Source organism: Sulfuritortus calidifontis, assembly GCF_003967275.1.
GTDB classification, from domain to species: domain Bacteria; phylum Pseudomonadota; class Gammaproteobacteria; order Burkholderiales; family Thiobacillaceae; genus Sulfuritortus; species Sulfuritortus calidifontis.
In genome coordinates this window covers 547887-602475 of the sequence record NZ_AP018721.1, presented here as the reverse complement: position 1 = coordinate 602475, position 54589 = coordinate 547887, and the positions used below count along the sequence as shown (strand labels likewise).

Annotated in this window: 63 protein-coding genes and 1 riboswitch (1 of these 64 running past the window's edge); of the genes, 14 read left to right on the top strand and 49 right to left on the bottom strand. The window is 65.4% G+C overall.

The genetic code is table 11. The features are described 5' to 3' along the window. Positions 1 to 246: 246 nt before the first annotated feature. The 7 genes from sat (at position 247) to EL388_RS03300 (ending at position 8778) form a co-directional block, all read left to right on the top strand. Positions 247 to 1452 (top strand): sulfate adenylyltransferase, encoded by a 1206-nt coding sequence (gene sat / locus EL388_RS03330; RefSeq protein WP_126459565.1) that lies wholly within the window; start codon positions 247 to 249, stop codon positions 1450 to 1452. Between the two features lie 199 nt (positions 1453 to 1651). Continuing rightward, entirely contained in the window at positions 1652 to 2125 is a 474-nt protein-coding gene (gene aprB / locus EL388_RS03325) for an adenylyl-sulfate reductase subunit beta (RefSeq protein WP_126459562.1), read from the top strand. A 17-nt stretch (positions 2126 to 2142) separates the two neighbouring features. After that, entirely contained in the window at positions 2143 to 4155 is a 2013-nt protein-coding gene (aprA, locus tag EL388_RS03320; protein WP_126459559.1) for an adenylyl-sulfate reductase subunit alpha, read from the top strand. 185 nt (positions 4156 to 4340) lie between these two features. Next, on the top strand, positions 4341 to 5294 hold the full coding sequence (locus EL388_RS03315) for a YkgJ family cysteine cluster protein (protein WP_126459557.1): 954 nt from the start codon (positions 4341 to 4343) through the stop codon (positions 5292 to 5294). Between the two features lie 88 nt (positions 5295 to 5382). Beyond that, a complete protein-coding gene (locus tag EL388_RS03310; protein WP_126459554.1) occupies positions 5383 to 6195 on the top strand; it encodes a CbbQ/NirQ/NorQ/GpvN family protein in 813 nt (270 codons plus the stop codon). Between the two features lies 1 nt (position 6196). Next, positions 6197 to 8317, top strand: coding sequence for a nitric oxide reductase activation protein NorD (locus EL388_RS03305; RefSeq protein WP_126459551.1), 2121 nt, complete (start codon positions 6197 to 6199; stop codon positions 8315 to 8317). A 173-nt stretch (positions 8318 to 8490) separates the two neighbouring features. After that, positions 8491 to 8778, top strand: a complete 288-nt coding sequence (locus EL388_RS03300) for a hypothetical protein (RefSeq protein ID WP_126459549.1) — start codon at positions 8491 to 8493, stop codon at positions 8776 to 8778. A gap of 68 nt (positions 8779 to 8846) precedes the next feature. Here EL388_RS03300 and EL388_RS03295 read toward each other — a convergent pair whose 3' ends face one another. The 40 genes from EL388_RS03295 to EL388_RS03100 form a co-directional block, all read right to left on the bottom strand. Continuing rightward, a complete protein-coding gene (locus EL388_RS03295) occupies positions 8847 to 10889 on the bottom strand; it encodes a sodium-translocating pyrophosphatase (protein WP_126459546.1) in 2043 nt (680 codons plus the stop codon). A 190-nt stretch (positions 10890 to 11079) separates the two neighbouring features. Beyond that, the gene (locus EL388_RS03290) at positions 11080 to 11295 is read right to left on the bottom strand and encodes a hypothetical protein (RefSeq protein WP_126459543.1); all 216 of its coding nucleotides are present in this window, start codon (positions 11293 to 11295) and stop codon (positions 11080 to 11082) included. Between the two features lie 64 nt (positions 11296 to 11359). Further along, positions 11360 to 12613 (bottom strand): 6-phosphofructokinase, encoded by a 1254-nt coding sequence (locus EL388_RS03285; protein WP_126459540.1) that lies wholly within the window; start codon positions 12611 to 12613, stop codon positions 11360 to 11362. 77 nt (positions 12614 to 12690) lie between these two features. Then, positions 12691 to 13044 carry a hypothetical protein gene (locus EL388_RS03280; protein WP_126459537.1) on the bottom strand — a complete coding sequence of 118 codons (354 nt, stop codon included), beginning with the start codon at positions 13042 to 13044 and terminating at the stop codon, positions 12691 to 12693. Further along, positions 13041 to 13706, bottom strand: coding sequence for an adenylate kinase (adk, locus tag EL388_RS03275; protein ID WP_126459534.1), 666 nt, complete (start codon positions 13704 to 13706; stop codon positions 13041 to 13043). The genes EL388_RS03280 and adk overlap by 4 nt, the downstream gene beginning before the upstream one ends. Positions 13707 to 13838: 132 nt before the next feature. After that, positions 13839 to 14603, bottom strand: coding sequence for a 3-deoxy-manno-octulosonate cytidylyltransferase (gene kdsB, locus EL388_RS03270; RefSeq protein ID WP_126459531.1), 765 nt, complete (start codon positions 14601 to 14603; stop codon positions 13839 to 13841). 20 nt (positions 14604 to 14623) lie between these two features. Continuing rightward, positions 14624 to 15352 carry an adenosylcobinamide-GDP ribazoletransferase gene (gene cobS, locus EL388_RS03265; RefSeq protein WP_126459529.1) on the bottom strand — a complete coding sequence of 243 codons (729 nt, stop codon included), beginning with the start codon at positions 15350 to 15352 and terminating at the stop codon, positions 14624 to 14626. Next, on the bottom strand, positions 15334 to 15939 hold the full coding sequence (locus EL388_RS03260; RefSeq protein WP_126459526.1) for a histidine phosphatase family protein: 606 nt from the start codon (positions 15937 to 15939) through the stop codon (positions 15334 to 15336). Before EL388_RS03260 ends, cobS begins: the two co-directional genes overlap by 19 nt. Next, complete coding sequence (gene cobT, locus EL388_RS03255; RefSeq protein WP_126459523.1) at positions 15932 to 17002, bottom strand: nicotinate-nucleotide--dimethylbenzimidazole phosphoribosyltransferase; 1071 nt, start codon at positions 17000 to 17002, stop codon at positions 15932 to 15934. Before cobT ends, EL388_RS03260 begins: the two co-directional genes overlap by 8 nt. Further along, positions 16983 to 17525: a bifunctional adenosylcobinamide kinase/adenosylcobinamide-phosphate guanylyltransferase gene (gene cobU / locus EL388_RS03250; protein WP_126459520.1), complete on the bottom strand. Its 543-nt coding sequence runs from the start codon at positions 17523 to 17525 to the stop codon at positions 16983 to 16985. The genes cobT and cobU overlap by 20 nt, the downstream gene beginning before the upstream one ends. After that, positions 17516 to 18988: a cobyric acid synthase gene (locus EL388_RS03245; RefSeq protein WP_126463986.1), complete on the bottom strand. Its 1473-nt coding sequence runs from the start codon at positions 18986 to 18988 to the stop codon at positions 17516 to 17518. The genes cobU and EL388_RS03245 overlap by 10 nt, the downstream gene beginning before the upstream one ends. 14 nt (positions 18989 to 19002) lie before the next feature. After that, positions 19003 to 19986, bottom strand: coding sequence for a threonine-phosphate decarboxylase CobD (gene cobD / locus EL388_RS14025; RefSeq protein ID WP_126459517.1), 984 nt, complete (start codon positions 19984 to 19986; stop codon positions 19003 to 19005). Beyond that, the gene (cbiB, locus tag EL388_RS03235) at positions 19979 to 20881 is read right to left on the bottom strand and encodes an adenosylcobinamide-phosphate synthase CbiB (protein ID WP_126459514.1); all 903 of its coding nucleotides are present in this window, start codon (positions 20879 to 20881) and stop codon (positions 19979 to 19981) included. The genes cobD and cbiB overlap by 8 nt, the downstream gene beginning before the upstream one ends. Then, positions 20878 to 21483, bottom strand: a complete 606-nt coding sequence (cobO, locus tag EL388_RS03230; protein ID WP_126459510.1) for a cob(I)yrinic acid a,c-diamide adenosyltransferase — start codon at positions 21481 to 21483, stop codon at positions 20878 to 20880. The genes cbiB and cobO overlap by 4 nt, the downstream gene beginning before the upstream one ends. A gap of 18 nt (positions 21484 to 21501) precedes the next feature. Then, entirely contained in the window at positions 21502 to 22077 is a 576-nt protein-coding gene (locus tag EL388_RS03225) for a hypothetical protein (protein ID WP_126459507.1), read from the bottom strand. A gap of 27 nt (positions 22078 to 22104) precedes the next feature. After that, positions 22105 to 23994, bottom strand: coding sequence for a TonB-dependent receptor domain-containing protein (locus tag EL388_RS03220; RefSeq protein WP_126459504.1), 1890 nt, complete (start codon positions 23992 to 23994; stop codon positions 22105 to 22107). Between the two features lie 110 nt (positions 23995 to 24104). Further along, positions 24105 to 24299, bottom strand: a riboswitch (cobalamin riboswitch). 90 nt (positions 24300 to 24389) lie between these two features. Next, positions 24390 to 24920: a CNP1-like family protein gene (locus EL388_RS03215; protein WP_126459501.1), complete on the bottom strand. Its 531-nt coding sequence runs from the start codon at positions 24918 to 24920 to the stop codon at positions 24390 to 24392. A gap of 43 nt (positions 24921 to 24963) precedes the next feature. Continuing rightward, on the bottom strand, positions 24964 to 26163 hold the full coding sequence (locus tag EL388_RS03210; protein ID WP_126459499.1) for an SAM-dependent methyltransferase: 1200 nt from the start codon (positions 26161 to 26163) through the stop codon (positions 24964 to 24966). A 130-nt stretch (positions 26164 to 26293) separates the two neighbouring features. Further along, complete coding sequence (locus EL388_RS03205; protein ID WP_126459496.1) at positions 26294 to 26881, bottom strand: DUF3501 family protein; 588 nt, start codon at positions 26879 to 26881, stop codon at positions 26294 to 26296. A gap of 9 nt (positions 26882 to 26890) precedes the next feature. Then, positions 26891 to 28222, bottom strand: a complete 1332-nt coding sequence (locus EL388_RS03200) for a heterodisulfide reductase-related iron-sulfur binding cluster (protein WP_126459493.1) — start codon at positions 28220 to 28222, stop codon at positions 26891 to 26893. A 71-nt stretch (positions 28223 to 28293) separates the two neighbouring features. Next, a complete protein-coding gene (locus EL388_RS03195; protein ID WP_126459490.1) occupies positions 28294 to 28713 on the bottom strand; it encodes a rubrerythrin family protein in 420 nt (139 codons plus the stop codon). A gap of 188 nt (positions 28714 to 28901) precedes the next feature. After that, a complete protein-coding gene (locus EL388_RS03190) occupies positions 28902 to 29207 on the bottom strand; it encodes a DUF3301 domain-containing protein (RefSeq protein WP_126459487.1) in 306 nt (101 codons plus the stop codon). Next, on the bottom strand, positions 29204 to 30523 hold the full coding sequence (locus EL388_RS03185; protein WP_126459484.1) for a DEAD/DEAH box helicase: 1320 nt from the start codon (positions 30521 to 30523) through the stop codon (positions 29204 to 29206). The genes EL388_RS03190 and EL388_RS03185 overlap by 4 nt, the downstream gene beginning before the upstream one ends. Positions 30524 to 30544: 21 nt before the next feature. Then, positions 30545 to 31312, bottom strand: coding sequence for an MBL fold metallo-hydrolase (locus tag EL388_RS03180; RefSeq protein ID WP_126459481.1), 768 nt, complete (start codon positions 31310 to 31312; stop codon positions 30545 to 30547). Between the two features lie 19 nt (positions 31313 to 31331). Beyond that, positions 31332 to 32462 carry an outer membrane protein assembly factor BamC gene (gene bamC, locus EL388_RS03175; protein ID WP_126459478.1) on the bottom strand — a complete coding sequence of 377 codons (1131 nt, stop codon included), beginning with the start codon at positions 32460 to 32462 and terminating at the stop codon, positions 31332 to 31334. Positions 32463 to 32475: 13 nt separating this feature from the next. Continuing rightward, entirely contained in the window at positions 32476 to 33351 is an 876-nt protein-coding gene (gene dapA / locus EL388_RS03170; RefSeq protein ID WP_126463985.1) for a 4-hydroxy-tetrahydrodipicolinate synthase, read from the bottom strand. Positions 33352 to 33398: 47 nt separating this feature from the next. Beyond that, the gene (locus EL388_RS03165; RefSeq protein ID WP_126459475.1) at positions 33399 to 33899 is read right to left on the bottom strand and encodes a class I SAM-dependent methyltransferase; all 501 of its coding nucleotides are present in this window, start codon (positions 33897 to 33899) and stop codon (positions 33399 to 33401) included. Beyond that, positions 33896 to 34681, bottom strand: a complete 786-nt coding sequence (gene fliR / locus EL388_RS03160) for a flagellar biosynthetic protein FliR (protein WP_126459472.1) — start codon at positions 34679 to 34681, stop codon at positions 33896 to 33898. Before fliR ends, EL388_RS03165 begins: the two co-directional genes overlap by 4 nt. After that, entirely contained in the window at positions 34678 to 34950 is a 273-nt protein-coding gene (gene fliQ, locus EL388_RS03155) for a flagellar biosynthesis protein FliQ (RefSeq protein ID WP_126459468.1), read from the bottom strand. Before fliQ ends, fliR begins: the two co-directional genes overlap by 4 nt. Next, complete coding sequence (gene fliP, locus EL388_RS03150) at positions 34947 to 35678, bottom strand: flagellar type III secretion system pore protein FliP (RefSeq protein ID WP_126459465.1); 732 nt, start codon at positions 35676 to 35678, stop codon at positions 34947 to 34949. The genes fliQ and fliP overlap by 4 nt, the downstream gene beginning before the upstream one ends. Before the next feature lies 1 nt (position 35679). Next, positions 35680 to 36102 (bottom strand): flagellar biosynthetic protein FliO, encoded by a 423-nt coding sequence (fliO, locus tag EL388_RS03145; RefSeq protein ID WP_126459462.1) that lies wholly within the window; start codon positions 36100 to 36102, stop codon positions 35680 to 35682. Positions 36103 to 36104: 2 nt separating this feature from the next. Further along, the gene (gene fliN, locus EL388_RS03140) at positions 36105 to 36581 is read right to left on the bottom strand and encodes a flagellar motor switch protein FliN (protein WP_126459460.1); all 477 of its coding nucleotides are present in this window, start codon (positions 36579 to 36581) and stop codon (positions 36105 to 36107) included. Then, positions 36578 to 37576, bottom strand: coding sequence for a flagellar motor switch protein FliM (fliM, locus tag EL388_RS03135; RefSeq protein ID WP_126459457.1), 999 nt, complete (start codon positions 37574 to 37576; stop codon positions 36578 to 36580). The genes fliN and fliM overlap by 4 nt, the downstream gene beginning before the upstream one ends. Positions 37577 to 37583: 7 nt before the next feature. Then, complete coding sequence (fliL, locus tag EL388_RS03130; protein WP_126459454.1) at positions 37584 to 38102, bottom strand: flagellar basal body-associated protein FliL; 519 nt, start codon at positions 38100 to 38102, stop codon at positions 37584 to 37586. Positions 38103 to 38269: 167 nt separating this feature from the next. Then, the gene (locus EL388_RS03125; RefSeq protein ID WP_165919077.1) at positions 38270 to 39325 is read right to left on the bottom strand and encodes a flagellar hook-length control protein FliK; all 1056 of its coding nucleotides are present in this window, start codon (positions 39323 to 39325) and stop codon (positions 38270 to 38272) included. Between the two features lie 150 nt (positions 39326 to 39475). Beyond that, positions 39476 to 39925 carry a flagellar export protein FliJ gene (gene fliJ, locus EL388_RS03120; protein ID WP_126459448.1) on the bottom strand — a complete coding sequence of 150 codons (450 nt, stop codon included), beginning with the start codon at positions 39923 to 39925 and terminating at the stop codon, positions 39476 to 39478. 3 nt (positions 39926 to 39928) lie between these two features. Beyond that, complete coding sequence (locus EL388_RS03115) at positions 39929 to 40111, bottom strand: Trm112 family protein (protein WP_126459446.1); 183 nt, start codon at positions 40109 to 40111, stop codon at positions 39929 to 39931. Further along, positions 40092 to 41090 carry a tetraacyldisaccharide 4'-kinase gene (gene lpxK / locus EL388_RS03110; protein WP_126459443.1) on the bottom strand — a complete coding sequence of 333 codons (999 nt, stop codon included), beginning with the start codon at positions 41088 to 41090 and terminating at the stop codon, positions 40092 to 40094. Before lpxK ends, EL388_RS03115 begins: the two co-directional genes overlap by 20 nt. A 2-nt stretch (positions 41091 to 41092) precedes the next feature. Next, positions 41093 to 41515 (bottom strand): ExbD/TolR family protein, encoded by a 423-nt coding sequence (locus EL388_RS03105; RefSeq protein WP_126459440.1) that lies wholly within the window; start codon positions 41513 to 41515, stop codon positions 41093 to 41095. Continuing rightward, the gene (locus tag EL388_RS03100; RefSeq protein WP_126459436.1) at positions 41512 to 42117 is read right to left on the bottom strand and encodes a MotA/TolQ/ExbB proton channel family protein; all 606 of its coding nucleotides are present in this window, start codon (positions 42115 to 42117) and stop codon (positions 41512 to 41514) included. Before EL388_RS03100 ends, EL388_RS03105 begins: the two co-directional genes overlap by 4 nt. A 164-nt stretch (positions 42118 to 42281) precedes the next feature. Here EL388_RS03100 and pcnB point away from each other — a divergent pair, with 164 nt between their 5' ends. From pcnB to panD, 6 genes are read left to right on the top strand one after another with little or no spacing between them, the layout of a single operon-like run. Next, complete coding sequence (gene pcnB, locus EL388_RS14185; protein WP_126459433.1) at positions 42282 to 43631, top strand: polynucleotide adenylyltransferase PcnB; 1350 nt, start codon at positions 42282 to 42284, stop codon at positions 43629 to 43631. Continuing rightward, a complete protein-coding gene (gene folK / locus EL388_RS03090) occupies positions 43624 to 44136 on the top strand; it encodes a 2-amino-4-hydroxy-6-hydroxymethyldihydropteridine diphosphokinase (protein ID WP_420856650.1) in 513 nt (170 codons plus the stop codon). The genes pcnB and folK overlap by 8 nt, the downstream gene beginning before the upstream one ends. Then, positions 44137 to 44778 carry a deoxynucleoside kinase gene (locus EL388_RS03085; protein WP_126459430.1) on the top strand — a complete coding sequence of 214 codons (642 nt, stop codon included), beginning with the start codon at positions 44137 to 44139 and terminating at the stop codon, positions 44776 to 44778. Further along, complete coding sequence (gene panB, locus EL388_RS03080) at positions 44778 to 45569, top strand: 3-methyl-2-oxobutanoate hydroxymethyltransferase (protein WP_126459427.1); 792 nt, start codon at positions 44778 to 44780, stop codon at positions 45567 to 45569. The genes EL388_RS03085 and panB overlap by 1 nt, the downstream gene beginning before the upstream one ends. Before the next feature lie 2 nt (positions 45570 to 45571). Next, positions 45572 to 46405 carry a pantoate--beta-alanine ligase gene (gene panC, locus EL388_RS03075; protein WP_126459424.1) on the top strand — a complete coding sequence of 278 codons (834 nt, stop codon included), beginning with the start codon at positions 45572 to 45574 and terminating at the stop codon, positions 46403 to 46405. A 40-nt stretch (positions 46406 to 46445) separates the two neighbouring features. Next, positions 46446 to 46826, top strand: coding sequence for an aspartate 1-decarboxylase (panD, locus tag EL388_RS03070; RefSeq protein WP_126459421.1), 381 nt, complete (start codon positions 46446 to 46448; stop codon positions 46824 to 46826). A 266-nt stretch (positions 46827 to 47092) separates the two neighbouring features. On the opposite strand, the gene ampD is transcribed toward panD, so the two are convergent. Both ampD and EL388_RS03060 read right to left on the bottom strand, forming a co-directional pair. Further along, positions 47093 to 47653 carry a 1,6-anhydro-N-acetylmuramyl-L-alanine amidase AmpD gene (gene ampD / locus EL388_RS03065; protein ID WP_126459418.1) on the bottom strand — a complete coding sequence of 187 codons (561 nt, stop codon included), beginning with the start codon at positions 47651 to 47653 and terminating at the stop codon, positions 47093 to 47095. Continuing rightward, entirely contained in the window at positions 47653 to 47997 is a 345-nt protein-coding gene (locus tag EL388_RS03060; RefSeq protein WP_197721813.1) for a thioredoxin family protein, read from the bottom strand. The genes ampD and EL388_RS03060 overlap by 1 nt, the downstream gene beginning before the upstream one ends. 55 nt (positions 47998 to 48052) lie before the next feature. On the opposite strand from EL388_RS03060, the gene EL388_RS03055 reads away from it, so the two are divergent. After that, the gene (locus tag EL388_RS03055) at positions 48053 to 49054 is read left to right on the top strand and encodes a sodium:calcium antiporter (RefSeq protein ID WP_126459415.1); all 1002 of its coding nucleotides are present in this window, start codon (positions 48053 to 48055) and stop codon (positions 49052 to 49054) included. On the opposite strand, the gene EL388_RS03050 is transcribed toward EL388_RS03055, so the two are convergent. The 7 genes from EL388_RS03050 to EL388_RS03020 all read right to left on the bottom strand — a co-directional run. Then, entirely contained in the window at positions 49051 to 50361 is a 1311-nt protein-coding gene (locus tag EL388_RS03050; protein WP_126459412.1) for a sigma-54-dependent transcriptional regulator, read from the bottom strand. The two genes, EL388_RS03055 and EL388_RS03050, sit on opposite strands and share 4 nt — an antisense overlap. A gap of 12 nt (positions 50362 to 50373) precedes the next feature. Then, positions 50374 to 51942: a sensor histidine kinase gene (locus EL388_RS03045; protein WP_126459409.1), complete on the bottom strand. Its 1569-nt coding sequence runs from the start codon at positions 51940 to 51942 to the stop codon at positions 50374 to 50376. A 4-nt stretch (positions 51943 to 51946) separates the two neighbouring features. Beyond that, the gene (locus tag EL388_RS03040) at positions 51947 to 52168 is read right to left on the bottom strand and encodes a PP0621 family protein (RefSeq protein ID WP_126459406.1); all 222 of its coding nucleotides are present in this window, start codon (positions 52166 to 52168) and stop codon (positions 51947 to 51949) included. Then, positions 52161 to 52469: a general secretion pathway protein GspF gene (locus EL388_RS03035; protein WP_126459403.1), complete on the bottom strand. Its 309-nt coding sequence runs from the start codon at positions 52467 to 52469 to the stop codon at positions 52161 to 52163. The genes EL388_RS03040 and EL388_RS03035 overlap by 8 nt, the downstream gene beginning before the upstream one ends. Positions 52470 to 52582: 113 nt before the next feature. Next, positions 52583 to 53479, bottom strand: coding sequence for a CoB--CoM heterodisulfide reductase iron-sulfur subunit B family protein (locus EL388_RS03030; protein ID WP_126459400.1), 897 nt, complete (start codon positions 53477 to 53479; stop codon positions 52583 to 52585). Positions 53480 to 53492: 13 nt separating this feature from the next. Then, positions 53493 to 54128 (bottom strand): 4Fe-4S dicluster domain-containing protein, encoded by a 636-nt coding sequence (locus EL388_RS03025; RefSeq protein ID WP_232019165.1) that lies wholly within the window; start codon positions 54126 to 54128, stop codon positions 53493 to 53495. A 13-nt stretch (positions 54129 to 54141) separates the two neighbouring features. After that, positions 54142 to 54589, bottom strand: partial view of an FAD-dependent oxidoreductase gene (locus tag EL388_RS03020; RefSeq protein ID WP_126459394.1) — the 3' end only. Its footprint extends 1796 nt past the window's final position; only the last 448 of its 2244 coding nucleotides appear in the window; its start codon lies off the right edge, out of view; it ends in the stop codon at positions 54142 to 54144.

The following is a 54589-nucleotide window of genomic DNA, read 5'->3' as shown; positions in this document are numbered from 1 at the left end:
ACAACAGGATTTGCAAATGGCAATAACCCTACTTGAGTGCATGGTATGGCCTATACCCGTCGAAATTAGTCAAACTCTTGAATCCCTTGTCTGGCGCGGCATTCCGTGCGGTTGCAAAAGCGGACTGTTTTATCTAAAAAGTTTATTTCCTAATAAATATCTTGGATTAGAGCCCTACTGCCCTAAGTGTTACCCTGCGCTCCAATCCCTGTAGGTCAATCCCATAGTATCTCTAGGAGCCTCAAGATGTCCCGACTCGTCAAACCCCATGGTGGGGGCGAACTCAAGCCCCTGTTGCTGACCGGCACCGCCCTGAAAGACGAGCTCGCTCGCGCCAAGGGTCTCAAGCAGGTGAAGATGTCCTCGCGCGAGACCGGCGACCTGATCATGATGGGCATCGGCGGCTTCACCCCGCTCGACGGCTTCATGACCAAGCTCGACTGGCAGGGTATCTGCGACGGCTACAAGATGGCCAACGGCCTGTTCTGGCCCATCCCCGTGACCCTGTCCACCGACGACGAGGGCGTCCAGGAAGGCGACGAGGTCGCCCTGGTCAGCGACACCGGCGAGATCATGGGCACCATGAAGATCACCGAGAAGTACACCATCGACAAGGCCCACGAGTGCATGCAGGTGTACAAGACCACCGACCTGGAGCACCCCGGCGTCAAGATGGTCATGGCCCAGGGCAAGTACAACCTGGCCGGCCCGGTCAAGGTCCTGTCCGACGGCGGCTTCAAGGCCAAGTACGGCGAGCAGTTCATGACCCCCGCCGAGACCCGCGCCAAGTTCGAGTCCATGGGCTGGAGCCGCGTGGCCGCCTTCCAGACCCGCAACCCCATGCACCGCTCGCACGAGTATCTGGCCAAGATCGCCATCGAGACCATGGACGGCGTGCTGGTCCACTCCCTACTGGGCGCCCTGAAACCGGGCGACATCCCGGCCGAGGTCCGTTCCGAGGCGATCGCCACCCTGATCGACAACTACTTCGCCCCCAACACCGTGATCCAGGCCGGCTACCCGCTGGACATGCGCTATGCCGGCCCGCGCGAGGCCCTGCTCCACGCCCTGTTCCGCCAGAACTACGGCTGCTCGCACCTGATCGTCGGGCGCGACCACGCCGGCGTGGGCGACTACTACGGCCCCTTCGACGCCCAGAAGATCTTCGACGAGATTCCCAAGGGCTCGCTTGAGACCGTGAACATGAACATCGACTGGACCTTCTGGTGCAAGAAGTGTGGCGGCATGGCCTCGCAGCGCACCTGCCCGCACACCAAGGACGACCGCATCCTGTTGTCCGGCACCAAGGTACGCGCCATGCTGTCCGAGGGCCAGGACCTGCCAGTCGAGTTCAGCCGTCCGGAAGTAGCCAAGGTGCTACAGAAGTACTACAAGAGCCTGACTGCCGAGCAGAACGTGAAGATCGAGTTGAAAGGCCACTCGGCGGCGTAAATCCAGTTGAGAGCAGAGAGGCGCGAGTGGAGATAACAGTCTCTCGACTCATCACTCTCGGCTCTCCACTGATTGTGAGAATTTAGAACTGCCGTTCCCGCCGGAAGCGGATTCGCGATACGCCCCGGCCAAGGTTGGGTCCGGTTTTCTGAATGGACCGCATACCAAATGCGGATTGTTAGCTAACAAGGAGAGTTAAATGCCAACCTACGTGCGTACCGACAAGTGCGACGGCTGCAAGGGTCAGGACAAGACCGCTTGCATGTATATCTGCCCGCACGACCTGATGAAGCTGGACAAGGATGGTTCCGAGACCGGCCACGCCATGCGTGCCTTCAACCAGGAACCCGAGCAGTGCTGGGAGTGCTACTCCTGCGTGAAGATCTGTCCGCAGCAGGCCATCGAAGCCCGCCACTACGCCGACATCGTCCCCCTGGGCGGTCAGGTGCAGCCCCTGCGTGGTTCCGATTCCATCATGTGGACCATCAAGTTCCGTAACGGCACCCTGAAGCGCTTCAAGTTCCCGATCCGGACCACCCCCGAGGGTTCCATCGATCCTTATGGCGGCAAGCCCGAGGCCAACATGGCCGATATCAGCAAGACCAACACCTTCACCTCCGCGGTGATGGGTGGCTATCGTGCCGGTAACCCCGCTGAGCTGATCCGCAAGTAATTTGGAAAGGAATAAAAATGGCTGGTGAATTTGGAAATCCCGAGATTGTCCAGGAAGAAGTGGACATCCTCCTGATCGGCGGCGGCATGGCTTGCTGCGGTGCCGGTTACGAGATCATGCGTTGGGCCGATGCTGCCAAGAAGTCCGCTGGCGTCGATCTGAAGATCAAGCTGGTCGACAAGGCCGCCATGGACCGTTCCGGTGCCGTGGCTCAGGGCCTGTCCGCCATCAACACCTACATCGGCCCGGAGCAGGATCCGGCCGACTACGCCCGCATGGTCTCCAACGACCTGATGGGCATCACCCGTGACGACCTGGCCTATGACCTGGGCCGCAACGTCGACGACTCCGTGCACCTGTTCGAAGAGTGGGGCCTGCCCATTTGGAAGACCGACGAGAACGGCGAGCGTCACGACGGCTCCCAGGGCATGACCCCGCTGAAGGACGGCGGCAAGCCCGTGCGTTCCGGCAAGTGGCAGATCATGATCAACGGCGAGTCCTACAAGTGGATCGTGGCCGAGGCCGCCAAGAAGGCCCTGGGCCTGGACCGCATCCAGGAGCGCGTGTTCATCGTTCACCTGATCAATGACAAGAACGACAAGAACCGCATCGCCGGTGCCGCCGGTTTCTCCACCCGCGAGAACAAGATCTACATCTACAAGGCCAAGGCCATCCTGCTGGCCGCCGGCGGTTGCGTGAACATCTTCCGTCCGCGCTCCGTCGGTGAAGGCACCGGCCGCGCCTGGTACCCGGTGTGGAACTCCGGCTCCACCTATTCCATGGCCGCCGAGGCCGGCGCCGAGCTGACCATGATGGAAAACCGCTTCGTGCCCGCCCGCTTCAAGGACGGCTACGGCCCGGTCGGCGCCTGGTTCCTGCTGTTCAAGGCCCAGGCCGTCAACGCCAACGGCGAAGTCTACATGCAGAAGAACAAGGAACTGCTGAACGACTACCCCCCGTACGGTCAGGCTGCCGTTCCCGCTTCCTGCCTGCGCAACCACCTGATGCTCAAGGAGATGAAGGAAGGCCGCGGCCCCATCTACATGGACACCGTGACCGCCCTGGCCAAGATGCGCGAGACCCTGTCGCCGCGCGAGGTCAAGCACCTGGAAGCCGAGGCCTGGGAAGACTTCCTCGACATGTGCGTCGGCCAATGCGGCATCTGGGTTGGCGAGAACATCGAGCCGGAGAAGAAGAACTCCGAGCTGATGCCGACCGAGCCCTACCTGCTCGGTTCGCACTCCGGTTGCTGCGGCATCTGGGTGTCCGGTCCCGAGGACGTCGGCGCCCCGACCAAGGAAGAGTACGACGGCGTGCCGGCCCACCTGCCTTCCGGCTGGAACTGGGGCTACCGCTCCATGACCACCGTCAAGGGTCTGTTCACCGCCGGTGACGGCGTGGGCGCCTCCGGTCACAAGTTCTCCTCCGGTTCCCACACCGAGGGCCGCCTGGCTGCCAAGGCCATGGTGAAGTACTGCCTGGACAACAAGGACCTGAAGGTTGAGTTCGCCGAGACCCCGGACCAGATCGCCGAGCTGATCTACAAGCCGGTTCGCAACTACCTCGAGTTCAAGGACTACACCACCGCCATCGACGTCAACCCCAACTACATCACGCCCAAGATGCTGCAGTTCCGCCTGCAGAAGATCATGGACGAGTACGTAGCCGGCGTGGCCACCTACTACACCACCAACGAGCACATGCTCAACGTGGCGCAGGAGAAACTGGACATGCTGAAGGAAGACGCCCAGAAGATGCGTGCCAAGGACCTGCACGAGCTGCTGCGTGCCTGGGAGAACTACCACCGCATCCTGACCGCGGAAGCTCACCTGCAGCACATCCTGTTCCGCCAGGAGAGCCGTTACCCCGGCTTCTACTACCGCGCCGACAAGAACTTCGTCGACGAGGAGAACTGGCACTGCTTCGTGAACTCGATCTACGACAAGAACACCAAGAAGTGGACCTGCTTCAAGCGCAAGCACGTCGACCTGGTGGACAAGTCCAAGCTGTTCAAGCCCGCCGCCCACTAAGCCGCAGGCACAGCACCAGTAAAACCGGGCGCCCACAAGGCGCCCGGTTTTTTTGCCACGGCAATAAACCCAAGCCCGGTACGGTTAAGCACCAAGACGGAAACGCGCCAATCCAGTAACATGAGTGTCTTTCCGCCTTCGTGTTCGAAGGCAGGAGCCGTTCAGCAAGCCTAGAGGTACCCCCCATGCAAGACTACGATGCCCAATTCAAGAACCTGGCCGAAGACGCCCCCTTCGAGCAAAGCCCGGTCATGCCCAACATGCTGGAGGGTGACGCCGAGATTCAATTCCGCTGCCACCGCGGCGTGAAGTGCTGGAACGTCTGCTGCAGCAATATCGACATCACCCTCACCCCCTACGATGTCCTGCGCCTGAAGAACCACCTAAACATTTCCTCCGGCGAGTTCCTCAAGCAATACACCATGCCCTACGAGATCGACAAGGACGGCATGCCCGGCATCAAGCTGCGCCCCGTGGAAGGTGGCAGCGCCTGCCAATTCATGGTCGAGGAAGGCTGCAGCGTCTACCAGGACCGGCCGACCGCCTGCCGCTACTACCCGGTCGCTCTGCTCTCCATCCGCCGCGCCGATGAATACACCGACCGCCAGGCCTATGCCCTGGTCACGGAAAAGACCTGTCTGGGCCACCAGGAAGACCGCAAGCTCACCATCGACCAGTACCGCGCCGAACAAGGCGTCGCCGACTACGATGAAAAGGGCCGTGGCTGGCGTCAACTAGTGCTCAAGCGCAAGTCGGCCGGTCCCGGCGTTGGCAAGCCGCCGGCGATCTCCAACCAGCTGTTCTTCATGGCCAGCTACGACCTCGACCGCTTTCGCGCCTTCGTCGTCAGCGAGAGTTTCAACCGCACCTATGACGTGCCGGTGGAGACCATGGCCGAGATCGTCGCCGACGACGAGAAACTGCTCGAGTTCAGTCACAAGTTCCTGCTCCAGATCCTATTCAACGAAGGCAAGGTGGTGGAAGAGAAGGAAGGTGCCTACGAAGCGCGCATGGAGCGCCTGAAGGCCAAGGCCGAGCAGATGCGCGCCGAATTCGAGGCCGACCGGGAAAAGCTGGAAGACCTCAAGTACTCCGGCGAGTGCCAGCCCGGCGACCTCAGCTGCGGTGGCAACGACTGATCCAGGTTGACAGCGGTCAGTGGGCAGTTGTCAGAAAAAACGGCCCCTGACTGCAAACCGCCGACTACCAACTGACGACTATTCAGACATGGACGCCCACAGCCTCGTCCCGGAAGAACACTACATCCGAGAGCAGCCCTATTACGAGGCGGTGGGCGACGAGGTCGCCATCTTCGAGGCGGCCTACAAGAACCGACTGCCGGTGTTGCTCAAAGGCCCCACCGGCTGCGGCAAGACCCGGTTCATGGAATACATGGCCTGGCGCCTCAAGCGGCCCTTGATCACGGTGTCCTGCCACGACGACCTCACCGCCTCCGACCTGGTCGGCCGGTTCCTGGTCAAGGGCGGCGAGACGGTCTGGGTCGACGGCCCGCTCACCCGCGCCGTGCGCGTGGGCGGCATCTGCTATCTCGATGAAATTGTGGAAGCGCGCAAGGACACCATGGTGGTCATCCACCCCCTGGCCGACGACCGACGTGCCCTGCCCATGGAAAAGCTGGGCCAGTTGCTCGAGGCGTCGAGCGATTTTTGCCTGGCCATCTCCTACAACCCGGGCTACCAGAGCGTGCTCAAGGACCTCAAGCAGTCCACCCGCCAGCGCTTCGTCGCCATGGAGTTCGACTACCCGTCGCCCGAACTGGAGCGCAAGATCATCGCCAACGAGGCCAAGGTCGATCCGGCCCTGGCCGAGAAGCTGGTCAAATTCGCCCAGCTCACCCGCAACCTCAAGGGCTCCGGCCTGGAGGAAGGTGCCTCCACCCGCCTTCTGGTCCACGCCGGCAAGCTGATCGCCAGCGGGGTCGAGCCGGTCTCGGCCTGCCGCGCCGCCGTGGCCCAAGCCCTCACCGACGACGCCGACATGCTGGCGGCGGTGGAAGAACTCTCCTCCTCCATCTTCTGACATGGCGCAAGCCGCGCTGACCGCCGCGGAGATCGAGGCCGAGCTGAATATCAGCCTCGATGTCGAGTTCAGTTTCATCCGGGCCGATGAACTCGCAGCGCAACTGGTCACGCTGCCGCAGGAAGATCTGCGCTTCGTGCTCGACTGGGTGCGCCGCATCGCCAGCACCCACCTCACCATCGCTCACCAGTTCGCCCAGCGCGCACCCGGGCTGCTGAGCCACATGGACCGGCGTCTGATCGAAGCCTGGGCCGTGCACGCCTGCGATGCCTACGACCGCGAAGGCCTGCGTGCCGCGCTGCGGGTAATCGATGAGGTGCACAACTTCGTGCAGATCCGCCACGAGCATGCCGCCGGCGCCCTGTTCGATGATATCGCCCCGATCCTGGCCAACTTCCTGCGCGGCCTGTCCGGCCGACGGCTCAAGCTGGAACGGGGGGATGCCGCCTATACCGACAGCGAACGCATCTTCCTGCCGGCTGTCGTCGCCCGGATGGCCACGCTGGAAGACAACTTCCGCCTGGCCAAGGCCACGGTCGCCGTGCTCTGGGGCCAGACCCGCTACGGCAGCTTCCGCGCCGACCTGGCCGCCGCCTGCGCCGGCTACGCCGAGCCCGAGCGAGCCCTCGCTCACCTGCAAGCCCTGGAAAACATCCGCATCGAGGCCTGCCTCGGGCGCGAACTGCCCGGCCTGCATCGGGTCATGCAGCAACTCAAAGCCCAGCAGGATGAAGGCCTGTCACCGGAATGGCAGGCACTCGGCGCGCCGCTGCTGACTCGCGAGGCCACGCTGGAAGACAGCCTGCGCCTGCTGCCCCAGGCCTATGCATTGAACGACCTGCCTCACTTCTGCTTCGGCGGCGAGCTGCGCCCGGAAGCGGTCACCGCTTGCATGGCCGCACGCATGGAAAAGGAAAAGACCCTGCTGCGGGTAAAACTGGCCGAGCTGGCCGAGGATGCTGAGCCCCCCTCTCCCCCCGGGAGAGGGGATGGGGGTGAGGGAACACGGCGCTTCGATGTCGAAACACGCGAGGAAAATGAGCACCTCGATTTCGAACTAACCCTCGACGGCGCCCCGGTCGCCCCGCCCCAGCAGGTGAAGGACCTGCTCACTTCCATCCAGCTCGACCTGGGCGAGATCCCCGACGAATACCTGGTGCCGGCCGGCCCCGGCGACTACGACCCCAGCCTGTTCGCCGACCGCGCCGCCGACCCCGATGCCGTCTGGCAAGGTACCTATCACGAGGAAGGCGCCTTGTTCTATCCCGAGTGGGACTACCAGCGCCAGCACTACCGCAAGAACTGGTGCGTCATGCGCGAGAAGGAGGTGAAGCCGGGCGACCCCGCCTTCCATCGCGCCACCCTGGACAAATACGCTGGCCTGCTGCGTAACCTGCGCAAGAGCTTCGAGGCCCTGCGCGACGAAGACCGGCTGGAGAAGCGCCAAGTGCACGGCGACGAGGTCGACCTCGACGCCCTGATCGAGGCCATCGCCGACGCCACCGACGGCCGCGAGATGAGCGACCGCCTGTTCACCCGCCTGCACCGGGCCGAGCGCAACATTGCCGTCGCCTTCATGGTCGACATGTCCGGCAGCACCCGCGGCTGGATCAACGAAGCCGAGCGCGAGGCGCTGATTCTCTTGAGTGAATCGCTCGAACGCCTGGGCGACCGCTATGCCATCTACGGCTTCTCCGGCCAGACCCGCAAGCGCTGCGAGCTGTTCCGCATCAAGGCCTTCGACGAGCCCTATTCCGAGGCGGTGCGCGCCCGCATCGCCGGCATCGAGGCGCAGGACTACACCCGCATGGGCTTCGCCATCCGCCACCTGTCGAAACTCTTGAACGAGGTGCCGGCCAAAACCCGCGTGCTGATCACCCTGTCCGACGGCAAACCCGACGACTACTTCGACGGCTACCGCGGCCCCTACGGCATCGAAGACACCCGCATGGCCCTGATCGAGGCCCGGCGCAGCGGCATCCACCCCTTCTGCATCACCATCGACAAAGAGGCGCGCGACTACCTGCCCCACATGTACGGCGCCGCCCGCTACATCATCCTCGACGAGGTGCGCCTGCTGCCGATCAAGGTCGCCGACATCTACCGCCGGCTGACCACCTGACCGTCATACATCTATTCCCCTCTCCCTCTGGGAGAGGGCTAGGGTGAGGGAAACCCGGAATCCAGAAATCAAAAACCGTGCGCAGCGCGCCAAACCCTACCCCGCATAGGGCCAAACCCAGCCCCACCGCCACATTCCGTTAAAATCACCGCATTTGAATTCCCAAGTCCGCCATGCCCATCGCCCACGACGCCATCCTGCCCGGCAAGCATTACAGCAACGGCGCCTACGGCCGCACTTGGGGCGTGCGCCAGGTGCTGGAACTCTCACTCGATCCGGAGAGCGGCGAGGAGACCGTCTCCTTCAAGGGCCTGGCCGGCACCTGCCGACGCAAGACCGGCGTCTGTACCCTGGACGAATTCGCCCGCTGGGCCAAGTACGAGGTGCAGTTGAACGAGAACTCCTGGCAGCGGGTGGGCTTCTTCGAGGACGAACCGGAGGATTTTTCCGAGGAAACCTGAGCAAAACGGCAACTCAAAACAAAACGGCCCGGATCGCTCCGGGCCGTTTGCATTTCTAGCGCCGAGAATTACAGCAGCGGCACGATCAACAAGGCGACGATGTTGATGATCTTGATCAAGGGGTTCACGGCCGGGCCGGCGGTGTCCTTGTAGGGGTCGCCGACGGTGTCGCCGGTGACCGCGGCCTTGTGGGTGTCGCTACCCTTGCCGCCGTAGTTGCCTTCCTCGATGTACTTCTTAGCGTTGTCCCAGGCACCGCCACCGGTGGTCATGGAGATGGCCACGAAGATGCCGGTGATGATGGTGCCGAGCAGCACGCCGCCCAGGGCCTGCGGGCCGAGGATGACGCCGACCAGCACGGGCACCAGCACGGGCAGCAGCGAGGGGATCATCATCTCCTTGATCGCCGCCTTGGTCAGCATGTCGACCGCCTTGGAGTAGTCGGGCTTGGCCGTGCCTTCCATGATGCCTGGGATTTCCTTGAACTGCCGGCGCACCTCGATCACCACGGAACCCGCCGCGCGACCGACCGCCTCCATACCCATGGCACCGAACAGGTAGGGCACCAGACCGCCGATCAACAGGCCGATGATGACCATGTGATTGGACAGGTCGAATGCGGTGGTAATGCCCAGCTTGGCTTCCAGGGCGTGGGTGTAGTCGGCGAAAAGCACCAGGGCGGCCAGGCCGGCGGAGCCGATGGCATAGCCCTTGGTCACGGCCTTGGTGGTGTTGCCCACGGCGTCCAGCGGGTCGGTGATGTTGCGGATCTCGTCGGGCAACTCGGCCATCTCGGCAATGCCGCCGGCGTTGTCGGTGATCGGGCCATAGGCGTCGAGCGCCACGATGATGCCGGTCATCGACAGCATCGAGGTGGCGGCGATGGCGATGCCGTACAGACCGCCCAACTCGAAGGACGTCCAGATGGCCAGACACACAGCCAGCACCGGGGCGGCGGTGGACTTCATCGACACGCCGAGGCCGGCGATGATGTTGGTGCCGTGACCAGTGGTGGAGGCCTGGGCGATGTGGCGCACCGGGGCGTACTCGGTGGCGGTGTAGTACTCGGTGATCACCACCATGGCCGCCGTCAACACCAGGCCGACCATCGCGGCGAGATACAGGTTCATCGAGGAGATCATGCTGCCATCGGCCATCTGCACGCCCTCGCCCATCATCCAGGTGGTGATGGGGTAAAAGGCGACGACTGCGATCAGGCCCGACACGATCAGGCCGCGGTAGAGGGCGTTCATGATCTTGCCGCCTTCACGCGCCTTGACGAAGTAGGAACCCACGATGGAGGCGACGATGGCCACGCCACCGAGCACCAGCGGGTAGATCACGGCGTTGGCCGCGCTCGCGCCCGCCACCATCAAACCGCCGAGCAGCATGGTGGCGATGATGGTCACGGCGTAGGTCTCGAACAGGTCGGCGGCCATACCGGCGCAGTCGCCGACGTTGTCGCCCACGTTGTCGGCGATCACCGCCGGGTTGCGCGGGTCGTCCTCAGGGATGCCGGCCTCGACCTTGCCCACCAGGTCGGCACCGACGTCGGCGCCCTTGGTGAAGATGCCGCCGCCAAGACGGGCGAAGATGGAGATCAGCGAGCCGCCGAAGCCCAGACCGACCAGGGCGTGGACCGCCTCGTTGGTGCTGGCACCGCCGGCGGTGAGCACGGCGTAGTAGCCGGCCACGCCGAGCAAGCCCAGCCCCACCACCAGCAGACCGGTGATGGCGCCGCCGCGGAAGGCGACGTTGAGGGCGGCATTCAGGCCCTGGCTGGCCGCCTGGGCGGTGCGCACGTTGGCGCGGACTGAGACGTTCATGCCGATGAAGCCAGCGGCGCCGGACAGCACCGCGCCAAGCGCAAAGCCGATGGCGGTGGACATCGAGAGGAAGGCAGCGATGAGCACGAACAGCACCACGCCGACAACGCTGATGGTGGTGTACTGCCGCTTGAGGTAGGCCTGGGCCCCCTCCTGAACTGCCGCCGAGATTTCCCTCATCCGGTCATTGCCGGTAGGCAGGGACAGGATCCATCGGATCGACAAGACCCCATAGACCAGGGCCAATCCTGCCGCCACGAGGGCGAACACTAGACCTTCACTCATCGCTTTGTCTCCTTTCTTGGCGAGTCTCTAGCCAGCGCCCCAATGGCAAAGGCCAGTCACAGCTTGCTACGTTGAAATCAGATAATTTCTGCCCAACCCAATTGGTACATTCGGATTATGTCAGCAGAATCGTATTAGTACATTAGGACTTTCTGATCCTTTTTGTCACATCAAAAATACCAATTACGCCCTAAGATTTTCCGATAGCAAGGCCACCCTCGAAGCGGGTGCCCGGCTCGAAGCCGAAAATGGTATCGAGATGAAGCTCGAGGATCAGACCGTCGACCGCGGCCTGACCATGCTCCTTCTGCACCTCGGACAGGATCAGTTTGGCCGAATTGGCGTTGTAGAAACCGCCGAAGTCGGCCTGCACCTTCAGAAGCTGTCGGGCGCGATCCAGGGTCATTTTCAAGTTGGCAGCGGGCGGTTGGCAGCAATCATGCCTGATGACTTTCGCCTGCCGGCTTTCCTTAAAGCTTGAACTCCGGCAGCTTCTTCGCCACCGCCACGTTCTTCAAGGTCACGTACTGGGGCAGGCCATCCTTGTACTTGGGATAGTCCTCGCCCTGGATCAACGGCGTCAGGTAGCGCTTGCACTTGGCCGTGATGCCGAAGCCGTCCTTGGTGATGAAGTCGCGCGGCATGAACTTCTCGACGTTGGCCACCTTGGACAGCGGCGCCATGCCGATCTTGTACTTGTAGGGCGCGTCGGAGATGCGGTCGACCGTGGGCATCACCGAGTTGTGGCCCTTGAGCGCCAGCTCGACCGCCTTCTTGCCCAGTTCGTAGGCCTGCTTGACGTCGGTCTTCGAGGCGATGTGGCGCGCGGCGCGCTGCAGATAGTCGGCCACGGCCCAGTGGAACTTGTGGCCCAGGGCATCCTTGATCATGTTGGCCACCACCGGGGCGGCGCCGCCCAGCTGGGCATGGCCGAAGGCATCGCGCGTGCCCTGCTCGGCCAGGAAACGGCCATCCGGGTAATGGCAGCCCTCGGACACGATCACGGTGCAGTAACCGTATTGCTTGACGTTGGCATCGACCTTGGCCAGGAATTTCTGCTGATCGAACTCGATCTCCGGGAACAGAATGACCACGGGGATGCCCTGGTCCTCGATCAGGCCGCCGGCGGCGGCGATCCAGCCGGCGTGCCGGCCCATCACCTCGAGCACGAAGACCTTGGTCGAGGTCTTGGCCATGGAGCGCACGTCGAACGAGGCCTCCAGGGCGGAAACGGCGATGTACTTGGCGACCGAGCCGAAGCCGGGGCAGCAGTCGGTGATCGGCAGGTCGTTGTCCACGGTCTTGGGCACGTGGATGGCCTGCACCGGATAGCCCATCTTCTCGGACAGCTGGCTGACCTTGTAGCAGGTGTCGGCCGAGTCGCCGCCGCCGTTGTAGAAGAAATAACCGATGTTGTGGGCCTTGAACACCTCGATCAGGCGCTCGTATTCGCGCTTGTTCTGCTCCAGCGATTTCAGCTTGAACCGGCAGGAACCGAAACCGCCGGACGGCGTGGTGCGCAGGGCGGCGATAGCGGCGGCGGATTCCTTGGTGGTGTCGATCAGGTCCTCGGTCAAGGCGCCGATGATGCCGTTGCGGCCGGCATAGACCTTGCCGATCTTGTCCTTGTGCTTGCGCGCAGTCTCGATGACGCCGCAGGCCGACGCGTTGATCACTGCAGTCACACCGCCCGACTGGGCATAGAAGGCGTTTTTCTTCGCCATGTTCTACTCCTCACACATCGTTCAATAATTCAGGGCAAAAAAAAACGCGAACACCCAGGTTCGCGTCTTACGATCTGTCAACCGCCCGCGGTCTCCGCCGCCCGGCGATGCGCCGCCTCTTCCTGCATCTTCAAGGTGGTCACCAGGCAATCGCCGAGGTTGTCATACTCCTCCTTGCCGGTAGCAAAGCGGTCCTTGATCGACCAGAAGAACATGCTGCGAAACTGGTTGTCGCCGGTCTTGGACACGACGAAGTTGCAGTCGTCTTCCTTCCAGTACAGCGCGGGGCAGACCGTCAGCTCGCGGTCGGCCGGGTGCAGGCGGATTTCGGTCTCCACTTCCTCCACCTGAACCTGACGGCCGAAGCGCTCGCGCAAGGCCGCCTGGACCAGATGCAGGTCGGCATCGCTGAAGCCGGCGATACCGCTCATTTCTTCACGGAATCCAGGCCGGCAAAGACAGCGTTGGTGATGCTCTCGACCGAGCCGACGCCGGAGACCTTGATGTACTTGGGCGCCTTGGCATCGCCAGTGGCAGCCCAGTCGCCGTAGAACTTCACCAGCGGCTCGGTCTGGGCGTGGTAGACGTCGAGCCGCTTCTTCACGGTTTCTTCCTTGTCGTCGTCGCGCTGGATCAGGTCCTCGCCGGTGACATCGTCCTTGCCCGCGACCTTGGGCGGATTGAACACCACGTGGTAGGTACGGCCGGAGGCCACGTGCACGCGGCGACCGGACATGCGCTTGATGATCTCCTCGTCCGGCACGTCGATCTCGACCACGGCGTCGATCGGCACGCCGGCAGCCTTCATCGCCTCGGCCTGGGGGATAGTGCGGGGGAAACCGTCGAACAGGTAGCCCTTTTTGCAGTCGTCTTCCTTCAGGCGCTCTTTCACCATGCCGATGATGATGTCGTCGGAGACCAGACCGCCGGCATCCATGATCGCCTTGGCCTTGACGCCCAGCTCGGTGCCGGCCTTGACGTGGGCGCGCAGCATGTCGCCGGTGGAGATTTGCGGAATGCCATATTTCTCCTTGATGAAGTTTGCCTGAGTACCTTTACCGGCGCCGGGGCCGCCCAGAAGAATCAGTCGCATGTGGATCTCCAATGACAACGGGTTGAATCGAACAAATAACCGGATGGCTCAATCCGAAAGAGGGTATTCAACCTGCCAAGGCATGGACAGTCAATTTTTTCGATTGTCTTATAAGCCGAGGTTATTACTGCCTCAGCCTTGGCCGGCCATGATCCGCCTCACCTTCTCCAGGTCCTCCGCCGTATCCACCCCCGGCGACGAGGGCTGGTCGGTGGTCAACACGGCGATCTTGTAGCCGTGCCACATGGCGCGCAGCTGTTCGAGCGATTCGAAGGCCTCGACCGCGGGCCGCTCCAGCCTGGGGTAGGCGTGGAGAAAGCCGACCCGGTAGGCATAGAGCCCGACATGACGCATCACCGGCAGGGCGCCCGGCAGTTCCCGGCCCCGGGCCCAGGCGTCGCGGGCATAGGGGATGGGCGCCCGGCTGAAATAGAGGGCATAGCCGGCCTTGTCCAACACCACCTTGACTACGTTGGGGCTCAGCACCTGCTCGATGTCGTGCAGGGGATGGCAGACGGTGGCGATGGCGGCATCGGGGTGCCCGGCCAGGGTCTGGGCGGTGGCGCGGATCAGTTCCGGCTCGATCAGCGGCTCGTCACCCTGGACATTGACCACCACGGCATCATCCGGCCACTTGAGCTGCGCCGCCACCTCGGCCAGGCGGTCGGTGCCCGAAGCGCAGTCGATTGATGTCATGCACACCTCGAAGCCGTGCTGCTTGACCACATGGGCGACCTCGTCGTGGTCGGTCGCCACCCAAACCTCCCTGGCGCCGCTGGCGCGCGCCCGCTCGGCCACCCAGACCACCATGGGCCGGCCGGCGATGTCGAGCAGCGGCTTGCCCGGCAGGCGGGTGGAGGCATAACGGGCCGGGACGACGGCGTAGAACTCGGACATGTTTTTCTCCTCGAACGCCCTTATAGCGGAAGCATCCTGCCCAGGACAACCGCCAGCAACATCAGGCCCTCGCTCACCTCGACGCCGGCCCCGAGACAGTCGCCCGTCATGCCGCCGATCTTGGCCCCCAGAAAGTGGCGCCAAAACACCAAGATCAGGGGTGCCAGCCAGAGTCCGGCGAAAGGCAGGCTTAGCGCAAACAGAATACCCAGCCAGAGCAGCGGCAGCCCACGCCCCGCCCGCCATGTGAAACGCTCACCCAGGCCCGGCTTGAGCGGCGGCAGCGACTGCGACCACCACAGGGCACCTAAGCGGGCCCAGGCCGGGATCAGCAGCAACGCCCAAGGCGAGATGCCGTGACTGAACGCCAGACCGAGCAGCACCAGTTTGGCCATGAGCTGCAGTACCAGGGCGATGACGCCGAAGCTGCCGACATGCGGGTCGCTCAGGACCTGAAGAAAACGCTCGCGGTCGCGATGGGCCGCGCCCAGGGCATCGAAGGTGTCGGCCAGGCCATCGAGATGCAGGCCGCCGGTCAGCCAGACCCAGGCAATCAGCGTGAGCAGCGCCGCCAGCCAGGGGTCGAAGCCTTGCACGGCAAAGCCGACCAGGGCGAGCAAGGCACCCAGCAGCAGGCCGACGGCAGGAAACCAGGCGGCGGAACGGGCCAGGTCCTCGGCCTGGAAGCCGCGCACCGCCGGCGTCGGCAGCCGGGTGAGGAATTGCAGGGCTAGGAAAAATCCGCGCATGGGTTCAGGCTCAACAAAATCGGGGCCTCGCCGGCCAGGAGCGACACCTGGAACTGCGCCGCCTCGGGCAGGGCGATGCGATAGAGGCCGGATGCCGGCAGCTTAAGCACCTGCTGCAACAGGATGCGCATGACGCCGGCATGGGTGATGAGCAGGCGCTGACCGCCGGCGGCATCGGCCAGCCAGTCCTGCCATGCCGCCAGCACACGCCGGCGGAAGTCGCCGATGCGCTCGCCGCCGGAGGCGGCACAGTCGTCACAGCGGCTGCGAAAGCGCTGATAGGCCGCGGGGTCGCGCTCGGCCACCTCGGCGCCGCTCAGGCCCTCCCAGTCGCCGAAATCCAGTTCGCGCATGTCGGCCAGGACACGGCAGGCGATGCCCTGCTCGGCGGCGAACGCTTCGGCAAAGGCCCGGCAACGCAACAGCGGCGAGGTGGCCACGGCATCGAAGCGCCTATCGGCCAACGCAGCACGCATCTGCTCGCTGCCGCGCGCGGTCAGCGGCGGATCGCTGCGGCCGCGAAAGACATGGGCCGGCCCGGCCACCTCGCCGTGGCGCAAGACCGTGACCCTGACCGGCTCAGCCATGCTTCTCGCTCACGCCGGCCTCGGCGAAGGTGGCCATGCCATTGTGCAGGGCGCAGGCCAGGCGCAGGAGGGGCAGGGCCACGGCGGCGCCGCTGCCCTCGCCCAGGCGCAGATTGAGATCGATCAGTGGCTGGGCACCCAGCATCTGCAGCAGGTGCCCATGGCCCGGCTCGGCCGAGGCGTGGGCGAACAGCAGCCAGTCGCGCACCGTCGGCTGCATGCGCACCGCGGCCAGTGCCGCGGCAGTGACGATGAAGCCGTCGACCAGCATGGGCAGCCCCTTTTGCGCGCAGGCGATGCAGGCGCCGGCGATCGCCGCCAGCTCGAAGCCGCCCAGCCGGCGCAGGGCCTCGGCCGGCTCGGCCAGCTGCCCGGCATGGCATGCCAGGGCACGGTCGATCACCGCCGCCTTGCGCGCCACGCCTTCGGCGTCGAGGCCGGTGCCCGGCCCGGCCATCAACTGCGCCGGCAGGCCGATCAGACCGCAGGCCAGCGCCGCCGCCGCGGTGGTGTTGCCGATACCCATCTCGCCGGCGATGAATAGCTGCGCCCCGGCGCCGGCCGCCCGCGCCACCGCCGCCCGGCCGGCGGCCAGGGCCTGCTCGAACTGCGACTCGGTCATGGCCGGCGCAGAGGTGAAATTGGCGGTACTCGGCGCCAGCCGCAGCCGAATGACGCCATCGAGCGGGCCCGGATCGTTCACCGTGCCGAGATCGACCACCTCCAGCCGCACCCCCTGCTCGCGCGCCAGCACGCTGATCGCGGCGCCGCCGCGGGCGAAGTTCTTCACCATCTCGCCGGTCACCGCCTGGGGAAAGGCCGACACGCCCTCGGCCATGACACCGTGATCGCCGGCGAACACCGTGATCTGCGCGCGCTCCAGCGCGGGGCGTTCCCGGCCCTGCATGCTCGCCAGCTGGATGGCGATGGCCTCGAGCCGGCCCAGCGCGCCCGGCGGCTTGGTCAGCTGGGCCTGGCGGCGCGCGGCGGCCTCGCCGGCAGGTCGGTGCAGGGGTTTGGCTGGCTGGCGCCACCAGTCGGATTCATTCGGAGTAGGGGTCATGGCGCGGGGTCGCTTTCAGGTTGAGGGGCAGGCCGGCGGCGACGAAGACGACGTCGTCGGCCAGTTTGGCGATGGCCTGGTTGAGCCAGCCGGCCTCGTCGACGAAGCGGCGGGATAGCTCGCCGAGCGGGACGATGCCGAGGCCGACCTCGTTGGCCACCAGGATGATCTCGCCCGGCAGCTTGGGCAGGGTCGTCAGCAACTGGTCTTTCGCCGCCGGATAGCGCGGGCTGTGCAGCTCGTCCAGCCAGTTGTTGAGCCAGAGGGTGAGACAGTCGACCACCAGGCATTTGCGCGGGCCCGCCTCGCGCGCCAAGGCCTCAGCCAGCTGGCGCGGCGCCTCCACCGTCCGCCAGGCGGCCGGCCGCTCCGCCCGGTGACGCCGGATGCGATCGAGCATTTCCGCATCGCGCGCCTCGGCGGTGGCGATCACGGTCACCGGCAGATTGAAGGACTGCGCCAGCCGCTGGGCATGGCCGCTCTTGCCGGAGCGGGCACCGCCGAGGATCAGGGTCAGGCCCATGCGCGGCTCTCCTTCCCGGCAAGGCCGAGCAGACCAGCCAGGCGCCGGGTATCCAGATGCTCGGCCACGCAATCGGCCAGGCGGTCGATCGCCTGCTCGCGCAAGGCCTGGTAATCGGGGGGGAGCACCTCGCGCAGGCCCGACCAGGCGAGCAGCGCCGCGCAAGCGGCGGACGATTCGAACAGGCCATGCAGATAGGTGCCGAGCACCTGGCCGTCATCGCCGATCGCGCCGTCCGGGCCGTGGTCGAGCATCAATGCCGGTCGCGCCAGGGCCGGTCCGCGGCTGACGCCGGCGTGGATTTCATAGCCCCGAACCTCGGCACCGTTGAGCACCAGCCGACCGCACACATTGCGCAATTGCTTCTCCGGCGCCAGCACCGTCTGCATGGCCAGATAACCCAGGCCCGCGCTGCTGCCGGGCTCGCCCTCGATGCCGTGCGGATCGTGGATGGCCTCGCCCAGCATCTGATAGCCGCCGCAGAGGCCGATGAGCTTGCCGCCATAGCGCAGATGGCGGGCGATGGCGGCCTCCCAGCCCTGGGCGCGCAGCCAGGCGAGATCGGCGCGCACCGATTTGGAACCGGGCAGGATGATGAGATCGGCTGGTGGCAAGGTTTCGCCCGGGCCGACGAAGCGCAGGTCGACCTGCGGATGCAGGCGCAGGGGATCGAAGTCGGTGTGGTTGCTGATGCGCGGCAGGGCCGGCACGATGACGCGAATTTTCCCCACTCCCCCATCGCCTGCCCCGAAGGGGGAAGGCGGCAAGGCATCCTCCGCCTCCAGGTGCAGACCGGCAAGATAGGGCAGCACGCCGAGCACCGGCTTGCCGGTCTCGCGCTCCAGCCAGTCGAGGCCGGGCTGCAGCAGGGCGATGTCGCCGCGGAAGCGGTTGATGACGAAACCGGCGACGCGCGCCCGCTCGCTTTCGGACAGCAAGGCCAGGGTGCCGACCAGATGGGCGAACACCCCGCCGCGCTCGATGTCGGCGATCAGGATCACCGGACAGTCCACCGCCTCGGCGAAGCCCATGTTGGCGATGTCGCCCGCGCGCAGATTGATCTCGGCCGGCGAGCCCGCCCCCTCGACCACCACCGCCTCATATTGCGCGGCCAGGCGCGCATACGATTGCAGCACCGCCGCCCGCGCCCGCCGTTTGTAGGCGTGATAGTCCTGGGCATCCATATTGCCGACGGCGCGGCCGTGGACGATGACCTGGGCCCCGACATCGGTGTTGGGCTTGAGCAGCACCGGGTTCATGTCGGTGTGCGGCGCCAATCGGCAGGCCTGGGCCTGCACCGCCTGGGCGCGGCCGATCTCGCCGCCGTCTTCGGTCACCGCGCTGTTGAGCGCCATGTTCTGCGGCTTGAACGGCGCCACCTGCACGCCCTGGCGCGCCAGCCAGCGGCACAGGGCGGTGACCAGCAGGCTCTTGCCGGCATCCGAAGTGGTGCCCTGCACCATCAGCGTGGCGGCCTTCACGCTTTCAGCTCCGACAAGGCCGATGCCAGACGCGCCCACTCGGCCTCGCTGCCGGGCAGGCCGAAACGCAGGCTGGCCGGCTCCTCGAAGCAGCGGGTGAGGATGCCGCGCCGCGCTAGCCGTTTGTGAATATCGTGCGCAGACTCGGTGCGCAGCCATTGGAACAGGGCGCAACCGCCTTCCGCTGCCAGCCCGTTTTCGCGCAGAAGCTCGGCCAGACGCCGGCTTGCCGCCTGCAGGCGCGGGCGCGTGGCCTGCTGCCAGGCCGTGTCGCGCAGGGCCTGCCGGGCGATGTAACGGGAGGCATTGGCCACCGGCCAAGGCCCCAGGCGCTCGGCCAGGCGCTGCAAAAGATCGGGCCGCGCCAGCACGAAGCCGACGCGGGCACCGGCCAGGCCGAAGAACTTGCCCAGGCTGCGCAGCACGATCAGGCCGGGCCGGTCGGTGAATGCGGCGAGGCTGGCCTCGGGCGTGGCATCCATGAAGGCCTCGTCCACCACCAGCCAGCCGCCGCGCGCCGACAGCTCGGCATGCCAGGCCAGCAGGGCCTCTTTCGGCAAGCGTGTGCCGGTGGGGTTGTTGGGCTGGATCAGGACCACGACGTCGCAAGCGCCGATCGCGCGGCCGGGCGATTCATGCGGCAGCGGCATCACGTTGTGGCCGGCAACCCGCCAGGCGTGGGCATGCTCGGCATAACCGGGGCTGATGACGCCGACCCGGCCGCGCGGCCGCAGATGGGGCAAGGCCTGGATCGCCGCCTGCGAGCCGGCGACGGGCAGGACGTGGGCAGAACCGTAGTAATCGCAAGCCGCCTGGGTCAGGCCGTCTTCCTCTTCGGGCAGGCGCGACCAGACCGAATCCGGAATTGGCGGCACCGGCCAGGCCTGCGGGTTGATACCGGTGGACAGGTCGAGCCAGTCGCCGAGCGGGATGCCATATTGCTGCGCCGCGCGCTGCAGGCGGCCGCCGTGCTCAAGCATGCAGCGCCTCCCACGCCACGATGATGGCCAGCCACAGGAACAGGCTGTTGCGCACCAGATTCAGGGCGCGTGTGATATCCCTTGGCGTCGCCGCGCTGCCGCTGCCGAGCAGGGGCCGTTGATGGCGCACGCCCTCGTAACAGGCACTGCCGCCGAGGGCGAGATCGAGTGCGCCGGCGCCGGCCGCCATCACCGGGCCGGCGTTCGGGCTCTCCCAGGCCGGCGCCTGCCGACGCCAGCAGGCCAGGGCCTGGGCGGTACGACCGAACAAGGCGTAGCTCAGCGCGGTCAGGCGGGCCGGGATGAAATTGAGCAGGTCGTCCAGCCGCGCCGCGGCCCAGCCGAACTGCCGGTAGCGCGCATTCTTGTAGCCCCACATGGCGTCCAGGGTATTGGCCAGGCGGTAGGCCACCGCCCCTGGTGCGCCGGCCAGCACGAACCAGAACAGGGCGCCGAACACGGCATCGTTGCCGTTCTCCAGCACCGACTCGACCGTGGCCTTGCTTGCCTCGCTCGGCGTCATGTCGACGGTGTCGCGGCTGACCATGAAGCCGACGCGGCGACGCGCCTCTGAAATGTCACCACTGGCCAGCGCGGCGCTCACCGCGCGGGCATGCTCGTCGAGACTGCGCCAGCCCAAGGCGAGATAGAGCACGAGGGCGTCGAGCAGGAAACCATACGGCAGCCAGGCGGTGGCCGAGGCGAGCAGGACAAAGGGCAGGATGGCCAGCAGCACAGCGAGGGCGCCACGCAAACGCGAAGCAGCGTTGCCGTACAACACACGCTCGACCAGCGCCGCGTAGCAACCGAAGCCGACCAAGGGATGCCAGCGGCGCGGCTCGCCCAGGACGCGGTCCAGCGCCGCCGCGGCCACGGCCGACAGCGCCAGGCTCACAAGTCCATGCCCTTTTGCGCCTTCACCCCGGCTCGATAGGCATGCTTGATCTCGTTCATCTCGGTCACGGTGTCGGCTGCCTCGATCAGGGCCGGCGGCGCGGCGCGGCCGGTGACCACCACGTGCTGCATGGGCGGCCGGGCGGCGATGTCGGCCAGCACGGCCTGGGTGTCGAGCCAGCCATACTTGAGCAGATAGGTGAGTTCATCCAGCACCACCAGGCCCAGGCTGGCATCGGCCAGCATGCGCCGGGCAACGGCCCAGCCCTGTTGCGCGGTGGCGATGTCGCGCTCGAGGTTCTGAGTCTCCCAGGTGAAGCCCTCACCCAGCACGTGCCACTCGACCCCCGGCTGTTTGCTGAAGAAGGCCTCCTCGCCGGTGTCGGTGCGGCTCTTGATGAACTGGGCGACGCCGACCTTCATGCCATGGCCCAGGGCGCGGGCGAGCAGCCCGAAGGCGGCCGAACTCTTGCCCTTGCCGTTGCCGGTATTGACCAGCAGCAGGCCGCGTTCCTCGGTGGCGCGCTCGATGCCGGCGTCGACCACCGCCTTCTTGCGCTGCATGCGCTGGCGATGACGCTCCGCCTTGTCCGCCTCGGTCATGGCTTATTTGGTCGCGGCTTATTGAGCGGTGTGTCCGCTCATCGTCCGGCCTCGCCCGATGAGCAGGCCATGGGCCAGGGCCGCGATACCGACATAAAGGGCCAGGGCACCAAGATAGGCCGGGAAGTAGCGCGCCACCCGCGCGGCGAACTCGGCCAGGCTGGGTGCGGCGAAATAGCCGGAGAAGAGATAGAAACCGCCGCTGGAGAACAGCTCGGCCAGCACGGCGCCGACCAGCATACTGCCGGCAAGCGGCATCAGGGTCGCGACCGCCTCGCGGTGATGCCGGGCATACCAGCGGCCGGCCAGCCACAACGCGCCGTAGGCCGGCACCAGCATGGCATAGGCCGGGCTCACGCAAAAACCACTGGTGCCACCATAAACGATGGCGAGGTAATCGACCACGGCCGCCTCCAGGCACAGAACAGGAAATACCCAGCCACGGCTGAGATAGACGCCGGCCAGGAAGAACACCGCCCACGAGGCCTCGGGCAGGTGATGCAGGCCAGCGAAGTGATGGCTGCGAGTCAGGGCCATGAGCGCGGCCAGGCCGAGGCCGATGAAGAGTTGGTTGCGGGAAGAGATGGCTTGCATGGTGAAGTCTCCTAACGGTGGAGTAAATCAGAACTGGTAGCGCAGGTTCAGGAACACACTGCGGCCTGGTGCAGCATAGTACCGTGAGTAGGTGCGTGCCAAGGCGTATTCATGGTCGAGCAGGTTCTCCACGCGCACGCCCAGGAGCGCATCCTTCGTCATGGCGTATTCGTAGCCGGCGTGCAGCAGGCCATAGCCGTCGAGCGTGCGCGCGCCCTTGGAATCCATGCGCTGCGAATAGCCCTCGGCCTCCAGGCGCAGCCGGTGCGGACCGAAGCTGCGCATTGCCTTGAGCGACACGCTGCTGGGCGCACGCCGGTCGAGCTGCAATCCGGTTTCCTGATTCTCGGCATGCAGGCGGGTGTAGTTCGCCTGCCAGTCCCAGGCCAGCCAGGTCAGGCGCGCCGTCAGCTCGAGACCACGGATGCGGGCGGAACCGATGTTGTCCGGATACCAGTTGTAGGTGGTCAGGATAGGATCGCCGGCATTGGCACCGCTGCCGCCGCCCGGTATGGTGTCGTAGACCCAATCGATCAGGTTGCGGATGCGCGTCTCATAGGCATTGGCCGCCAGCTCCACGCCCTGGCTCCGATAGCGCAGGCCGATCTCGGCGCTGCGCGAGGTTTCCGGCCGCAGATTCGGATTGCCCTGGGTGACATAGGTATCGCTGAAGAACACGCCACCATAGCTGTAGGCATCCTGACTCGTGCTGTACGGCCAGAAGAAATCATTCACGCTCGGCGCCTTGAAAGCCGTGCCGTAGCCTGCCGTGAGCCGGATGCCACCGCCCAGGTCGCGCCCCCAGCCCAGGTTCCAGGTGTTGTGGCCACCGAAGACATCGTGGTGGTCGCGCCGGGCGCCAAGCTGCCAATCGGAAGCCAAGGCCGAGAACTGGTATTGGGCGAACACGCCGGTGTTCTCAATGCGCTTGTCGATGGTGCCGCTGCGATCCTTGCTCACCGCATCATTCCAATGATCGAGCCCGGTGGAGAACAGTCCGCCGGCCAGCGACACGTCATGCTGCCAGGACAGGCTCCGGCGCAGGGTCTCGATGGTTGCCGGCAGGTATGGACTGTGTGAGGTGTATTGATCGAGCGTGTTGCCAAGCGTCAGGGTCTGCTGCCAGTCATCGTTCACTTGCTGGGCCAGCTTGAGGCTGGCGGTTCGATTCTTGTAATCGCTGTCGCCCGTGCTGGGATCGAGATCGCTGCGCCCCCAGGATTGGGCCAGCCTGAAGGCCAGCGCCAGCGACTGACTGGCATTGCCGTCGATGCCGAAGTTGAGGTGGCTGCGGTCGAAGCCATAGGCTTTGGTGCCATTCGAATAGGTCGGGACGCCATCGGTCACCTCCCGACCCGCCTCCAGGCTGTAATGCCAGGCCTCGCCGCCGCCAATCGCAGCATTGACGCTGCGAGTGCCGCGGCTGCCGACGGTGGCGGACAGACTTGGTCGCATGGCCCGGCGGGTGAAGATCTGGATGACACCGCCGATCGCATCCGAGCCGTACAGGCTCGCCCTCGGCCCGCGCACGATCTCGATGCGCTCGATCTGGTCGGGCGACAGGGCATTCCAGTCGTATTCGCCGGTAGTCGCAGCGGATGCACGCACGCCGTCGACCAAGACTAGCACGTGCTTGGCATAGGTGCCGCGCAGATAGACACTCGTGCCCTTGCCTTCGCCACCGGTGCGGGCGACGTTGATCCCGGCCTGTTCACCCAGCAGGCCCATCAGGTCGCGCGCCTGGCTCTGCTCAATCTCCTTGCGGGTGATGACCGTGACCGACTGCAGGGATTCATCCGCTGTTTGCGCCGTGCGCGTGGCGGTGACGATGATGGTATCGAGTTCGCGTTCGTTATCCGCGGCATGGCCGACAGCCGGCAAGCCGAGCACGGCCAAGGCGATGAGTTTTTGTTTCATGTGAAGCCCTTCGTTTTCCCCGCCGCCCGCGGGGTTGGGTTGTGGTAACGCGGGCAGGGGAAGGGCTGAAGAGAAACGCGCGAGGCGGCGTCGCCGACCACATCCCCGTAGTCCGCAGCTCACCTCAGGCCGGTCTCCGGGCTTGCAAGAACATGGCGGGTCGCCTTCCCGGGCAATCTTGCCCAGTGGCATTCAGGACCCACCCACACTCGCTTACCGTTGCGGGGGCAGCACAGGCATCGCACCTGTTTCCCAGTTTCACCCGCAATCTCTCGATTGCGGACACCTGAAGCGGGGGGAATTTTAACGGAGATGGCCTGGAACGGGAAATCGAACAGCCCGGCCGCTTGATTCACATCAAGAATTCGCCAACGTCGTACGGGTCGTACGGAGTGCTATTGAGGCGGCCGGTAGCCACCGGTCTTCAGCCGGTACTGGATGCGCGCGAGATCGGGCAGTCCCTCGCCACCGGCGCAGAAGTAGGAAAAGAACAGCTCGCGATGATAGCTGGACTGCTGCCGGGCGTTGATCGGCTCCCAGCGCGGATAGCGGTTGCGCGCCCACTCGCCGTTGGGGCGACCGAAGGCGTAGATCTTGCGCTCGCCGGTGGTACAGCGCATGCCTTCGAAGTTGACGGTACGTGCACCCTGCGCCGACACGATCACCACGGTATAGCGGACGACGCCGTCCTCGCCGACCGAAAGCGAGTTGCCGTCGATGTAATATTTTCCGGTGGCCGTGGCATCCAGCGTAAAAGGCATCAGCGCCTCGGCCTTGGGCGCAGCTGGCATCTGGGCCTGGATTTCTTCCCAGGGTTTCTTCTCTTCGTCGTAATCGTATTCGAATTGTTTTTTGCCCCAGGTATAGCTGTCCGCCTGAACAGGCAGGGCAGCGGCAAGGGCGAGGCAGAGCAGCAGCTGGCGCATGGGGTCACTCCGGGTCGATGACCGGAATGATACCCTGCCCGTATCAAGTGGCGTAGACGTGCCTGCGATTGAAGGGATAGACCTGCCGGCCGGCCGCGTCCGGCTTGCCGCCCAATATCTGGAACAGCGCCAGCCAGTTGTTGTCGAAGGCGAAGGCGGAGCCGGCCATGTAGATGCGCCAGATGCGGTAGCGCTTCTCGCCGATCATCCGGATCGCCTCGGTCTCCCGCGCCTCCAGCCGGTTGACCCATTCCCAGAGTGTGCGGCCGTAATGGGGCCGGAGGTTTTCCGCATCCAGCGGTTCGATGCCGGCAGCGGCCATTTCCTGCATCACGGTCGAGGCATGAACGAGTTCGCCGCCGGGAAAGACATACTGCTCGACAAATTCAGAGATGCCGCTGGACAGCCCTTTGCTGTTCAGCGCCACCGAGGTGATGCCGTGGTTCATCACCAGGCCACCCGGCCGCAAGAGGCGGGCGATCTTGTCGAAATAGGGCCGCAAGTTGCGCCGGCCGACATGCTCGAACATGCCGACGCTGGCGATCTTGTCGTAACCGATGTCTTCCGGCACGTCGCGGTAGTCCATCAGCCGCACCTCGACCTTGCCCTGCAAGCCGCGTTGCCGAACCTGTTCCTGAACATAGTCGTGCTGGTTCTGGCTCAAGGTGATGCCGGTGGCCTGCACGCCATAATGCTCGGCCGCACGCAGGATCAGCCCGCCCCAGCCGCAGCCAATGTCGAGCAGGCGTTCGCCCGGCTGTAGCATGAGCTTGCGGCAGATCAGGTCGAGCTTCTTCTCCTGTGCGCTGTCCAGGGTATCTTCGGTCGCCTCGAAATAGGCGCAGGAATAGACCCGATTCTTGTCCAGCCAGAGGCTATAGAAATCGTTGGAGACGTCGTAGTGATAGGCGATGTTCTTACGGTCGCGCAGACGGGTGTGCCGCCACCACTTCCAGGCCTCGCTGCCTTTGCCGGTGCGGCAGGCGTCGGCCCGGCAGAAGGCCTGGCCCAGGCGCAGGATGTCCTCGGCCTTGCCCTTGAGGTCGATCAGGCCCTCGACATAGGCGCGGGCCAGTCCGCCCATGGTCGGGCTGGTCAGCACCTTCAGGGCCTTGGGCGTGTGCAGTTCAAGATGCACCTTGGCCCCGGCACCTTCGAGGATATCGCCGCGCCAGGTCTGCACCCGCAGGGGCAGCCCCTGAAGCCGCGCCTGAAACTGTTGCAATAAGACATCCCGTAGCATGGTCCCACCTCCATTTGCCACATTGGACACAACCGCTTGTTATGCCCGATTGAGCGGCCCGGCCGCGCATCGGGATTTATTTATAGTTCACCCTCCGGACGCCACAACGCCTTAAAACTTATCCAACGGTTCAGGCCGACAGATCGGCTGTCAGCGAATCGCGGATGTTGGCCGGCAGGGGGCTGACCGCCTCCATATAAGCCGGGTGGTCGACGCCGACACCGATGGCGGCTCCCGCCTTGGCGGCGTTGACCATGGCCGGGGCCAGCTCGAAGCGCATGAAATGAACCGAGGAGGTCTTCTCCTCGTTCTCGCGCTCCAGGTCCTCGTCGGCAATGGCATAGACCTTGTCGTGCCCCGCCACCTGAACCCAGACGCGGTTCTCGACGCCCTTGAGTTCGGCCAGCTTGACCTTGCGCTCCTCGATATCGGGGTATTCGATCATCATGGTCGCCTTCCAGTTGCTGCCGTCCGGCACCAGCGGGTTATAGGCATCGAGTTCCTCCTGGATGCCCTCTTCCTCGAAGATGCGCTCGGCGCGCAGCATCTCCTGCACCTGGTAGCGCATGGTCAGCTCGTCCTCGAAGTGCAGGGTGATGTGGGTACCCAAGTGGACGATGCGGTTCTTCTTGTGCGCCATGATCTTGGTGCGGAATTCCGGTCGGGCCTTGGCATAGGCCTCGAGCGACATCAGGCTGTCACGGGTGATCTTCGGCATGGTTTCCTCTTAGAGTCCGTAGGCAATGCGCAGCAGGGTGAGCGGGTGCTCCTTGCGCGCCTGCGCGCCGGCCTCGCCCATGCCCTGCTGGATGTGGCGACCGGCGATGGCGCAGTCGGAGCTGATCCACTGCGGCGTCTTGTCGCCCATCTGCTTGAACACCGGCCGGCCGATCTTCATCGAGTTGTCGAAATATTCCTTCTTCACGCCCCAGGTGCCGTCGTGGCCGGAGCAGCGCTCGACCATGTTGACCTCGGCCCCGGCCAGCTTGAGCGCATCGCGCGTCTTGTTGCCCATGTTCTGCACCCTCAAATGACAGGGCACGTGGTAGGAAACGTTGCCCAGGGGCTCTTTGAAGTCGGTCTTGAGCAGGCCGTCCATGTGGCGCAGCATGAGGTATTCGAAGGGGTCGTACATCGCTTCCTGCACCGCCTTGACCTCGGCGTCGTCGGGGAACATCAGCGGCAGTTCCTGCTTGAACATCAGGGTGCAGGACGGCACCGCGGTGAGGATGGCATAGCCCTCGCGCGCCAGCCTGGCCAGCATGGGGATGTTGATGTCCTTGTGCTTGGCCACCGTCTCCAGGTCGCCCAGCTCCAGCTTGGGCATGCCGCAGCAGGCCTCCTTCTCGACCACGATGCTCGGAATCTCGTTGTGCTCGAGCAGTTTGATCAGGTCGTGGCCGATGCCGGGCTCGTTGTAGTTCACATAGCAGGTCGAATAGATCGCCACCTTACCCGGGGTGCGCTCACCCGGCCGGGCCGGAAAATCGCTGCGCGGCTTGGCCGAGGCACGGAAGGTGCGGCCGGCGTATTCGGGCAGCTTGCGATCCTTGTGGATCTCCAACACGCCATCCAGCACCGAACGGGCAGCACCGTTGTTGATGGCGAAGTTGGTGACCTGGGTGACCACCGGGATCGAGGCCAGCTTGCCCAGGGCATCGGTGCTCGACAGGAGCTTGTCGCGGAATTTGACCTCGCCTTTCTTGAACTTGACCGCCTTGGCCCGCAACATGAGGTGCGGGAAATCCAGGTTCCACTCGTGCGGCGGCACGTAGGGGCACTTGGTCATGAAGCAGAGATCGCACAGATAGCACTGGTCGACCACCTTCCAGTAGTCGTCTTTCTTGATGCCGTCGACCTCCATGGTCGGCGATTCGTCGACCAGGTCGAACAGGGTGGGAAAGGAGGTGCACAGGCTTACGCAGCGACGGCAACCGTGGCAGATGTCGTAGACCCGCTCCAACTCATGAAACAGGTCCGCCTCGTCGTAGAACTTGGGGTTCTGCCAGTCGAGGGCGTGGCGGGTCGGGGCATCCAGGCTGCCTTCGCGTTGGGCCATGCTGCAACTCCTCAGAATTCTTGTGTAAATAGAAAGCGGCGGGCCGCTCGCACAGCCCGCCGGTACAGCGCTTACTGACCGAGGGTATCCAGGGCCTTCTGGAAACGGTTGGCGTGCGAACGCTCGGCCTTGGCCAGGGTCTCGAACCAGTCGGCGATCTCGTCGAAGCCTTCGCTGCGGGCATCCTTGGCCATGCCCGGGTACATGTCGGTGTACTCATGGGTCTCGCCGGCGATGGCGGCCTTCAGATTGTCGGAGGTGCCGCCGATGGGCAGGCCGGTGGCAGGGTCGCCGCAGGCCTCAAGGTACTCCAGGTGGCCGTGGGCATGGCCGGTCTCGCCTTCGGCGGTGGAACGGAACACGGCAGCGACATCGTTGTAACCCTCGACGTCGGCCTTGGCGGCGAAATACAGATAGCGACGGTTGGCCTGGGACTCGCCGGCGAAGGCAGCCTTCAGGTGACCTTCGGTCTTGGAACCTTTCAGTTGCATGGTTGAGCTCCTCTATCGATATTGCCCGGCTGACTCCCGAGCCGGGCTGCGGGTGCACGGTTTTAGAATCAATCTAAATCGTAAATCTAGTTTATTTTTCGACCCCGAGCCTGTCAACGGGTTTTACCACGCTGGGGTGAAGGTTTTGTTATATGCCCGGACGGGAGAATGTCCAGGCATGAAGCGCCTCAGGCCGATTCGATCAGGTGGGCGTCCAGCACTTGGCTGCCCAGGAGATAGACCCGACCCGGCAGGCGCTCGTCGCCGGTAGTGGCGTATTCGAAGGCGAATTCCCGGTAGAAGCGGACCTGCTGCCGGTCATCGCGGCGCAGGCGCAAACGGCGCTGGGAGACGGTCTCGTCCAATAGCTGGACGCCGGCCCGAGTGCAGAGGACACGCGCGGCGGCGATGGCCAGTTCACGCTTCTGCAGGCCATCCCACCAGAGCCAGCCGGCGGCGGCGAGCGCGCCGAGGGCCAGCCACTCGCCGCTCATTCCGGGCTGGCTTCGCCTTCGGTCCGCACCGGCGGCAGCAGCAGAGCGCAGACCGGTTCGGTCCGGCGACCGCGCGGGCCGGCCGCGGCGAGCACACGCCCCGGGACGACCGGCGCGGCCGGAGCGGTCCAACTGGGGGCAACCGGCGCCGCCGTTTTGGGCAGGGGCGCCGCCGGCAGGGATTTGTTGATGAATTTCTCGATGGCGGCGAGCAGCTTTTCCTCGTCCGGCGCCACCAGCGACACCGCCAGGCCTTCCGCCCCCGCCCTGCCGGTGCGGCCAATGCGGTGGACATAATCCTCCGGCGAATAGGGCAGCTCGAAATTGATCACGCAGGGCAACTCGGCGATGTCCAGGCCGCGGGCGGCGATGTCGGTCGCCACCAGCAGCCGGGTCTTGCCCTGCTTGAAGCCCTCCAGGGCCAGCAGGCGCTCGCTCTGCGCCTTGTCGCCGTGGATCACGGCCACCTCGAGGCTGCGCCGCTGCAGTTGCCGGCCCAGGCGGTCGGCGGTCAGCTTGGTCCGGGTGAAGACGATGGCCTGGCTGATCTCCCGCGCACTGACCACCCGCACCAAGGCGTCGATCTTCTCTTCCTCCCGCGCCTTGTGCACCACCTGCTCCACGGTTTCCGCCGCGGTGTTGCGCCGGGCGACCTCGACCTTGAGCGGGTCGCGCAGGAAGCTTTGGGCCAGACGGGTGATGCTGTCGTCGAAGGTGGCGGAGAACAGCAGGGTCTGCCGATTCTGTGGCAGCAGGCTGAGGATGCGCTTGAGGTCGGGTAGAAAGCCCATGTCCAGCATGCGGTCGGCCTCGTCCAGCACCAGGTATTCGACCTGGGCCAGGCTCAGCACGCGGCTGCCGGCATGGTCGAGCAGGCGGCCGGGCGTCGCCACCAGCACCTCGACCCCGGCACGCAGCTGCGGGGTCTGGGTGTCGAGACCGACGCCGCCGTAGACCACGGTGCTACGCAGCGGAATATGCTTGCCGTAGGCGACGACACTCTCGTAGACCTGGATCGCCAGTTCGCGGGTCGGCGCCAGGACCAGGGCGCGCACGGGGTGGCGCGCCGGCGAGGTGCTGGTGTTGGCGAAGGGCTGCATCTTCTGCAGCAGCGGCAAGGCGAAGGCGGCGGTCTTGCCGGTGCCGGTCTGGGCCTGGGCCATGAGATCGCGCCCCGCCAGCACCAGGGGGATGGCCTGCTTCTGGATCGGCGTCGGGGTCTGATAGCCCATGTCGTCCAGCGCCCGCTGGATCTCGGGGCTCAGGTTCAATTCGGCAAAACTGCTGGCGGCCTCCAAGGCCGACGACTCACTCATCGCTATCCAATAAACTCACGTTCAAACAATCTGGCGCCAATCGCTGCCCTGTTCCTGATCGGCCACGCCGATCCAATCCTCTTCACAACCCAGCGCCCCGGCCAGGGCACGCCGGGCCAGCTCAGGGCGGTTGTTCTCCTCGCTCAAGTGCGCCGCGAGGACATGCTGCAGGCGGCCAGAGGCGACCCGGGCCAGCAGCTGCCGCGCCGTGCCGTTGTCCAGGTGGCCGTAACGCCCCAGGATGCGGGTCTTCAGGGCCGGCGGGTAACTGCCCTGACGCAGCAGCTCGACATCGTGATTGCATTCGATGGCCAGGGCGTCGCAGCCACTGAACATCGTCTCCATATGCGGCGTCACATGGCCGGCGTCGGTCAGGATGCCCAAGCGATGCTGGCCATCGGACAACACGAACTGGACCGGCTCGCGCGCATCGTGCGGCACCGCCACCGGTGTGATCGCCAGATCGCCCACGGCAAAAGCGCTGTGGGAATCGATCTCGCGCACCCGCTGGGGCAGGCTGTCGGTGGCCTGCAGCATGCCGCGGGCGCCGTGAGTCAACCAGACCTCGCAGCGATAGCGCGCCGAGAAACCAGCCACGCCGCGCGCGTGATCGGCATGCTCGTGGGTCAGCAGCAAGGCATCGACCGAATCTGCCTCGACCCCCAGTCGCTCCAGGCGCTTGGCTGTTTCCCGGGCGCTGAAACCGCAATCGACCAGGACCCGGGTGCCGCCCGCCTCGACCAGCCAGGCGTTCCCCCGGCTGCCGCTACCGAGACAGGCGAAACGCATCCTGCAGGCGGTTCTTAACTTACTTCAACTGCTCGTACAGCAGATTGATGATCCGCTGGGCCGTCTCGTTCTTCAGCGGCTGGCCGCTCTCTTCGAGCACAGCCACCTGGGTGGCGTCGCCCTTCTGGGCCACTTGAACCCGATAGCGCTGGCTCAGGGCCTTGCTGTCGTCGCTGCTCCAGAATGCCAGCTTGGACAGGAAGCCCTTCTCTTTCTTGCTGCCGGCATCGGGGTCGGCATAGCGGACATAGTAGACGCCGGCGGCGCGGTTGCGATCCTCGACGGCGAAGCCGACCCGATCGAGCGCCAGGCCGACACGGCGCCAGGCACGATCGAAGCCTTCCGGAATGCTCAGCATGGCCGCGCCATCGGCACTCTGGATCTTGCTGGCGCGCGGCTCGAACACCTTTTCGGCCAGCATGCTCTTGGCCCGTACCTCCTCGACGCCGAAGCGAACCATCAGGCGGCGCAGCATCTCGGCCTCCAGTTCGGGGTCGGCTGGGCGCGGCTGCCAGACCGTGCGACCGGTGCCCTGGTCGCCGCCACCGACGGTGCCTTCGAATACTTCAAACATGCCGCGATGGCTGATGTAAATCTCGGTCGACTTGCCGTCGGCCGAGGGCTCCAGGCGGGTGCGGAACTTGTCGCGCTCGGCGGTGGAATAGACCGAATCGATCACCTTGCCCAGAAAGTTGCGGATCATGTCCTGCGGAATCTTGGCCCGGTTCTCCGCCCAGTCGGTCTCGATCACGCCGGCGTCGGGCAACTCCAGGTTGACCAGGAAGCCCATCTCCTGCCAGAAGTCCTTGACCACGGGCCAGACCTCCTGCGGCGGCAACTGGACCACCAGCCAGCGCTGACTGCCCGAGCGCTGGATGCTGACCTTGTCGATCGCCGGCAACAGCTGGCTGTTGCCGGTCGTCTTCTGGCCGCTGCGCTCGGCGCTGTAGGCGGAATAGGTGGCGCTACCCTTGACCGCCGTGTCGGGCACGGCAAAACGCTTGTCGCCGCTGGGCAGGATCAGGTCGGGCGGCACCTCGAGCGATGGCAGGCTGCCGGCCGACTTGTAGTCGATCTTCTTCGATTCGACGAAGGAGCAACCGCCAAGAACCAGGGCTGCAGCTAACAGGGCAAGGGCAGTCGTGCGCATAGGTCTTGAATCCTTAAAGGGCGTTCGCTTCGCGCAAGGCGGCGCGCAGGGTTTCGTGGTGGGCGGCCGACAGTTCGGTCAGCGGCAGACGGATGCCCCGCTCGACTCGGCCCATCTCGGCCAGGGCCCACTTGACCGGGATCGGGTTGGCCTCGACGAACAGCTTCTGATGCAGGCCGAGCAGCTTGAAGTTGATCTCGCGGGCGCGGGCCAGGTCGCCGGCGAAGGCGGCGGCGCACATCTCGTGCATCAGCTTGGGCGCCACGTTGGAGGTGACCGAGATCACGCCGTGGCCGCCCAGCAGCATCAGGGCCAGGCCGCTGGCATCGTCGCCGCTGTAGATGGCAAAGCCCTTGGGCGCGCGCTTGATCAGGTCACTACCGCGCTCGATATTGCCGGTCGCGTCCTTGATCCCGATGATGCCGGGCACCTGTGCCAGGCGCAGCACGGTATCGTTGCCGATGTCGGCCACGGTGCGGCCGGGCACGTTGTACAGGATCATCGGCAGGTCGACCGCCTCGGCGATGGTCTTGAAGTGCCGGTACAGGCCTTCCTGGGTCGGCTTGTTGTAGTAGGGCGCGACCGACAGCCCGGCGGCGGCGCCGGCCGCCTTGGCACAGCGGGTCAGCTCGATGGCCTCGGCGGTCGAGTTGGCGCCGGTGCCAGCGATGATCGGGATGCGACCCGCGGCATGCTCGACGGCGGTGCGGATCAGTAAGCAGTGCTCTTCCTGGCTGACGGTGGGCGACTCGCCGGTGGTGCCGACAATCACCAGACCGTCGGTCCCCTGCTCGACGTGCCAGTCGACCAGCCGTTTCAGGCCATCGAGATCGAGGGCGCCGTCGGGGCGCATGGGGGTGACGAGCGCAACAAGACTGCCGGTAAACATGTCCATCGGGTCCGAAAAATTACACGATTGTACTCAAAAGCGGGGGCTTAGGGTTTGATCGCGCACAGCCGCTGCAGCCGGCGGGCCGGCTCCGACTCGGTCAAGTCCTCGTAGGCGAGCACACGCAGCCGACCGCGGGCAAGTTCCAGAAGTTCCCCCGGCAGCAGCAGGTAGGCCGGGTTCTTCGGCCGGCCGAAGCGCTCCTGACCCAGGGCGAAGGTCTCATAGATCAACACACCGCCCGACGCCAGGGCGTCGATCAAGTGGGGAAACAAGGGCCGGTGCAGATAATTCACTACCACCAGGCCCTGATAGGCCGCCGACTCGAACGGCCAGCCCCCCTGTTCCAGGTCCTGCTGCAACCAGCGCACCCCCGCCGTGTCGCGCACCGGTTGGCTAAGATTGAGGTCGAGGTCGACCGCGTCGACCTGATAGCCCTGCCCGGCCAGATAAACGGCATGCCGACCTGAGCCGCAGGCCAGATCCAGCACCCGACCGCCTGCCGGAATTACCTTTGCCCAACGGGCGACCCAGGGCGAGGCGCTCACGGTGCCAGCCCCCTGGCCGTCGCGCCCATGACCCCGATGGCCTCATGCCAGACCCGCTCGATCAGCGGCGGGAAATAGCCGATGGCCGTGTAGAGAATGAAGAAGCCGGCAGTCAGGGTGAGCGGAAAGCCGACCGCGAAGATGTTCAACTGCGGCGCCGCCCGCGTCATCATGCCGATCGCCAGGTTGGTCGCCAGCAAGGTGGCGCTCACCGGCAGGGCAATCTGCAGCCCCGTCGAGAAGATGCTGCCGGCCCACTCGACCACGGTATACAGGCCACGCGCGGACAGCGGCTCCACCGTCACCGGCACCTGGCGAAAGCTATCGACCAGGGCGCCGATCACCAAGTGGTGTCCGTTGGTAGCGAACAGCATGAGGGCCGCCATCAGCACCATGAACTGGGACAGCACGGGGGTCTGGGCGCCGTGGATCGGGTCGAACAGAGTGGCGAAGGACAGGCCCATCTGCAGGCCCATGAACTGGCCGGAGAATTCGATGGCGGCAAAGACCAGGCGCAGCACGAAGCCCAGGCTCAGGCCGACCAGGATCTGCTGGCTGAGCAGCAGGAAGCCTTCGCCGGACACCAGCGGCACCTTGGGCATCTCGGGCAGGACGGGCGCGACCACGAGAGTGAGGACAAAAGCGAAGGCGACGCGCACCGACACCGGCGCCGACCGGTTACCCAGGAGAGGATCAACCGACAGCCAAGCCATGACGCGGACAAAGGGCCAGAAAAACAATGCCAGCCAGGTAGTCAACTGGTCTGACGTGACGCTGATCATCCGCCGATGATGCCCGGGATGTTGTTGAGTAGTCGCTGGGTGTAATCGACCAGCAACTCGATGGTCCAGGGACCGGTGATGACCAAGACGACGAACATCACCACCAGCTTGGGGATGAAGGTCAGGGTCATCTCGTTGATCTGGGTGGCGGCCTGGAAAATACTGATGATAAGACCCGTCGCCAACGAGGCGATCAGAAGCGGCGCGGCCGCCAGCATGGCCACTTCCAGGGCCTGACGCATGAGGGCGACGACGGTGTCCGGGGTCATATCGCGAAGGTCTGCACCAGAGAGGCGATTAGCAGGCTCCAGCCGTCGGCCAGCACGAACAGCATGAGCTTGAACGGCAGCGAGACCAGAACCGGCGACAGCATCACCATACCCATGGACATCAGCACGCTGGCGACCACCATGTCGATGATGAGGAAGGGGATGAAGACGATGAAGCCGATCTGGAAGGCCGTCTTCAACTCACTGATGACGTAGGCCGGCACCAGGATCTTCATCGGCGTTTCCTCCGGCCCTTGCAAGGGCGGGTGGTTCGACAGCTTGACGAACAGGGCCAAGTCTTCCTGCCGGGTCTGCTTAAGCATGAAGGCCTTGAGCGGCTGGGCGCCACGGTCGACCGCCTCGACGAAGTTGATCTGGTTCTTCGAGTAAGGCTGCCAAGCCTCATCGTATATCTTGTCGAACACCGGGGCCATGATGAAAAAGGTCAGGAACAGGGCAAGGCCGACCAGCACTTGGTTGGGCGGCGCCTGCATGGTGCCGATGGCCTGGCGCAACAGGGCGAGCACAATCACGATCCGGGTGAAGGCGGTCATCATCAGCAGGGCCGCCGGCAGGAAGGTCAGGGCGGTGAGGAGGAGCAGGGCCTCCAGGCTGAAGCTGTAATTGGTGCTGCCGCCAGGACCTGGGGTGCTGGTGAAGGCAGGAATGCCGGGTGCGGCCCAGGCCGCGGCAGGCATCAACAGCAGGGCCAGCCACCACCAACGCATGTCAGTTCTTGCGGCGGGCCAGCAACTCGCCCAGTTTGCCGGCAAAAGGGGCTTGGGGCGAGGCGGTTGGGCTGACGATATAGCCCTCGGGCTTGGGCAGGGTATGCAGGGCACTCACCTGACCCGGTGCGACGCCAACCAGGAGCCAGGTCTCGCCGACTTCGACCACCACCACCTTTTCCCGAGGTCCGAGCATGACCCCCCCCACCACCTTGACCACGCCCTGGGTACCGGTCTGGGATGGCGCATAACGTCGCAACAGCCAGAGAAAGGCGTAGAGGATGCCCAGCACCACGACCAGGGCGAGAAAGGTCTGCAACAAGGCGCCCGCCGTCGAGGTCTGCACCGAGGCCGAATCGGCCGCCAGCAAGGCAGACGGCGCAAGGAAGGCCGGGAAGCCCAGCAAGTGCGGGGTAGGCCGCATGATTATCGGTTGAGGCGGCGCAAGCGCTCGGCCGGGCTGATGATGTCGGTCAGGCGGATACCGAACTTGTCATTGACCACCACCACCTCGCCTTGGGCGATGAGGGTGCCATTGACCAGGACATCCATCGGCTCGCCGGCCAGGCCGTCGAGTTCGACCACGGAGCCTTGGGCCAACTGCAGCAGATTGCGGATGGCCAGCTTGGTCCGGCCCAGTTCGACGTTGAGCGAAACCGGGATGTCGAGGATGAGATCGAGATTGTTGGCCGCCGCCGGCTGCGTCGCGTCGGCGGTGAGCGGCTGAAAGACGTTGGCCTTCTGGGCCGCAGGCGCGGCGGCATCGACCGCGGCTTGCTCCGCCATCGCAGCCGCCCAGTCGTCGGCACCGGAGCCCGCGGCCGCCTGGTCCGCGGTTTCCTGCTCGGCCATGGCGGCCGCCCAGTCGTCAGCGGATATTTCCTTCTCGGCTTCTTCGCTCATCGCTTGCCTCCGGCCCGGGATACACGCTCATAACCTTCCAGCACCCGGCCCACCTTGAGGGCGTACTGCCCGTTTTTCTGGCCATACTGGCATTCGAACAAGGGCACGCCATCGACTGCGGCGACCACGGCATCCGGCAAATCGAGCGAGATCACGTCCCCCACCTTAAGGTCCAGGATCTGGCCCAGGGTCACCGAGGTCTGACCGAGGTCCGCCACCAATTCGACCTGCGCATCCTGCACCTGCAAGGAAAGCTGGGAGACCCAGCGTTCGTCGGCCTCCGCGCGGTCGGCCTGCATGGTGCTGGTCAACAGGTCGCGTATAGGCTCAATCATACTGTATGGCATGCAGACGTGGAAATCGCCGCCGCCGGCGCCCAGCTCGATGTTGAAGGTGCACACCACCACCACCTCGGTCGGCGTCGCGATGTTGGCGAACTGGGTGTTCATCTCCGAGCGCACATATTCATACTGGATCGGATAGATCGGCTCCCAGGCCTTGCGGTATTCCTCGAAGGTGACTTCCAGCATCTTCTTGATGATGCGCTGCTCGGCCAGGGTGAAGTCGCGTCCTTCGACCCGCATGTGGAAACGCCCGTCGCCACCGAACATGTTGTCGATCACCAGGAACACCAGATTGGGATCGAACACGAACAATGCGGTGCCGCGCAACGGCGACATGTGGATCAGATTGAGGTTGGTCGGCACCACCAGGTTGCGAACGAACTCGCTGTACTTGATGACCGTGACCGGCGAGACGGAGATTTCCGCCGTGCGCCGGATCAGGTTGAACAGGCCGATGCGGAAGTTGCGGGCGAAGCGCTCGTTGATGATCTCGAGCGTGGGCATGCGCCCACGGACGATCCGTTCCTGGCGACCGATATCGTAGGAGCGGATACCCTCCCCAGCCTCCTCTGCTGCCGTCTCTTCCGGCTCGCCGGTGACGCCGCGCAGGAGGGCATCGACTTCTTCCTGGGAAAGGATATCGTCCGCCACGCCCCTCTCACTGAATAATAAATGAGTTGAACAGCACGCCCTTCACACCCTTGCCGCGCTCCTTGATCCGGAGCACATCATTGAGCTGGGCCTGGATTTCACTGGCCAGTTTGTCCTTGCCTTCCTGGCTGCCCAGCTCTTCATAGGTCTTGCTCGACAGCAGGCGCAGCAGCACATCACGCACCTCGGGCATGTACAGCTTCACCTTCTGTTGCGCTTCGGAATCGGACAGCTTCAAGGCGACTTCGACCTGCAGATAATGTTCGCGATCCGCCAGATTGACCGTGAAGGTCTCAAGTTTTTCGTAGATCGGAGGATGCTCTTCCTCCTTGGCCGCCTGCTCGGTCTGCTGCTTGCCTTCTTCTGCCGGCGCCATCAACAACCAGACGCCGACGCCGCCACCGACCAGCACCAGCAGGGCCACGATGCCGATAAGCATGAACAGCAATCTTTTTTTTCTGCCGGGCGCCGGAGCCTGTTCGAGCGCCTCATCCTGCAACTGATCGTCGTCTTTCCCTTTGGCCATGCAACCCCCACTACTTACCTGACGCAGAACCTGCGAGAAAATGATTCAAAAAACAGATACTTTCCCGCGCAAGCTTAAGTTTTTTATTACGACAGGGCAAGATGAAACGCAAGGCGACAGCCGCACCAGATCAAGGATTTGCTCGGTAACAACAACGGAATCGGGCGTCAGACGTAGAGATCGACCAGACCCTGGCCCATCACGCGACGAGCCGGCGGCAGATTGGCGATCATGCCCACATCCCCGCCATCATCTTCAGCCGAGCCGCCAGCACCGCCGCTCTGCCGATCCTGGGTCCGCGAATCGCGGAACGACTCCGGACTGACCGAGGCCTGACCCAACGACAGCCCTGCCTCGGCCATCATGTCGCGCAGACGGGGGATCGCTGCTTCGATCGCCTCCCGCACGCCCTGGTGGGGCGAGAAGAACTGGGCACCGGCCTCGCTGCCGGTCAGAGTCAAACGCACCTCGACCGCCCCCAATTGCGGCGGGTTCAGGATCATCTGGGCCGACTGCGATTCGCGACCGACCAGCCAGACCACCTTCTGGCTGAAATCGGCCGCCCAGTTGGCTGCCTGCAAGGGGGTACGCACGCTCAGCACCGTCTGCGACAAGGACTCGGACGCACCCTTGTGCTGGACCACACCGGCCAGCGCCAGCTCGTCGCTGCGCGCCACGGCCTGTCCGGTCGCCGCCAGGGCTTCGCCACCGACTTGGACGTTCGCAGCCTTGAGTGAGGCATCGACGATCTTCGCATCCACCTGGGATTGGACGTTCGCCTGAGCCAGCAGCAGCCCCTTGGCCGCGTCGCGGCCGGCAGGGTCGCCGGCTTCCGGACGGTCGGCCGCCAGGCGTTCGGTCAGCACATCCGCCGCGTTCGCGGCGGGCAGCGCCTTCTTGTCCTGCGCCACCGAAACCGGCAATTCCTTGCCATCGACGGCAACATCTGCCGCCCCTGCATCGACCTGGGCGGAGACCGCCTTGCCCTTCGCGCCCAGCATCGCCAACAGGGCTGGATCGATCGGCATGCCGCCGGCCAGGGCCGCCAGCAGCGCAGGATCCAAAGCGGCATCCACTGTCCCGCCTTCGACAGCCGCAGCCTTGTCGGCCGCCAGCAGCCCCGGGACGCCGAACAGATGGGATTTGCCGGCGAAGGCCGCCAGGGACACCCCTTTGGCCGGGGTCTCGCCCTGGGCCAGTGCCGCCACTCGGCCCGACAGCACGCCGGCGAAGACATCGGCACCGCCTGCCGCGGGCTTGCCGTTAGCTGCCTGAGCAGACCCCGCACTGGGGACCGCGATAACCGAAGGGCCTGCCAGAATCTCTGCCATGTTCGACTCGTGCGTTGGTGACGGCAGAAATAAAAGCAAGGGCTATGCCAGATCCTCATCCTCCCGGCCCACTCGCCGGCTGGCACGCTCGTCAGTGAGTTTTTGTTCGCGTTTTTCCATGCGCCGGTTTTCCTGGGCCCGATGGCGGGCGGCCAGGGTCTCGTAGGCCTTGACCTTCTGCCGCAGCTCCAGCCATTGCTTGTGGGCCGCCTGCCAGCGCTGCTCGGCCAGATGCGCCTCCTGCCGCTGGTGCTCGATGGCCCCCTGGACCTTGGCCAGGAAACCCTGGTAATCGCGCAGCTGCTGGATGCCCATGCCCGAGGTCGTGGCCGTTTTCAGCCGCGCCTGATACTCACCCTGGAATTGGTGCAACTGCTCCAGCTGCCGCTTGGCCTCGTCCTGCTTGCGCTTGAGCATGCGCAGGAGCCTTTCGGCGGCCTCCATCCGATGCTGCGAATGCTCCAACAGGGGCTGGAGCGAGAAGCGGACCATGGCTTAGCGGATTTCTTCGGTCTCCGCCAGGCGTCGCGCCTCATCTTCCAGCATCACCGGGATGCCGTCGCGAATGGGAAAGGCCAGGCGGTCGGCCTTGCACACCAGCTCCTGCGCCTCCTTCAGGTAGACCAGCGGTCCCTTGCACAAGGGGCAGACCAGGATATCAAGCAGTTTGGCGTCCATCGGGGGATCCTATCTTTTCCAGAATGATGTTTTTTAGTCCGGCGCCGACCTCGGCGTCAATCCTCAGCACCCAGGCATCCGCCGGCTCGAAGGCGGCACACTTGACCGCATCCTTCTCGGTCATCAACACGGTACCGGCCGGCAGGTCTTGCGGCCGGTAGCGGTGGTGGTCGGGCAGCGCATGCGGCTGGGCGCGGATACCCAGGTCGGCCAGGGTGCGGAAGAAGCGCGCCGGGTTGCCGATGCCGGCCACGGCTTCGACAGCGCGACCGGCGAAATGCCCGGCCTCGACCACGGTCTGCGGCGCGCCCAGGCGCCAGAAGCGACGGCCGGACAAGGTCATGGCGAACTGCGGCGCGGCCAGGTCGGCCAGGATCTGGCCGCCGTTGACCACCACCGCCGTCACCGAGTCCAGGCGCGACCGCGGCTCACGCAAGGGCCCGGCCGGCAACAGCCAGCCGTTGCCGAAACCGCGCTCGCCATCGACCACGACCAGCTCGACGTCGCGCGCCAGGGCATAGTGCTGCAGGCCATCGTCGGCGAGGATGACATCGACCTCGGGATGAAAGGCCAGCAATTGCCTGGCCGCCTCGGCGCGGCGCCGGCCGACCCAGACCGGACAGCCGGTGCGCTGCGCCAGCAAGACCGGCTCGTCACCGACATCCTCGGGGTCGCTGTCGGGCTGCACCGGGGCTGCATCCCTGCGGCGGCCGCCATAGCCGCGGCTGACGATGCCAGGATGCCACCCCGCCTGGCGCAGCTGCTCGGCCAGCCAGATGGTGAGCGGCGTCTTGCCGGTGCCGCCGACCGCGATGTTGCCGACCACCACCACCGGCACCGGCAGACGCTCGACGCCCAGCCAGCCGGCTCGATAGGCCAGCCGGCGCAGCCAGACCGCGAGGAAGAACAGCAGGGAAACCGGCGTCAGCAGATAGCGCCAGGGGCAGGGCCGATACCAGCAGCGGACCAGCCGCTCCATGGCTAATCGCCGGCTGTGGTTTGAGTGACGAAGGTCACCCGGCCGTAACCCGCCCGCCGCGCGGCATCCATGACATGGATGACCGACTGGTGGCTGGCATTGGCATCGGCGCTGATCACCACCACCGGCTCCTTGGCCCCGGCCGCGGCCTGGGTCAGCGCCGCGGACAGGCCCTCGACGCCGGCGAAGGCGACCTTGGCGTTGTTGATCACGTAGTTGCCGGCGGCATCGACGTTGACGTCGATCTGCGCCGGCTGCTCCTTGGCCGTATCGCCCGCGGCCTGGGGCAGGTTGATCTGCAACTCGGAGAAGCGGGCATAGGTGGTGGTCACCATGAGGAAGATCAGGATGACCAGGAGCACGTCGATCAGCGGGATCAGATTGATCTCCGGGTCTTCCCGGTGGCGGCCGCGTTGAAAGTTCATTTGCGTTCGCCGTGGACGATCTCGACCAGCTTGATCGCCTGCTGTTCCATTTCGACCAGCAGGGCCTCGACCTTGCCGCGGAAGAAGCGGTGGAAGATCAGACTGGGGATGGCGACGATCAGGCCGAAAGCGGTGTTGTAGAGGGCGACCGAGATGCCGTGGGCCAGCACCGCCGGATTGCTGCCGGTGGGCGACTGGGAACCGAAGATCTCGACCATGCCGACCACGGTGCCAAGGAGGCCGAGCAGCGGCGCGACAGCGGCGATGGTGCCGAGCGAGGTCAGATAGCGCTCGAGGTCGTGGGCGACGGCGCGGCCGGCCTCTTCCAGCGACTCCTTCATCACCTCGCGGCTGCTGGCCAGGTTCTTCAGGCCGGCGGCGAAGATGCGGCCCATGGGCGAATTCTCGGCCAGCACCCGCTGCACCTCGGGGTTCGCCCCCTGCCGGCGCAGGGTCTCCAGGGTCTGCTCCAGCAACTGCGGCGGCACGATCTGATTGCGGCGCAGGGTATAGAAGCGTTCGAAAACAATGGCCAGGGCGATGATGGAGGCGATGATCAGCGGCCAGATGGGCCAGCCGGCGGCTTCGATAAGGGCTAACACTGGCGATTCCTCAGGGGTTGGCAATCGCGTAACTCTACTGGCACCAGGGTTACCGGGCAAGCCGGCGACGTCGGGGTGCCGTGTATAATGCCGCATTCCATGCTTGACGCCTGCGCCATGCGCCTGTTTTGCCTCCTCTTTCACCGCCTTTGGCCGCACTGCGAATGATCCGCCGTCTGATCCGCAAGGTCTTCGGTGGCAGCGATGCCGACAAGCCGACCATCCTGCCCCTGGCCCGGCACGGCATCCGCCGGGAACAGATCCACCCCTGCGCGCTCAAGGTCACCCGCAGCCTGAGCGAGGCCGGTTACGCCGCCTTCGTCGTCGGCGGCGCCGTGCGCGACCTGCTGATCGGCCGCGAACCCAAGGACTTCGACGTCGCCACCGACGCCACCCCGGAGGAGGTGCGCCGGTGCTTCCGCCGCTCGCGCATCATCGGCCGCCGCTTCCAGATCGTCCACGTCTACTGCGGCAACGACACCATCGAGGTCACCACCTTCCGCGCCAGTCAAGGCGAGCCCGAGGCCGACGAGGACCGGGTAACCGCCGAGGATGGCCTGATCCTGCGCGACAACGTGTTCGGCAGCCAGGCCGAGGATGCCGCCCGTCGCGATTTCACGGTCAATGCCCTGTATTACGACCCGGAGCGGGAAGAGATCTGGGACAGCCACGGTGGCGTGAATGATGCCAAGAAGCGCATCCTGCGCATGATCGGCGACCCGGAGACCCGCTATCGGGAGGACCCGGTGCGCATGCTGCGCGCCGCCCGCTTCGCCGCCAAGCTCGATTTCCGCATCGACCCGGCGACCCGCGCGCCGATCGCCAGGCTGGCCCCGCTTTTGGAGCGCATTCCGGCGGCGCGCCTGTTCGACGAGATGATCAAGCTGTTGCTCTCGGGCCATGCCGAGCGCGGGGTGCGCCAGCTCAGGGCCGAGGGCCTGCACCACGGCATCTTCCCCATGCTCGATGCCATCCTCGACGACCCCAAGCGGCAGCCCTTCATCCATGCCGCCCTGCACGACACCGACGAGCGCGTGCGCAACGACCAGTCGGCCTCACCCGCCTTCCTGATCGCCTGCCTGCTCTGGTTCGACATGAACACGGCCTGGCAGCGCCTGCAGGATCAGGGCGAACCGGCCGCGGCCGCGCTGTTCGCCGCCATGGACCAGGTGCTGGAACAGCAACGCGACACCCTGGCCTTCCCCCGCCGCTTCGACGGCATGATCAAGGAGATCTGGGCCCTGCAGCCGCGCTTCGAGCAGCGCAGCGGCGCCCGGCCCTACCGCCTGCTGACCCACCCCCGTTTCCGCGCCGGTTATGACTTCCTGCTGATCCGAGCCAAGGGCGGCGATGCGCCGCAGGAGCTGGCCGATTGGTGGACCCGCTTCCAGGAGGCCAGCGAGACCGAGCGCGCCGCCATGCTGCTGCCGGCCAAGGCCGGCGAGGGCAAGCGCCGCCGCCGGCCGCGCAAGCCGCGCAGAAGCGGCAACGAGGGAGCAAGCAATCTTGCCTAAGCCGGTGCAGGCCTTCGTCGCCCTCGGCGCCAACCTGGAGGGTCCGGCCAGCCAGGTCGAGCGCGCCTTCCCCGAGCTGGCCCGCCTGCCGGGAACCCGGCTGGTCGCCCGTTCCTCGCTCTACCTGTCCAAGCCGGTCGGCTATACCGACCAGCCGGATTTCATCAACGCCGTGGCCGAGCTCGAAACCGCCCTGACGCCCCGCGCCCTGCTCGACGCCCTGCTGGCGATCGAACAGCGGCACGGCCGCCGGCGCGAATTCCGCAATGCCCCGCGCACGCTGGACCTCGACCTGCTGCTCTACAACGGCCTGATCATGCACGAGCCGGGCCTGACCCTGCCGCACCCGCGCATGCATGAGCGCGGCTTCGTCCTGCTGCCCCTGCTCGAGATCGCGCCCGACTGCCGCATCCCCGGCATCGGCCCGGCCGCCGCCATTTGCGGCGTCGACAGCTGCGGCCTGCACAAACTGGCACACCCGAGCCTGGCGGCCAAGCTGAACTGAATGCTGCCGGCACACCTGCGCTACATCGTGGTCGAGGGCCCCATCGGCGTGGGCAAGACCAGCCTCGCCCGGCGCCTGGCTGCGCGCATCTCGGCCGAGCTGATCCTGGAGCAGGCGGCGGAAAATCCCTTCCTCGCCCGCTTCTACGAAGACAAGCGCCGCTTTGCCCTGGCCGCCCAGCTGTTCTTCCTGCTCTCGCGCACCGAGCAATGCCGGCAGCTGGCGCAGGGCGACCTGTTCGCCGGCGCCACCGTGTCCGACTACCTGATCGACAAGGACATGCTGTTCGCCCGGCTCAACCTGGAGGAGGCCGAGTTCCGGCTCTACCAGAAGCTCTATCAGGACTTGCAGCCGCAGACGCCGGCGCCCGACCTGGTCATCTACCTCCAGGCCGCGCCCGCCACCCTGGCCCAGCGCGTGCGCCGGCGCGGCCTGCCCTACGAGCAGGGCATGGGCGAGGCCTACCTGGCCGAACTGGCCCGGCTCTACACGGAATTCTTCTATCATTACGACGCGGCGCCGCTGCTCATCGTCAACAGCGAACGGCTCAACTTCGCCGACAGCGAAGAGGACTTCGAGCTCTTGTTCCAGCGCATCTGCGAGATGCGCGGCGCGCGCGAGTTCTTCAACCGGGGGGCCTGATGTTTCTGCCGCAACTGCTGGCCAAAACAGCCAAAGGCGAAAAGCTGGTCGCGCTGACCTGCTACGACGCGAGCTTTGCCCGCGCGCTCGCGCGCGCCGGGGTCGACATCCTGCTGGTCGGCGACTCCCTGGGCATGACCGTGCAGGGCCACGCCACCACCCTGGCGGTCAGCCTGGAGCACATGGCCTACCACACCGAGGCGGTCGCCCGCGGCGTCGCCCAGGCCGGAACCGGTGCCTTCGTCATGGCCGACCTGCCCTTCGGCAGCTACCAGGCCAGCCCGGCCCAGGCCTTCGAGGCCGCGGCGCGGTTGATGGCGGCCGGCGCCAACATGGTCAAGCTTGAAGGCGGCGCGGTCATGGCCGACACCGTGAGCTTCCTGGTTAAGCGCGGCATCCCGGTCTGCGCCCATGTCGGCCTGCTGCCGCAATCGGTCAACCTCACCGGCTACCGCGCCCAGGCCCGCGATCAGACCGCGGCGGCGCAACTGCTGCAGGACGCCAAGGCACTCGAGACCGCCGGCGCCCAGATCCTGCTGATGGAATCGATCCCGGCCGCCCTGGCCGCCGAGGTCACCCGCAGCCTCGCCATCCCGACCATCGGCATCGGCGCCGGCGGCGACTGCTCGGGCCAGGTCCTGGTCCTGCACGACGTGCTCGGGCTGACCGAGCAGCCGCCGCGCTTCGCCAAGAATTTCATGCCCGGCGCCGACGGCATCGAGGCCGGGGTCCGCGCCTATGTCGAGGCCGTGAAGGCCGGCCGCTTCCCCGGCGCCGAGCACCAGTTCTGACCATGCAGGTCATCCACCGCGTCGCCGAGTTGCGCGCGGCGCTCGCCGGCGCCGAGAACACCGCCTTCGTGCCGACCATGGGCAATCTGCACCGCGGCCACATCGCCCTCATCGAGCAGGCCCGCCAGGCCGGCCGGCCGGTGGTGGCGAGCATCTTCGTCAATCCCCTGCAATTCGGTGCCGGCGAGGACTTCGAACACTATCCCCGCACCCTGGCGGCCGATTGCGAGCAACTCGCGGCCGCCGGCACCGACATCGTGTTCGCGCCGGAGCCGGCCGAGATGTACCCCGAGCCGCAGACCTACCAGGTGCTGCCGCCGCTCGCCGGCGAGCTATGCGGCGCCCAGCGGCCGGGGCACTTTCAGGGCGTGGCCACGGTGGTGCTGAAGCTGTTCAACATGGTGCGGCCGCGCTTTGCCGCCTTCGGCAAGAAGGATTACCAGCAGCTGTTCATCCTCAAAGGGATGGTGCGGCAGTTCAACCTGCCGATCGAAATCCTCGAAGGCGAGACGGTGCGGGCGGCGGACGGCCTCGCCCTGTCCTCGCGCAATGGCTATCTCAGCGCCGCCGAGCGGGCCGAGGCGCCCCGCCTGTATGCCACCCTGCGCGCCATTGCCGCCGAGCTGGCCGGCGGCCGCCGCGACTTCGCCACCCTCGAGGCCGCGGCCGGCGCCGAGCTGACCCGGCACGGCTGGGCCGTGGACTATGTCGCCATCCGCAGCCAGGCCACGCTGCTGGCGCCCCAGCCCGGTGAAACCGCCCTGGTGGCCCTGGCGGCGGCCCGACTGGGCGGCACCCGGCTGATCGACAATATCGAGGTGGGCCTCCCCGGCTAACGGGGGTATAATTGCCGCCCTTTCAATGGATTAGCCGCCCATGCAACGGACTTTGCTCAAATCCAAGCTGCACCGCGTGCACGTGACCGCCGCCGAGCTGGAGTACGAAGGCTCCTGCGCGATCGACGAGTCGCTGCTGGAGGCGGCCGACATCCGCGAGTACGAGCAGATCCAGATCTACAACGTCAGCAACGGCGAACGCTTCACCACCTACGCCATCCGCGGCGAACGGGGCAGCGGCATGATCTCGGTCAACGGCGCGGCGGCACACAAGGCCGCGGTGGGCGACGTGCTAATCATCGCGACCTACGCGGTCTACAACGAGATCGAACTGGCGCGTTACCAGCCCAGGCTGGTCTACGTCGACGAGCAGAACCGGATCAAGCGCATCGGCAGCGAGATCCCGGCCCAGGCCGCTTAAGAGCCTATTTCAGTAGGGCTCATACCCCGCGCCGTTGGCCTGCGGGATGCAGGGCAAGACGCAGGGGGCGAAGTGGAGTCATTCTCCACGAGCCACCTGCAACGCCGCCAAGCGCCCGCAGGCCAGCGGCCCTTCGGGTTGCAGCCAGGATCAGCGTCTGCAGCGTTACGCCGCTTGTCGATGGAACGACCATCGACTGCGCGTCGCGCCTTGCATCCATCCGATCCTGGCTGCAACGCGGGGCATGAGCCCTACTGAAATAGGCTCTAACTCTTCCCTGGCCAGCCGGCCAGCGCCCTGAATTTAGCCCAATCGAAGTGCGGCCCCGGGTCGGTCTTGCGCCCCGGCGCGATGTCGGAATGCCCGGCCACGTCATGCAACCCCGGGTAGGCCGCGCGCAGCATCCGCGCCAGTTCCGCTAGTCGTGCATATTGCACCTCGGTGAAGGGCTGGTTGTCGCTGCCCTCCAGCTCCACCCCGATGGAAAAATCGTTGCAGCGTTCCCGCCCCGCCCAAGTGGAAGCCCCGGCATGCCAGGCCCGCTGAGCGCAGGGCACGAACTGGATCAATTCGCCGTCGCGCCGGATGAAGAAATGGGCCGAGACGCGCAGATCCTTGATGGTCTCGTAGTAAGGGTGCGCCGCCGGGTCGAGCCGGTTGGTGAAGAGCTCGATCACGCCGGGGCCGCCGAACTCGTCCGGCGGCAGGCTGATGTTGTGCACGACCAGCAGACTGACTGCCGCCCCCTCGGGCCGTGCATCGCAATTGGGCGAGGGAATGCGCCGCGCCTCGAACAGCCAACCCTCTGAATCCAGACCTTGTTCCATCACGGCTCCTCTTCGGCCGGTCGAGCGAGGGCGGCTTCGATGGCCCGCCCCAGCCGTTCCGGCGTCACCTCGCATTCGAGCCTGGCATGGTAATGGCCATCGCGGAACAGGAACAGGGCGGGCAGGTGAAACACCTCGTACTGGCGGGCAAGCGCGGTGCTTTTCTGCACGTCGACCTTGAACAAGGTCATGCCGGGGCCGACCGCCGCCGGCAGGCGCCGCTCGACCTGCCGGCAGCTACCGCAGTCGGGACCGGAAAACAGCACCAGGGCGGGGCCCTCGGTCTGCCTCAGCCGGGCGTGAAAGTTGAACTCGTCGATGGGGATCAGCTGTGGGCCATGCATGAGAAAAGCGGCGGGCGGCTGTTAGAATGGCCGGCTTGATTGCTGAAGGTGCGCCATGCTGCTGCTCGAACTCCTGTTTTTCCTGTTCCTGATTCTCATCGCTGCCGAGATTTTCGTAAACGCCCTCGAACACCTGGGTGAGCGGCTGAAGATCTCCGAGGGCGTCACCGGCTCGCTGTTCGCCGCCGTCGGCACCGCCCTGCCCGAGACCATCGTGCCCCTGCTCGCCATCTTCGGCGGTACCCAGAACCAGCAGCTCAATGAGGAGATCGGCGTCGGCGCCATCCTCGGCGCCCCCTTGATGCTGTCCACCCTGTCGCTGTTCCTGATGACCTTGGCGGTATGGAAGCACCGCGGCAGCCAGGGTCACCTCAGCCCGGAGCGCAGCGGCCTCACCCGCGACCTCAACTTCTTCCTCGGCGCCTTCGCCCTGTCCTGCATCGCCCTGTTCGTGCCGCATGAGACCGGGGGCATCCGCGCCATGCTGGCCTTCGTCATGGTCACCATCTATTTCTTCTATGTGCTGCTCACGATCAAGGCCTCGGCCAGCCTGGTCAAGGAAGGCCACGGCACCGAGGCCGACAAGCCCATGCTGCTGACCAAGCTGGGATTGAAGCACGGCTGGCCGGCGATCTTCATCCAGCTCGGCCTGGGCTTGGGCCTGCTGGTGGCCGGCGCCAAGGGCTTCATCCATGGCATCGAGCAGGCCGCACCGCTGCTCGGTATCTCCGCGCTGCTGCTGTCGCTGATGGTGGTACCGATCGCCACCGAGCTGCCGGAGAAGGTGAATTCCATCCTGTGGATCCGCAAGCACAAGGACACCCTGGCCTTCGGCAACATCACCGGCGCCATGGTGTTCCAGGGCACCCTGTTGCCGGCCATCGGCATCCTGCTCACGCCCTGGGCACCGCAGAAGGAAGTGCTGGCCGGCGTGGTCATCACCCTGGCCGCCGCCACCTGGCTGCGCATCATGCTGGCCCGCGGCCAGCTGCGGGTCTGGCACCTCGGGGTGAATGGCGCGCTGTACGCGCTGTACCTGACGATCGCGCTCGCCTAGTCGATGCCCAGCCGCTCCAACCGGTAGCGCAGCGAGCGGAAGGTCACGCCCAGTTGCTTGGCGGCAGCCGTCTTGTTGCCGCCGTTCTGCTCCAGCGCGGCGAGCACCGCCTGACGCTCGACCGCATCCAGATAGTCCTGCAAGGATTGCTGGCCGCTCCGGTCGCCACTGGGCACCGGCTCCGGCGCCAGGTTGAGATCGGCCGGGCCGAGTTCGCCCTCGCTCAGGGCGAAGGCCCGTTCCAGGATGTTCTCCAGTTCGCGCACGTTGCCCGGGTAGCTGTAGGTCATCAGCGCCGCCATCGCCGCCTCGCTCAAACGGGCCGCCTGGCCAAGGCCGTAGCGCGTCATGATGTGGTCGACCAGGGCCGGGATATCCTCGCGCCGCTCGCGCAAAGGTGGCATCTTCAGTTCGATGACGTTGAGCCGGTAAAAGAGATCGTGCCGGAAACGGCCGGCCTCCACCGCACGGGCCAGGTCCTGGTGCGAGGCGCTGATCAGGCGCACGTCGACCGTTTCCTCCTGGGGGCCGCCGACCCGGCGCACCCGCTTCTCCTGGATGGCGCGCAAGAGCTTGACCTGCATGGCCATGGGCAGGTCGGCCACCTCGTCGAGGAACAGGGTGCCGCCGTCGGCCGCCTGGAAGAAACCGTCGCGGTCGGCCTCGGCCCCGGTGAACGCGCCCTTGCGATAACCGAAGAACTCGCTCTCCATCAGGTTTTCCGGGATCGCGCCACAGTTCACCGCGACAAAGGGCTTGCCGGCCCGATGGCTCTTGCCGTGGATCAGCCGCGCCGCGACCTCCTTTCCGGTGCCGGTCTCGCCGTGGATGAAGACCGGCGCCTGGCTGCGCGCCACCTTCTCGACCAGGCCGCGCACCTGCCGCATGGCCGGCGACTCGCCGACCAGTCCTTGTGTCGACTCCGGCGCCGGCTCGACGTCCGGCGTCTTCAGCGCCGTGCGCACCAAGGCACGCAGTTGCTCCAGGCTGACCGGCTTGGACACGTAATCGAAAGCGCCGGCCTTGAGCGCGGCCACCGCGTTGTCGGCCGAACCGAAGGCGGTGATCACCGCCACGGGCGTCGTCGGGCTGGTTTCGGCGACATGGCGCACGATCTCCAGGCCCTCGCCATCGGGCAGTCGCATGTCGGTCAAACACAATTCGAAGTGCCTTGCCTGCAGGCGGGCCTTGGCCTCGGCCACGGTCTTCGCCCGCTCGACATCGAGGCCCATGCGCACCAGGGTCAGCTCGACCAGATCGAGCAGATCGGGTTCGTCATCGACGATCAACACGGTGGGTGCGGCCATGCGCTGGATTCCTCAGCAAAGCGACATACTGCAACTCAGACGGAACATAACCCCGCCCGCCTGTTCGACATAGCGCAGCTGGGCCTGGTTGGCTTCGGCCAGCTCGCGCGAGATATAGAGACCCAAGCCGCTGCCCTTCTGCTCGGTGGTGTAGAAGGGCTCGAACAGGTGCAGCTTCAGCTCGGCCTCGATCGGCGGCCCGTCGTTGAAGATGTCCAGGTCGGCCCCTGTCTCGTAACGGCGCACGCTGATCCGGATGCTGCCTGCCTCCTTGCGGCAGTGGCGCCAGGCGTTGCGACAAAGATTCCACAGAATCTGTTGCAGATGCAAGCGATCGAAGCAGAAGCCCGCACCCGGCTCGATCTCCAGCCGGATCACCTCGGCCGGCACCGATTCGTTGCGCCGGAACTCCTCGACGAAGGCCGGGATGATTTCAGCCGCCTGCAGTTCCTCCCGATTCTGCCGGTCGCGCCGGTTCAGGCTGAGCACGTCATCGACCAGCCAGTTCAGGCGGCTGGCATTGTCTTCGATGATCTTGCACAGCCGCGTCCGCACCTCGGCATCGGGCTCCTCCTTCAGCAATTGGGCCGCGTGATTGACCGCTGACAGTGGATTGCGAATCTCGTGCGCCAGATTGGCGGTCAGCCGGCCCAGGGCCGCCAGCTTCATGCGCTGGGCCTCGGCCTCCAGCTCGGTAACGTCCTCGATCACCACGATGGCGCCGGCCTCGCGTTCCGGCTCCAGTTCGATGAAGCGGGCGCGCAGACGGGCACCTTCGCGGGCAACCTGGAAGGGATGGGCCTGGACCCGGCCCTCGCGCCGCCAGCCGGCCCAGAGTTCGGCCAGATGCGGCGAGCAGCGGTCGAGCGTGCATTCGGCATGGAACTGGCCGCGCAGCTGTTCCTCGGCCTGGGAATTGGCCAGCAGGATATTGCCGCCGCTATCGACCACGAGCACGCCGAAGGGCAGCTCCTGGATGACCCGGGCATTGATCCGGGCCAGCTGCTCGGCCAGCCGGGCCTTCTCGCCGGCCAGCTCGGCGGCGCTGCGCGCGCTCTTGGCCAGGGCGTGGGACAACAGGGCCACCACGAACAGGCCCATGGACAGCAGACCGGCACGGACGAAACCGCCCAAGGCGAACTCGCTGCCGAGCGCCCGCCAGCTCTGCTCGAACAGCATCAGCAGGGTGGCGAGCGAGGCCGCCACCAGCACGGCACGCATGGAAGGCAGCAGGCCCGCCGCGGCCAGGGGCAGGATCAGGAGCAGGCCCAGGCCACCGGCCACGCCACCGCTCAGATGCATCAGCCAGCTGATGGCGACGATGTCGACCCCGACCTGGGCATACAGCTGCTTGTTGAAGGCGATCTCGCGCAGACGTTCCATGCCGGCGAGCAGGATGGCCGCCGTGCCGTAGAGCACGCCGCTGGCGAGAAAGAGCTGGACTTCGTCCTCGGTGATCGGCGCGTACTGGGGAAAGGCCCAGACGCCGATGGTCATGCTGAAGGCGAGGAACAGGCGATACTGGTTGAGATGGCGCAGGGAGCGCCAGAAGCTTTCGGGGAGCGTCGCCGCCTGGGTCACAGGATCAGCCGTGGTCCTGCTGTTGGTGCTCAGGGCTGCAGTAGAAGCGGCCGCGGCTCAGGATGGCCTCGGAGCGGGGCAGATTCACGCCGCAGACCTTGCAGCGCACCATGTCTTCCACCCCCGGCTTGGTCTCGGGCGGCGGCGCCACCTGCCCGCGCTTTACGGCCCGGAACCAGAACACGGCGGCCAGGCCGATGGCCAGCCAGATCAGCAGCTTAACCAATGTCGAGCCCGTTCTTGTGGGTGTCGTTGACCAGCACCAGCAGGCGCTGGAAGGGGATATAGCGGCCGAACTTGACCACCAGCGGCATATAGGGCAGGTCCTCGCCCATGCCCCACTCGTAGGTGCCGTTGATCATGTCGTTGTAAACCTTGCGCACCATGGCATCGAGCTGCTCGATGAAGGGGCCGAAGATCTCGGCGTTCTCCGGCTCGTAATCCATGCTGGTGCGGAATTCGTCGATCTCGTACACCGCCTGGTGCACCAGGTCGACATATTCGTCGACGGTCTTGGGTCGTTTCATGCTTGCTACTCAACTCCATCACTACCAAAACAAACAGGGGCGCCAAATAAAAGCAGGGGGCCAAATGAAAACAGGGGCTTGGCGCCCCTGTCAGTATGCCACAGCCGGCCGGCTTATTTGCTGGCGAACTCCTCCAGCTTGCGGGCGCGGATGACGTTGCCGTCGAGGCCGGCCTCCTTGGCCGAACCGCCGTAGGCCAGAGTCATCAACTGACTGTAGTAGAGCACCGGCATGTTGAACTTGGTGCCGTACTTCTTGTTGATCTGGCCCTGGTAGACCTCGGTGTTGGCCTGGCACAGCGGGCACGGGGTGACCAGCATCTCGGCGCCGGAGTCGTAGGCGGCCTCGATGATGTCCTTGATCTGGGCCTGAGCCTTGTCCGGCTCGGAGAAGGCCAGGGCGCCGCCGCAGCAGGTCACCTTCTGGTCGTACTTGGTCGCCTCGGCGCCGACGGTCTCGATCAGCTTGTCGAGGTACATCGGGTTTTCGAACGACTCGCCATGGATACCGAACGGCCGGTTGGTCTGGCAGCCGACGTAGCCGGCGAACTTGAAGCCGTCGAGCGGCTTCTTCACCGGCTTCTTCAGCTCGTCGTAGCCCAGGTCCTCGATCAGCACCTCGACCATGTGGCGCACCTCGGGGATGACCTTGATGTTGAGCCCGGCCTCCTTCAGCGCCTCCTGGGTGTCGGCCATCAGGCCGGAGTTGTGCTCCAGCCGCTCCTTCGACTCGCGCGCACCCAGCCAGCAGGCGGCACAGGTGGCGACGATGTCCTGGCCCGGCAGGTTCTGCTCGGACAGGGCGAAGTTGCGGGCGTTCATCACGTGGCGCGGCAGCTCGCCGGCCTCGGCGTAGCTGATCGACGCGCCGCAGCAGTTCCAGTCGGGGATCTCGGTCATCTTGATGTCCAGCGTCTTGCACATGGACTCGACCGAGGTCAGGTAATTGGAGGCCGAGGCGCCCTTCTGCGAAGAGCAGCCCGGATAGAAAGCGTATTCCTTGCGTGCCATCTGTCTAATCTCCTTATGCCGGCTGGCGGCCCTTGCGCTTCGCTTCCAGCTCGCGCGCCTTGGCCAGCATTGCCTGGATGCCCTTGAGGTCCTTGCACTTGTGACCGCCGCCGAGGGCTTCCATGATGTTCAGGCGCCCGGCCTTGACCAAGCCGAGGGCGACGCTCTGCATCTCCATCGCCTTCTTGATGCCGGAAGCGATGCCGTCCTTGAAGTAGAGCGACTGGGTCAGCTTCACTTCGTTGACTCGGCCGTACTTGGTGGCGTTGTTCCAGAAGGTCTGCGACAGGTGCAGGGTGGGCTGCATCTTGGGCGCCCGGCCCAGGCGGTAGGCATACTCGGCGATGCCGTGCATGACATGGGTGATCGGCACCTTGCGCGGGCAGCGGACGTAGCAGTTGTAGCAGGAGACGCACTGCCACATCGAGTTGGAGCTCAGCACCTCGTCGCGCTTGCCGGCCCGGATCATCATGAACAATTCCTGCGGCGGGTGGTCCCAGCCGCCGTGGAAGTTGGTCGGGCAGGAACCGGAGCAGACGCCGCACTGCATGCACATCTTCACCCAGTTGCCCATCTCGGCCTGTTCCTCGATCTCCTTGAGGAAGTTGTTCTTGTAGCGGGCCGCCATTTGTTGATTCATATCGCTCATTGCCAGCCTCCTCTCACAGACCCTTGAAGGGCGACATGCCCATCTCGACGATCTTGGCCGCATAGTCGTTGATCTTCTGCGGCAAGGTCTCGATGTCGGTGATCGCCACCTCCAGATCCATCAGACGTTCTTCTTCCAGGTTCATGCCCTTCAGGGTGTCGTACACCTTGGACATGCGGTAGCGACCGAGTTCGGAACCCTTGACGAAGTGGCACTGGTATTCCTCGCCGTGCTTGCAACCCATGAGCATGACGCCGTCATAGCCGGAGTTGAGCGCATCGGTGATCCAGATGGTGTTGACCGAGCCGAGGCAGCGCACCGGGATGACGCGGACGAAGGGGTCGTACTCGTGGCGGTTCATGCCGGCCATGTCGAGCGCCGGGTAGGCATCGTTCTCGCAGGCCAGGATCAGCACGCGCGGCTTCTCGGAGAACTCGTCCGGGATGTCCACCGCCTTGATC

Coding starts and splice junctions, on each gene's coding strand:
- fliR (WP_126459472.1), bottom strand. CDS start 34,681: ATGATCAGCGTCACGTCAGACCAGTTGACTACCTGGCTGGCATTGTTT.
- fliL (WP_126459454.1), bottom strand. CDS start 38,102: ATGGCCAAAGGGAAAGACGACGATCAGTTGCAGGATGAGGCGCTCGAA.
- EL388_RS03290 (WP_126459543.1), bottom strand. CDS start 11,295: ATGACCCTGGATCGCGCCCGACAGCTTCTGAAGGTGCAGGCCGACTTC.
- lpxK (WP_126459443.1), bottom strand. CDS start 41,090: ATGGAGCGGCTGGTCCGCTGCTGGTATCGGCCCTGCCCCTGGCGCTAT.
- EL388_RS03055 (WP_126459415.1), top strand. CDS start 48,053: ATGCTGCTGCTCGAACTCCTGTTTTTCCTGTTCCTGATTCTCATCGCT.
- EL388_RS03185 (WP_126459484.1), bottom strand. CDS start 30,523: ATGAGTGAGTCGTCGGCCTTGGAGGCCGCCAGCAGTTTTGCCGAATTG.
- fliJ (WP_126459448.1), bottom strand. CDS start 39,925: ATGGTCCGCTTCTCGCTCCAGCCCCTGTTGGAGCATTCGCAGCATCGG.
- EL388_RS03315 (WP_126459557.1), top strand. CDS start 4,341: ATGCAAGACTACGATGCCCAATTCAAGAACCTGGCCGAAGACGCCCCC.
- EL388_RS03305 (WP_126459551.1), top strand. CDS start 6,197: ATGGCGCAAGCCGCGCTGACCGCCGCGGAGATCGAGGCCGAGCTGAAT.
- EL388_RS03215 (WP_126459501.1), bottom strand. CDS start 24,920: ATGCGCCAGCTGCTGCTCTGCCTCGCCCTTGCCGCTGCCCTGCCTGTT.
- fliO (WP_126459462.1), bottom strand. CDS start 36,102: ATGCGGCCTACCCCGCACTTGCTGGGCTTCCCGGCCTTCCTTGCGCCG.
- pcnB (WP_126459433.1), top strand. CDS start 42,282: ATGATCCGCCGTCTGATCCGCAAGGTCTTCGGTGGCAGCGATGCCGAC.
- EL388_RS03245 (WP_126463986.1), bottom strand. CDS start 18,988: ATGGTGCAGGGCACCACTTCGGATGCCGGCAAGAGCCTGCTGGTCACC.
- EL388_RS03085 (WP_126459430.1), top strand. CDS start 44,137: ATGCTGCCGGCACACCTGCGCTACATCGTGGTCGAGGGCCCCATCGGC.
- EL388_RS03195 (WP_126459490.1), bottom strand. CDS start 28,713: ATGCAACTGAAAGGTTCCAAGACCGAAGGTCACCTGAAGGCTGCCTTC.
- EL388_RS03060 (WP_197721813.1), bottom strand. CDS start 47,997: ATGCATGGCCCACAGCTGATCCCCATCGACGAGTTCAACTTTCACGCC.
- adk (WP_126459534.1), bottom strand. CDS start 13,706: ATGCGACTGATTCTTCTGGGCGGCCCCGGCGCCGGTAAAGGTACTCAG.
- sat (WP_126459565.1), top strand. CDS start 247: ATGTCCCGACTCGTCAAACCCCATGGTGGGGGCGAACTCAAGCCCCTG.
- EL388_RS03180 (WP_126459481.1), bottom strand. CDS start 31,312: ATGCGTTTCGCCTGTCTCGGTAGCGGCAGCCGGGGGAACGCCTGGCTG.
- EL388_RS03035 (WP_126459403.1), bottom strand. CDS start 52,469: ATGAAACGACCCAAGACCGTCGACGAATATGTCGACCTGGTGCACCAG.
- EL388_RS03260 (WP_126459526.1), bottom strand. CDS start 15,939: ATGGCTGAGCCGGTCAGGGTCACGGTCTTGCGCCACGGCGAGGTGGCC.
- cobO (WP_126459510.1), bottom strand. CDS start 21,483: ATGACCGAGGCGGACAAGGCGGAGCGTCATCGCCAGCGCATGCAGCGC.
- bamC (WP_126459478.1), bottom strand. CDS start 32,462: ATGCGCACGACTGCCCTTGCCCTGTTAGCTGCAGCCCTGGTTCTTGGC.
- EL388_RS03190 (WP_126459487.1), bottom strand. CDS start 29,207: ATGAGCGGCGAGTGGCTGGCCCTCGGCGCGCTCGCCGCCGCCGGCTGG.
- fliN (WP_126459460.1), bottom strand. CDS start 36,581: ATGAGCGAAGAAGCCGAGAAGGAAATATCCGCTGACGACTGGGCGGCC.
- EL388_RS03200 (WP_126459493.1), bottom strand. CDS start 28,222: ATGGCCCAACGCGAAGGCAGCCTGGATGCCCCGACCCGCCACGCCCTC.
- panB (WP_126459427.1), top strand. CDS start 44,778: ATGTTTCTGCCGCAACTGCTGGCCAAAACAGCCAAAGGCGAAAAGCTG.
- EL388_RS03225 (WP_126459507.1), bottom strand. CDS start 22,077: ATGCAAGCCATCTCTTCCCGCAACCAACTCTTCATCGGCCTCGGCCTG.
- aprA (WP_126459559.1), top strand. CDS start 2,143: ATGGCTGGTGAATTTGGAAATCCCGAGATTGTCCAGGAAGAAGTGGAC.
- fliP (WP_126459465.1), bottom strand. CDS start 35,678: ATGCGTTGGTGGTGGCTGGCCCTGCTGTTGATGCCTGCCGCGGCCTGG.
- EL388_RS03205 (WP_126459496.1), bottom strand. CDS start 26,881: ATGCCGAAGATCACCCGTGACAGCCTGATGTCGCTCGAGGCCTATGCC.
- EL388_RS03050 (WP_126459412.1), bottom strand. CDS start 50,361: ATGGCCGCACCCACCGTGTTGATCGTCGATGACGAACCCGATCTGCTC.
- EL388_RS03300 (WP_126459549.1), top strand. CDS start 8,491: ATGCCCATCGCCCACGACGCCATCCTGCCCGGCAAGCATTACAGCAAC.
- EL388_RS03295 (WP_126459546.1), bottom strand. CDS start 10,889: ATGAGTGAAGGTCTAGTGTTCGCCCTCGTGGCGGCAGGATTGGCCCTG.
- panC (WP_126459424.1), top strand. CDS start 45,572: ATGCAGGTCATCCACCGCGTCGCCGAGTTGCGCGCGGCGCTCGCCGGC.
- EL388_RS03280 (WP_126459537.1), bottom strand. CDS start 13,044: ATGAGCGGTATCGCCGGCTTCAGCGATGCCGACCTGCATCTGGTCCAG.
- dapA (WP_126463985.1), bottom strand. CDS start 33,351: ATGTTTACCGGCAGTCTTGTTGCGCTCGTCACCCCCATGCGCCCCGAC.
- aprB (WP_126459562.1), top strand. CDS start 1,652: ATGCCAACCTACGTGCGTACCGACAAGTGCGACGGCTGCAAGGGTCAG.
- kdsB (WP_126459531.1), bottom strand. CDS start 14,603: ATGTCCGAGTTCTACGCCGTCGTCCCGGCCCGTTATGCCTCCACCCGC.
- fliQ (WP_126459468.1), bottom strand. CDS start 34,950: ATGACCCCGGACACCGTCGTCGCCCTCATGCGTCAGGCCCTGGAAGTG.
- panD (WP_126459421.1), top strand. CDS start 46,446: ATGCAACGGACTTTGCTCAAATCCAAGCTGCACCGCGTGCACGTGACC.
- cobD (WP_126459517.1), bottom strand. CDS start 19,986: ATGCTTGAGCACGGCGGCCGCCTGCAGCGCGCGGCGCAGCAATATGGC.
- EL388_RS03030 (WP_126459400.1), bottom strand. CDS start 53,479: ATGGCACGCAAGGAATACGCTTTCTATCCGGGCTGCTCTTCGCAGAAG.
- cobU (WP_126459520.1), bottom strand. CDS start 17,525: ATGGGCCTGACCCTGATCCTCGGCGGTGCCCGCTCCGGCAAGAGCGGC.
- EL388_RS03115 (WP_126459446.1), bottom strand. CDS start 40,111: ATGGACGCCAAACTGCTTGATATCCTGGTCTGCCCCTTGTGCAAGGGA.
- EL388_RS03220 (WP_126459504.1), bottom strand. CDS start 23,994: ATGAAACAAAAACTCATCGCCTTGGCCGTGCTCGGCTTGCCGGCTGTC.
- EL388_RS03285 (WP_126459540.1), bottom strand. CDS start 12,613: ATGGCGAAGAAAAACGCCTTCTATGCCCAGTCGGGCGGTGTGACTGCA.
- EL388_RS03105 (WP_126459440.1), bottom strand. CDS start 41,515: ATGAACTTTCAACGCGGCCGCCACCGGGAAGACCCGGAGATCAATCTG.
- cobT (WP_126459523.1), bottom strand. CDS start 17,002: ATGACCCCTACTCCGAATGAATCCGACTGGTGGCGCCAGCCAGCCAAA.
- cobS (WP_126459529.1), bottom strand. CDS start 15,352: ATGCGCGGATTTTTCCTAGCCCTGCAATTCCTCACCCGGCTGCCGACG.
- ampD (WP_126459418.1), bottom strand. CDS start 47,653: ATGGAACAAGGTCTGGATTCAGAGGGTTGGCTGTTCGAGGCGCGGCGC.
- EL388_RS03210 (WP_126459499.1), bottom strand. CDS start 26,163: ATGCTACGGGATGTCTTATTGCAACAGTTTCAGGCGCGGCTTCAGGGG.
- EL388_RS03025 (WP_232019165.1), bottom strand. CDS start 54,128: ATGAGCGATATGAATCAACAAATGGCGGCCCGCTACAAGAACAACTTC.
- EL388_RS03310 (WP_126459554.1), top strand. CDS start 5,383: ATGGACGCCCACAGCCTCGTCCCGGAAGAACACTACATCCGAGAGCAG.